Raw genomic sequence first — 57671 nt, forward strand, 5'->3', positions numbered from 1 at the left:
GTACTACTATACCATGTTTTTTCCTATCCTAAAAGCCATTTCCTTTTATTACCTCATTAGGTATGGAAACAAAGAAAGCTCTTTTTTTAAAACTGAATTTCTCTTTGCATAATCGCTTCTATAAGATGTATTCCTCTAAAAAACAGCCAACGCCACTTTCTGTATTCGCCTTTGCCACAGCATCTGCCATGGCTTTGGTATCTTCACTGCCATTGCATAACCATACGCCCAAACCAGCATCACGCAGCATTTCATTATCATTGCTGGTATCTCCAAAAGTAAGAACCTCTTGCATCGTTATTCCAATATCCTCACACAGCTTTTGAATACCACTGCTTTTATTTACTTGTGGATTTACAAATTCAAATAGATCTGCCGCTGTTCTAAAACAAACACATTGTGCATTGTGATACTGCTTACCATGAGCCTCTACCTTTGGCATATCTTGTGGATAGCATTGCACAATTAGCTTATTACGTGGGACATCACATAAAGTAAACATGTCTGTCTGTACTTCCTGTTCACAATATGATGCGGCAAGCCTTTTGGTTTCTTCATCACTATAGCTGACATAACGCTTAGCACCATCAAAGATGATAAAGCGTACTTTCCAGCCAGCATAATGCTCCATGATTGCTTTAATGATCGCGCCATCTAAACGATGATATTCTTTTTTGATTGCTGTTTTACAATGATAAACAACACCGCCATTCATGCCAATGACATAATCGACCATCTCTTCCATCTGCCATTGTTTGATGAGCTGTAAGATCCCCTCCACCGGACGTCCGCTGACGATGGCAAATTGCATGCCTTGTTTACGACAGCGTTGAATCATTTCCTTATTCTTCTCACTAACTTCATCCTTCTCATTTAATAAGGTTCCATCTAAATCGCAACAAATCAATTGATACGCTTGGTTCATATTCTTCTCCTTTTTCTTGTTTGCTTTCCTAATAAACGATTGAGCTATTCCATATGCTTTTCCCAGTTCTAAATATCTTGTTAATGCCGGTAGCACCTATGATTGTTTCCTGTTGATGCAGTTGGCACCTTTGCAATTCACCTGTTGAGGCAGTTGGCTTTTACCTGTACATGCCCATTAAAAGAAATAGCCTGTTTATTTCTCAAAAGCTTTCCCAGCAAAACATCTTATGATGTTTTCTATATCTATTATAGCGAAAAATCATGCAAATACCTACCTGATTTTTTTATGTATCTAAACCACATTACTTTCTTTTTATAAGCATGTTTTTCAAGAACAAAAGTGGCTAGTTTTTTACTAACCACCTATTGCATTATCAAATTGTTGTAAATCTTCTCTGGTGTCAATATCCTGTACTTCTGCTTCATTGACTTCCATTAAGATACAAGCTTCTTGATGTCGCATGGCAATCGTTTTTCCACCTTCCTCATGTACTAAGCTATCAAATTCTGAAAACCAGCAGCTTGGAAACAGCATGGGATTGCGAATAGCTCCATGAACCGCAGCACAGATAATATGTTGTGCATCTGCCATATGACATAATTTTTGTAAAGTTTCTGCCTTAATTTTAGGCATGTCACCGGTAAGAAAGACAATGGCATCCGCATCTTTGGCGGCTTTTTGACCTAATTGAAGAGAAGATGACATTCCTTTTTGTGGATGATCATTCTTAACAGCGTGCATACCTCTTGTATGAGCCAAAGCCAACACTTCTTCATATTGACTTACCACATGAATCGCATGAAAGTCCACTTGTTGACAAGTATCCATCACATGTGCCAGGATGGGTTTTCCTTGCCATACATGTAACAATTTGTTTCCTTGAAAGCGTCTGGCATAACCGGCAGCTAAGATAACCAGATCAATCTTCATCTTTTTTCAACAGGATCTTTTCTGCGGTAATCGGTAACGTTCTGATTTGTACACCACTGGCATGAGCAATCGCGGAGGCAATGGCTGGTGCCGGCGTATTGATGACAACCTCACCGATGGACTTTGCCCCAAAAGGACCATGGTCTTCATAACTGCTTTCAAAGTCCACACGAATCGTGCCGACATCCAATCGTGTTGGTATCTTATATTGCAGGAAGCTGCGATTGCGCATCTTTCCTTGTTTGCTATAGCTGATATCCTCATACAAGGCCATACCGATACCTTGCGCGATACCGCCTTCCGCCTGAATTTTAGCCAGATTCGTATTGATGACCGTACCACAATCGACAACCGAAACATAGTCCACTAATGAAATTTCACCGGTCAGCTTATCAACATCCACTTCGGCAATTCCAACCATGAACGGTGGTGGTGAGGTAGGTGAGCAATGGGATGCATTGGCAATCAACACTTCCCCTTTGCCTCCTTCAAAGCAAGTATTGGCAAAATCTTTTAGGCTCATCTGTTTCTTATCTTCAATGGCCGTAATCAGTTCACCATCAAAGCAGATATGTTCTTTTGGTACTTCCATCAATATAGACGCTTCGTTGATGATTTTTTGTTTCAATTCTTCACATGCTTTGACCACCGCCATGCCGGTGACATAGGTCGTTGCGGAAGCATAGGAGCCGGTATCATAAGGAGATGCATCGGTATCAACCGCCTGTGTAACAACTTGCTCAACTTCACAGTCTAAACATTCTGCCGCCATCTGTGCTAAGATCGTATCACAGCCGGTACCCATATCGGTAGCACCGATGGATAAAGTGTAGAAACCATCATCCTGCAACTTGATGATAACAGAGGCAATATCGACATTGGCAATGCCGCTTCCCTGCATGGATAAGGCAACACCCAGACCACGCCGCTTATCCCCCATATCACGACATAACTGTTTTTCTTTCCAGCCAATCATTTCCATAGCTTTTTTCAGACAGCGATCTAAAGCACAGCTGTTGAGATGTTCATTATAGTATTGGGACATGATTTCATTTTCACCAACGATATTCATGAAACGCAGTTCACAAGGATCCATATGAAGGGCATCGGCCAATTCATTAACAGCGGATTCCACCGCAAATTGTCCTTGCGTTGCCCCATATCCACGATAAGCACCGGCTTGCATCGTATTGGTGTATACGACATCATAGGTAAAACGACTAGCTTTGACATGATTGTACAGCGGCAAGGACTTATGACCGCTTAAGCCAACCGTTGTTGAACCATGCTCACCATAAGCGCCGGTATTGGATAAGGTATGTAAATCAATCGCCAAGATCTCACCGTTTTTCTTCGCTCCGATCTTTACATGCATCTTCATCTCATGACGAGAATTGCTAGCCGTAAAAGTTTCTTCACGACTATAAACGATATAACTAGGACGCTTTAATTTCCACGTCACAAAGCCGGTGAAGATTTCACAACAACCGGTTTGCTTTGCGCCAAAGCCACCGCCAATGCGTGGTTTTAAGATACGTATCTTAGCTTTTGGAATCTCTAAAGCATTGGCAACCATACGGCGAACATGGAAAGGTACCTGAGTAGAGCTGACGACATTCAAACGATCAAAGGCATCGACATAGGCATAAGAGCGAAAGGTTTCCATCATCGCTTGAGCATTGGCTTTTGTATGATAATCTCTTTCCAAGATAACATCACAATCCGCAAACGCCGCATCAATATCACCGACACAGCTTTCCCCTTGTGAACAGATATTACGCATACGCGCATTGCCTATCTCACACAGCGTACGATAATTATCTTCTTGATGTACGATGATCTCATTATCGATGGCCTTGGTAAAGTCTAATAATGGTTCATATACCTCATAATCAACCTTGATCAGCTTCATCGCTTTTTCAGCTGCATCTTGCGTTTCTGCGGCAATGATGGCTACTTCATCGCCTACATACCGTACGATTTCATCTAAGATCTTACGATCATAAGGAGAGGGTTCAGGATAAGTTTGTCCGGCTAAGGTAAAGCGTACATCCGGAACATCTTTCCATGTATAAACAGCCACAACACCGGGCATTTTCAAGGCTGCACTTGTATCAATGGCCTTGATGCGCGCATAGGCATGCGGAGAGCGTAACAGCTTTAGGATCAAGGCATCTTTGGGCACCATATCGCCGGTATAGACAGGTTTACCGCTTAATAAGGCATAGGCATCCTTTTTTACAACGGGCTGTGAGATATGTTTCATGCCTGTTCGCCTCCTTTTTCTTGTAAATAAGCTTCAATCGCTCTAAGTTGTCCCATATAACCGGTACAGCGACACAAATTGCCGGCCAGATAGTGATTAATTGCTTCACGTGTGGGCTGCTGCAATTCCTTTTTCATTGCTAAAACATTCATGATCAAGCCAGGAGAACAAAATCCACATTGCTCAGCACCTTGTTTTGCCATATAGTCCGCAAATTCATGTGCTTCTTGTTCAACGCCTTCTAAAGTCGTAACGGCATGTCCATCACAGCGAACAGCCAACATACTGCAGGATAAGATGGGTTTACCATCTAGCCAAACCGTACATAACCCGCAATTGCTTGTTTCACAACCGCGTTTGACACTGTAACAGCCATGTGCACGTAAAAAATCTAATAAAAGCATATCCGGTTTGATATCATCTGTGATACGCTGTCCATTGATCATCATCGTTATCTGCATGTTGCTTCCTCCTGAAGTGCTGTATAGCTTTTTTGTACAAAGGCATGTACTAATGCTTTGCGATATTCCTTAGAGCCACGCATATTATCCGCTAACTCAATTGCGAAAAGGGCTTCTTCAATCTGCTTATCATCATAGCTTACCGGTAATACCACCAATTCTGCACGCTTTGGTCTGGCACCAATAGCAATGCGATAGTTAGTCGCCGTTTTGGCGATGGCAAAATTTAATACGGATAAATCTGTAGCACTTTTGCGCATACATAAAAATTTTGTCAAAAGGGGTTCTTTACGGATGCGGATATGGGTTAATATATCACGCTCATAAGGCTGTTTGCTGTAATCACTCAGCTTTATTTCTCCTTGATGATAGAGTACTACGCTTGTATCTAATACCATGAAGGCTGTAAGTATATCAGAAAAGCCAAAACGTGAATACAAACTGCCGCCAATCGTTGCTGTATTGCGAAATTGTACCCCTACAATATCTTTGATGCTATCCTGTATCAGCGTACCAAAGGCTTTTAAAAGAATCGGGCTTGTTTCCAACTGGCGCAATGTACACATTGCACCAATTTCAATATAGTCTTCCTGTTCCTTGATTTCATCCAGATGCAATGCCTGCAGATCAATTGCCATTGGTACCACACGATCTTGCATTTTCAGCCACTGCATGCCTCCTAAAATTTGATGATTACGATTTTTCATTAACAGCGTATACGCCTCATCCAGCGATGACGCTTTTACATATTGTTGCATATGCAGCATGATCTTCTACTCCTTCCATACCAGATAGCCAGAGCTATCATCCCCTGCTAAAGCAAAGTGTTTTCCATATATTGTATTATAACATTCACAGCACCTTCTGCGTAAGAAGGGTTCTTCTTTTTTCAAATGCGTATATATCCTTCCTTCATGCAGAATGTAAATATCATCTGCATATTGCAAAGCCAAATTAGGATCATGGATGCTGATGAATAAGGATGTTCCTTGCTGTGCCAGCTGTTTTGCCTGTTGCAAGAAAAGATGCTGGTGCTGGAAATCTAGATAAGTACATGGTTCATCCATGATAATGACCTCACTATCCTGTAAAAAAGCTCTGGCTACATAGGTCATTTGCAGCTCTCCTCCACTGATTTCATGTAAATATTTATCCTTGATATGGGCAAGCTGAAACTTTTTTAGGACAGCGTTTGCTTTGGCATATTCCTTTGCGTCAGGAACTTCAAACAGTGACAATCGTCGTGTACAACCGGCAACAATACAATCCATCACCTTGATATCCGCCACCATTTCCTTGATCTGGGGAACATAGCTAAAACAGGCAGCGCGTTGCTTTTCGTTGAGCTTGCGCAAGGATTCTTGCTTCCTTAGGATATCCCCTTGCACGAAAGGAAGCTTATCCAACATGGCTTTCATCAGCGTTGTTTTGCCACTGCCATTTTCTCCTAACATCATCACGATGCGACCTTTGGGAATGGTTAAGCTGATATCATGCAACACTTCTTTTAGCTCATATGCCACACTAACATGAACCACTTCGATCATAATGAAAACCTGCCTTTCACAAAGACGATAATCAGAAAAAGCGCACCAAACAAGGAAGTCAATATACTGATAGGCAGTTCTATCGCTAATACAGCTCGTGCTAAGGTATCACAAACCAAAAGGAAACAGGCTCCCCCAAAAAACGTCTTGCCAAGTGCCTTGCTTAAAGGCTGATGATAGAGCAAGCGTACGGCATGCGGTATCAAAAGACCTACCCAGCTCACGATACCGGCTACACTGACAACCGTGGCAATCATACAGGTAGATAACAATAACGCTATCCAGCGAATCTGCTTTTCTCTAACGCCTAATGTTGTCGTTTCTTCACCAAATGACAGCATTTGAATCTGCCAGCGTAAAAGATAAAGCGAAATCATACAAATCGCACTAACACCGATGCATAGTAAAGCCTGTGTCCAAGTAGCATCGCCAAAGCCCCCCATCAGCCAGTATTCAATGCTAGCTAATTCCTGATAAGGATCTGCGGCTAATTTCAATAACATCAGGAATGAAGTTGCTACAGCTTGTAAGATGATGCCGGCAATGACTAAATTCAAGATGCGATTTCCATGTACTTTTGTTGCCAATAGCATGGTGAAAATAACAAGCAGCAATCCACAGCCAAACGCCATGAGCATCGTAATCCATGGTTCATCATGAAACAGCACGATGGCAAGGGCAGCCCCTAAGGAACAACCACTGCTTGCCCCAATCACATCACCGGAAGCTAATGGATTCTTGAAGATGGTTTGATAAATCAATCCACTGACAGCCAACGCCCCACCACCGGCAAGTACCAATAAGATACGCGGTATGCGAATATTCCAAACAATAGCCTGTATACCAGCATCTCCATGGAAACAAAGGGCAGCCAACATGTCCTGCAGATTTGTACCATAGCGCCCTGCCAGTAAAGCAATCACAAGCAGAATCAGCAGCAGGAGTCCATAGCTGAAATATCTTTTCATATGCATCACCTACTCCTTTCTGCCCTTGGCATTAAGCATATACACATTCCCCGTTCTTTTCGCTTAACATCCCAGCTCTTCTACATCTACATCTATTTGGTAAAATTGTTGATAAAAGCATCTTGCTTCCTGTTTTACGATATCCATAGAAACACGCTCAGGATACAAAATTGCATAGGTCCATAAAACGCCTAAACAGCTTGATAAATTAGGGGTATCCCAAGTTTCTAAATGTGCCGGGAAAACATAGACTTGCTTATGTTTTACAGCATTGACACTCGCGAAAGCTGCATCTTTTGTAAAGTCACTTACTTTAGCACCTTTTTGTTCAATGAAAATAATATCCGGATTCGCTTTGATAAGTGTTTCCTTATTGATACGCAGCCAATTGCCCTTACCATTTTCTTTCATGACATTCTCAGCACCAGCCACCTTCAACAATTCACTTTGAAACATATCTATACCTGCGCTCTGCAATGCCTTTGTTCCTGCAAAATATACTCTTTTATTTGCGTTTTCATCTTTGATATATGTTTCATATAAGTTTTTACGATATGCAAAATAAGCCTTTGCCTGCTTTTGTGCCCCACAAGCCTTGGCGATGATATCTACTGCCTCATCATAGCTATCCATGGTTTCCGGCTGTAACAAGATTACCTTGATATTCAGACTTTCCAATTTCTCCACATAGCTTTTCAGACTTACCGGCAAAAACACAACATCCGGTTTCACTTTGGCACATTCTTCTACATTAAACATTTTCTTATTGCCCATGGCTGGCAACTTAACGATTTCGGGCGCTGCCATTTTATAGATCGGACGTTTATCCGCTTTCATCTCTACCCCAACCAGCTTGTCCTTTTGACCTAATCCAAGCAAAGTAGAAGTCGCAATATAATAGCCACTAACTACCTTTTCCGCTGGTTTTTCCAATGTCACTTTACGACCTGCTTGATCAATGATCGTAATACCTTCTGTTTTTGTTGTTTCCTTATTAGGTTGCTGCGTACAGGCACTCATGCCAACAAGCAAACTCATGGTCGTCACTAAGATTCCTAATTTTTTAAATATCTTCATTATATCACCCTTCTTCATCGGTTTTGTTGATATGGCACAAGCTTGTGAACGTGCGTTCTATGAGCTAATCTGTGTACACAATATTCACCATCCAACACTTATGGTAGAAACACTATAACATCTTTATAAAAGATTATCGTTTCTTATAAAGAATCACGATAGTTTCATCGGCTTTTTAATAATGCCAACACCTTGTCATAAACCTCATCATAACTCATCACATCCAGATCAAAAACTTGCACATCTTTTCTGGCAGCAATGGCTTGTATATATTGTACCTCACATTTCTTCAAAACACCAAGGACGTTTTGTGCCTTTGCAATACTATCTTGTAAGAGTTTTAAATACGCTTTTTCCGCTTGTTCCAAACGCCCGATTTCATCTACTATCAAGACTGGTTTTTGTTGTTTCTTTTCTATTAAAAATTGTCTTGCATGCTGTAACACCGCTACTCCAAATTGATCAAACACCTGGGGAATGACCTCGTTATATGTAGGATGCTGTATTGAAAAACGTACATCGTTATAAGAATTATCCCATAAAGCATGCATATAAAAACCAGTGCGTATCCCTTGTTCATAAAAAGGAAGTGTCTGAAAGCCACAAACGGCTAACGAACACTCCTTGATAAGTTGTTTGATACAGGTTGATTTTCCACACTGGATACGACCTGTCAAAAACACCTTCATATTATGCCTCTTCGATTTGCTTAGGATCTTCTTTATCTTTAGGTAAGACAAGATTTAATACAGTTGCTATCACAAAGGTCATGATAATGCCATTCTGGGCAAAGATATTGCCTACCCAGCTAGGCAGCTGTGCTAAGACTGCCGGTACATTTCCAATACCGACACCCAAGCCGATTGCTAATGCCACGATCAGACCATCACGTTCCGTTAATGGCTTTCTGGTCAAAGATTGAATACCACTCACTAAGATCATCGCAAACATGATGACCGCAGCACCACCTAATACAGACTGTGGCATAACAGAGAACAAAGCACTCAGCTTTGGACAAAAGCCACATAAGATCAAGAAAACTGCGCCAGTCATGATGACAAAACGATTCACGACCTTGGTTACCGCTACCAAACCAACATTCTGAGAAAAGCTAGTATTTGGCAATACACCAAAAATGGAGCCTAACACAGAGCCAAGACCATCTGCCATGACACTACCCTGCAATTCTTTATCTGTTGCTTCTCGATTCAATCCACCATTCGCTACTCCACTGGTATCACCAATTGTTTCAACAGTTGTCGCAATAAACATGATGCCCATTGCAATGATTGCCTGCATATTGAAATCAAAACCTACTGGCATAAAGGATGGTAACGCAATCCAATTAGCTTCTACCACCTGTGTAAAATCGACCATACCTAAGATGATAGCCAAAAGATAGCCTGCAACGATACCAATCAAGATAGATGCGTTATTGATAGCTCCCTTGAACTGTTTTGCTATCAAGATAACCAAAATGACAAAGGTACCAACAGCCAAATGATTTACGGCACCAAAATCGGCAGCTCCACTGCCGCCGCCAAAGTAATTAATACCAACTGGCAGTAAAGATAAACCAATAGAAATAATAACTAAGCTTGTAACAACCGGTGGAAACAACTTACGCAATGGTTTAATGAAATACCCAAGTACCATTTCAAATAAACCACCAACAAAGCTAGCTCCCATCAACGCCCCATAACCAAAGGCTGCCCCAATGGCTTTTGCTGTACCGATAAAACCAGAGCTTGTTCCCATGACGATTGGTAAACCACTACCAATTTTCCAGAAGGGATACAGCTGTATCAAGGTTGCAACACCGGCAACAAACATAGCATTCTGAATCAAGGTCATTTTCAATGCTCCATTCATCTGCAGCATACCGCAAATGATGATCAATGGTGAAATGTTACCAAGAAACATTGCTAAGATGTGCTGAATACCTAAAGGCAGGGCCTTTTTCAAAGGTACCGTGCCATCAAGTTCATAAATTGTATCTTTCTTTCTCTCTTCCATAGTTTCCTCCATAAAAAAATTCTCGTATACGACATACGAGAATCAGCCATTCCATAGTAAAAACGTCTGATTTCGTAGTCCCAAAGTATGGATTGGGGTAGAAACATCTGCCCCATACCGGCAGACGTATACGAAACTATGACATTTTATCACAAATTTCGACAATTTACTATAGTAAGTATAGAATGCATCTTCTTATCTGAAATGTAAAGTTAAATTCAACTTCAAAAGGCCAAACAGTGCGTGTTTTCTATGCAGCATAACATGTTTTTCTCATGCGGCAGCATATCGCTTAAAAATTTATTCGCAAGCAATTAAAATGTTACATTCATGGCATGTAGAATTGGTAAGAAAATGGCTGTTTCCGCGTATTTCTTTATGATATACAAATAAGTTTCTTTTGTCTTGACTTTCACAAAAACATACCGTAAACTTATCATATCAAATAATTTTGATATGAGGTGATAAGATGCAAGATCGTTATACAGAAGATGCAATCATTTTTAAGGCTTTATGTGATGAGAAACGCTTACGTATCATAGCGTTATTAAAGAATCAAGAAAAATGTGCCTGTTCGCTGATTGAAGACATGCAAATCGGTCAATCTTCTTTATCTTATCATATGAAGATCTTATGCGAATCCGGCATCATAACTAGTCGCCAGGATGGGAAATGGACACATTATCGAATAAATCCTGAAGGTTGTGCCTATGCTTTGAAACGTTTACAAAAGATTCTTGCAGGAGATGATTAAAAAAACAAAGTCATGCTAGCTATGACTTTTCTTAACATCACTCACATCAATTTTTTTTAATATGAAAGCAAGGAGGTATTTCATGCGCATTGTACAAAGCGTAATATTATTTCTACAAGATCAAGTGCTTGGCATGCAATGGTTAAAAGATATGTTTGCGGCATTTCTTCAAGCCATTGGCGTCGATATACAAAGTCGTCTTGGCGCAAGTCTGCATTTTTTCTTTTATGATGTGGTAAAGATAACCTTGTTATTGTGCTTGCTTATCTTTCTCATTTCCTATATTCAAAGTTATTTTCCTCCGGAAAAAAGTCGTTCTATCGCTGCACGTTATCATGGCATCAAAGCAAATCTGATATCGGCATTGTTAGGAACCGTAACCCCTTTTTGCTCTTGCTCTTCCATCCCCTTATTTATTGGCTTTACCAGTGCCGGGTTGCCTTTGGGTGTTACCTTTTCGTTTTTATATCTTCCCCGATGGTTGATTTAGGCAGCTTGGTATTATTAATGAGCATTTTTGGCAGTGAAATTGCAATCCTATATGTTTTGTTAGGATTGCTCGTTGCGATTCTTGGTGGTGCCTTCATCGAAAAGATGCATCTTGAACAGCAAGTGGAAGACATCATTTCGCAAGCCAACTGCATGGCAATACATGAGGTGCAGCTCTCACGCAAGGATCGTCTGCAATATGCCAAGGAGCAGGTAAAAGAAACCTTTCAAAAGGTATTCCCCTATATTGTAGTCGGCGTTGCTCTCGGCGCATTCATTCATAACTGGATACCAAAAGAATGGATAACTTCTTTGTTAGGAAGCCATAATCCCTTTGGTGTTATTCTTGCTACCATCGTTGGCATTCCAATGTATGCCGATATTTTCGGGACTATCCCCATTGCCGAAGCTTTATTGGCAAAAGGAGCAGATCTTGGCAGTGTCCTAGCTTTCATGATGGCGGTAACTACCTTAAGTTTGCCATCTTTGATTATGTTAAGAAAGGCTTTGAAACCTAAATTGTTAGGCGTCTTTATTGCCATCTGCACCTTTGGTATTATCGCTGTTGGTTATTTCTTTAACATCTTACAAAACTTTTTATAGAAATGAGGTACGATTATCATGAACATATTTAAGAAAAAAGAAAACAACTCTTGCTGTAACACAGATTTTACAAAAATGAACCAAACTGAATTCAATAAGGATGCTTCTGAATTACTGATACTAGGTTCAGGATGTGCGAAATGTCAGAAATTAACATCTTCCGTCATGACAGCCTTAGAGGAACTGCAATTACAGATTCCTGTCCGTCATGTAACTGATTTTGCCCAAATTGCTGCTTTTGGTGTAATGAGCACACCTGCTATTGTCTATAAAGGAAAACTATTATCTTATGGGAAAGTATTAAGCGTAGAGGAATGTAAACAGCTACTCACACAAACATTCCGCAAGAATACCCATGAATAAACCTAAAGTCGCCTTTATCTGCGTGCATAATGCATGTCGCAGTCAAATAGCTGAAGCATTGGGAAGACATTTAGCAGGTGAGATATTTGAAAGCTATTCAGCCGGGACGCATATCAAATCTAATATAAATGCGGATGCAATTCGTTTGCTGAAACAGCACTATCAAATCGATATGGAGAAAGAACAATATCCAAAACTTATCAAGGACATTCCTTCGGTCGATATCGTCATTACCATGGGCTGTCATGTACAATGTCCTACCATAAGTTGTCAATATCGTGAAGATTGGGGATTACTTGATCCGACAAATCAAGATGATGATGTGTTTATGGATATCATTTTGCAAATCGAAGCCAAAGTGATCACTTTAGCAAAACGAATTTCTGATAAACAACTAAATATAAATTGAATAAAAAAAGAAAATGTCATATGCTGCTTTCAGACGTAAGCATATGGCATTTTTATATGAATTTATCACTTTAATCATTGTTTACATATAGACATTCTGTTAGATGGTTGATAGCTTCGATTGTTTGAGAAAATGAAATGTCTGCTGCATAATTAAATTTTTTCTGATATTTATTCCACATTGCATGCAAATCCGTATTATTTTTAAGTATCTTTACAATACTTTTGGTATCTGCTATTCTTTCATAACTACCTCTATGCTTAGCAGTCGCAATAAACGCTTCTCTTCCTAAATCCGAATCATATTCTTGTGTCTTTTCTAGGATGAATATATCATAATAATCCCTTGGGCGAGTACTAAAAACTCCTCTACTGAAAATTGCCTCTAATTTTTCAGCCATAACAGTTTCGATATTATACACCCATAGCTTTATACGAATGGAATTATCAAACATGCCAATAAATTCATAAGGAACTGCTGCTAGTGTGATGATATCACCTGTCGATATATCTAAAGATAAAGGAGTTACAATGGTTTCATAAAATGCTTGCATTTTTACACAATAACCACCATACACATCATCTTTTCTAATACATTCAATAGATTTTATTTCAAATCTAACATCATCATCTAAATGTTGAGCGCAAATTTCTCTAACGGCTTTTTCTATTTCTTCCTTTTTTAATGGTAAATTCCGCAACGTTGCATCCAGATCCATTGTAGCCCTTGTATCTATTCCCACTAAAGATGCAATCAGCATTCCTCCTTTAATCACAAACATTTGACTGTACTTAGATCGTGAAAGCCTTGCCAAAAAACGTTCAAACATAAAATTTTGTAATACTACTTGAGCAGCTATGTTATTTTTTATAGCATAGTTTTTTATTTTAGCTTTCAAGCTCATTGCTTTTGCGTTCATAACAACACCTCAAGATATTTTTTTAGTGTTTTATCAACTCGCAATATAGAAGCATATGTAAAAAGTCGATTCAAGTCCTTATCAGCATACCTTGCATAATTTTTCACTCCACTGATAACAGTTTCCTCATCACACCGATTTCGACTTCTAAGCAAGTCACATACAGTACGTTCCGCATTATAACAATTTACAGTATTACCAAAAGTTGTTTTTTCCTGAATCATACCGAGCTTATGAAGTTCGGGTTTAATGTAATAACATACACAATTTTCTTTTATACTTTTAGATAAAGACGTATTACTAGGAATCGTTATGATATGCATAAATGGTGTTCGATCAGATAAGCCATTTAAAAACAATGCTGTATCATGAGAAAAAATTATGTTATCTGACCTGCACTGCAATAGAAACATGTCATCGATAATTGTATGTGGTGTTGTGTAAACTCCATGTCCAATTCGTTCTAAAAGGCCTTTTTCCACATATTGCGATAGCAACATTCGTGAAAAACCGAGTTTCACCGTTTGTTCTGTAGTTAAAATTTAAATGATAACTCAATACAAATATCAGCGACTTTTTGGTTTATCAAACAAGAAAGACATTATGAATTAAAAAACATCTTTAAAAATCCGAATACATTCTTTAATAAGCATGAAAGTCAAGTCACTTTATGCCTGCTTTCCTAGCTTATATGCCTGCAACAAAAATTCCTCTTTTTCCTTCATCTCATTGACATCGGTAACTCCAACACCTCGTACAACGCCTTTTAAAACCGTTTTATCAAAACACTCGATCCAACCACCAAGACTTTGTACTGTACGCTCCATGATATCTTCCTCTTCTTCAGCAGCACTCATTAGTAAATAAATATCGCGGAATTGATACTCCGCTGAAAATAGTGGATTACTGCGATCCAATAAGGTTTTCATCTGCCCACTCATCTCATAATAATAAATTGGTGTAGCAAATACGATACTATCTGCAGCTTTCATGGCCGCTAAAATAGATGTCATATCATCTTGCAACACACAGACACCACTTTTCTGACAAGCTAGACAACCGATACAGAAATGGATATTTTTATCCAACAGGCGAATATAGGTAACTTCATGTCCCGCTTCGATAGCCCCTCTGGCGAATTCCTTTGCTAATCTATCTGAATTACTGTTTTGACGAAGACTTGTTGATAAGATAACGATTTTTTTCATTAAAACACCTCCATAGTATCTTTATCCATATTATATAGTCAACTCCTATTCCAGACAAATGCTTAAATGGTAAAGTAATCTATGCCTATAAAGCATATAAGCCAAAAAAAGAGGACAATACCCAATGCACGATCCTCTAATATACTACGTTTTCTTAAATCCTGATTTATCACTACTTACTTCAAATAGGCTACAACATCACGCATATCATCAATAATGCTGTCTGCTTTGCTTTGATCAACACCGTAGCGTTCATCACGATACGCAAAGACTTTCATTCCGGCACGTCTTGCCGCTTCGATACCATAAGAAGAATCCTCGATGGCTAAACATTCCGCTGGTTTTACTCCCAAAGCCTGTGCCGTATGCAAATAAATTTCCGGATTTGGTTTGCTTTCTTCAAACATCTCACCACTGATTTTCACATCAAAACAACCATCCAAGCCACAATCTTGTTCCATCTCTTCAATCTGTGATAAGAAACTGCTGCTTGCGACTGCGGTTTTATATCCATGTTCTTTTAACCAATCCAAGGTTTCTTTTACATAAGGATTGCCGACTTCGCCATAACGAAATGGATGCTCAGCCGCATAGGCTTCATAAATTTCACTGAATTCTTTTACGCTCCAATCCTTTTCCATGATACGAATGCATTCCTCACATGTAAAGGTATAAGAACTGCCAACTAAAAAAGCTAAAAATGCATCATCTGCATGCACATTATAGCCTTCCATAAACTCCTTTAACAATCTTAAATTTTCTGGTTCGCTATCCACCAGCACACCATCCATATCAAAAATAACTGCTTTTATCATTTCTTCTTTTCCTCCCTAATACGTTGTATTGCTAAAATATAAGGTGCTTGTTTGTGATTCACCATACGCATCTGCAATACATTGAAACAATGTCCATCCAATTCTTCACACCAGCTGTTAAAATACGCACTTTCTTTTTGTCCCTGTTCATGTCCTGGATACACGACCAAAACTAGCAAGCCATGTTTATGTAAAAGCTTTAAAGCCTTTGCTACCGCTAGCTTGCTGGTATCTAGCATCGTGGTAATGGTTTCATCTCCATGGGGTAAATAACCAAAATTAAAAATACCGATATCATAACCATCAAGAAACGCATCACAATGCTCATGCCCAACAAGATGTAGCTTTGCCTTTTCTAAAAGTCCGGCTGTTTTCAGTTTTTCTTCACTCATCTTCACAGCTTCCTCTTGAATATCAAAACCATGAACAATCTTTACGTCAGAAAGTTGTGCAAGAAACAGCAAATCATTGCCCTGTCCCATCGTAAAATCAACTGCTATACTATGTTCACCTACATGTTCTTCTATCAGTTGATGTGCCATTTCAACTATTTTTTTCATTGTTTCTCCTTTTTTCCTGAACGATATCATTATATAATAACCCTGAGGTAAAAGCTATGAAAAATAACATTCCACCATCTATGATCAAGATTGTAACCATATTAAAGGAAGCTGGCTATGAAGCTTATTTTGTTGGCGGCTGTGTTCGTGATATGCTAATGCAACGTAAAACGCATGATTATGATATCACCACCAACGCCCTACCCCAAGAAACCATGCAGATTTTTGCCGCAAAAGGTTATCAAGTGATTCCTACAGGCATCAAGCATGGCACCATAACAGTTTTAGTAAACAAAGAACCTGTGGAAATCACAACCTATCGGATAGAACAAACTTATCATGATCATCGCCATCCTAGCGCAATCATCTTCACAAAGGATCTAAAAGAAGATTTAAAACGTCGCGATTTCACCATGAATGCCATTGCTTATGATCCTACTTATGGCCTTTACGATCCCTTTCATGGAGCACAAGATATTGCACAAAAACGCATTCGTTGCGTAGGTGATGCTACCACGCGGTTTCAAGAAGATGCCTTGCGTATGCTTCGTGCTTTACGCTTTTCCTGTGTCCTTGATTTCACACTTGATAAAGCGTGCGGAAAAGCCATACAGCAAAATCATAACTTATTACATTATGTTTCCAAGGAGCGTATTCGAGAAGAATTCAATCGTTTGTTAATGGGAGAAAAAGCAAATACCTTACAGCTGTTATACGACTTCCATGTACTGGATGAAATCTTACCAGGCTATAGTGCTTTGTATGGGCATGAACAAAAAACACCTTGGCATATTTACGATGTGTTTCAGCACACCGATATCGCTTTAAATCATACCAAAGGATATCCCTTAGAAAGTAAGCTTGCTATTATTTTTCATGATTGGGGCAAACCTGCTTGTGAAAGCTTTGATGATAACGGCATTGCGCATTACAAAAAGCATGCTTATGTCAGTGAACAAATCGCATATGAGCAAATGAAAGCTTTAAAGTACGATAACAAAACGATTGAAACCGTATGTCTGTTTATTCGCTATCATGATTACTATGTGCATGAAAAGCGCTCTACTTTACGACGCTTTGTTGCTCATTTCCACAATGACTTCACCTTGGCAAAACAGGCTCTAGATATCCAGCTTGCAGATGATATGGCAAAAAATCGAACAAAGTCTGATGAAAAAATCGTCATTATAAAAAGCTGTCAAAGACTTTTGTCAATCATGGAAAAAGAGAAAGATATGCTAAGCATGAAAGATTTGGCAATCAATGGCCATGATCTCATACAGCTTGGCTTTCAAGGTAAAACCATTGGCGATGTATTAAAAGCAGTTTATGAGTGGGTGTTGGAGGAGCCATCACGCAATGAAAAAGATATCTTAGAAAGATATATTAAAACAGAATTCCTTAACGTTTGTGAATACATAGGAGATGCTTATGAAAACTAAGAGATTACATATCCGAAGATTTCAACCAGATGATCTTGCGGATTTATTTAAATTACTTTCCGATAAAGAGGTTATGCGGTATTTAGAAAAACCATATACTTTAAAAAGAACAGAACAGTTTTTACAAGAAGCAGGTTTACACAAACATCCGCTTATCTTCGCAGTAGAAGATATGTGTGGAAATTTAATTGGATACATCATCTATCACCCGTATGATGAAAGCAGTTATGAAATAGGGTGGGTATTGTATAAAACAGAATGGCGAAAAGGTTATGCACAAGAATTGACCGAAGCTATGCTATGCGATGCTAAGCAAAAAAGGAAAAACTTAGTTATTGAATGTGTTCCAGAACAGGAATCAACAAAGCGCATAGCCCTTAAAAACCATTTCCGTTTTATTGATCATATAGATCATTGTGATATTTATAAATTAAATCTATTTTCGTAATGAAGCTGTTTATCAGCTTTTTCTTTTTCCTTTTTTATTATCTGCTTTTTTATGGTCTTCCGCCCCTTGGAGGCATACCACCACTGGGCTTTCCCATCATACCACTGTTTCCATAAGTGGTAATGGTTTCTTCTATCGTTAAACTGGTAAGCTTGTCACCATTTGTTGCATTCGTTGCCATGATATCACGCTTTTTATTTGCCGTACCATTTGTCATGATTTGATAAACAGCGTTTTTCTTTATATCAGAAGAGCTAATAACAATGGATTGTATCGTACGCGTAGGAACTGCACCTATCACAAACTTTCCATCAGCATCCTCTAAATATATGGCTTTTCCTGCCGCTAATGAAGCATCGACATTAAGCATTACACTGTTTTGTTTACTATTGCTAGATGGAGCCATTGCCATGCCACTACTGCCTAAGGCAATAAGTGTTCCACCATTCATTTGAAAACGGCCATCATAATCCAAAGCACTATTCCCGCCAGTATCAGGTCCCATGATAAGCAACGTACCATCTTCCATTACGATATCCTGATTGCTATCCACACCATCGCCATAAGCATCGACATACGTATATCCACCGAAAATCTCCAATACTGGATTGCCTTCTCCTGCTGCATTTATTCCATCATCGCTGGCACATACCGAAATTTTACCACCTTTAATAACGATATGTAAGGCTTCCAAGCCTTCATAGCTTTGTTTCACCTGGAGCGTACCATCCTCGATTGTAAGCTTTTGATCCGCATGGATACCATCATCATCACTCTTTAAAGTAAATGTTCCTTTTTTTATTTGTATTGTCGTATTGCTATGAATTGCATCATCATGGGCATTGATAGAGAAACTACCATTTTCAATAAGCATCGCTTTTCCACTCTTCATACCTTTACTGCTTTTTTCATCTGTCTCCTCATGATCCTTAAAATCACCCCAAGGCTGCTGATTCTGTGCCACTTCATTAACACTTCCTTCACCACTTACAATCGTGTACGTTCCATTTAAGATACGTAAGGTCGTAGCTGCCTGAATGCCATCTTGCTTTGCTGTGATATGAAAAGTTCCTTTTTCAAGGATCATGGCACCTTTTTCCTGATTCGTCGTTACGAATCCATCTTTATTGGCTTTGATCGTATATGTGCCATCGCAAATATACAATGCATCTTTCCCTTTTACTGCATCATTAGCTGCGCTTATCTGTAAGTTTGCATCTAGCAATTTCAGTTTATCTTTGCTTTGAATACCATTTTTATATGAGGCATTCACCTGTAATTCGCCACTGCCATTGATGGTCAAATCAGCCTTGCTAAAGATGGCTGCCGTCGGTTCTTTATCTGTATTGACTTCATAGCTATCCGTGTCAGTTATACTATTTTTAGTTCCTTGTGGTAAGGATAGTATGACCTTCTTTGCCTTTTTTACATAAATAGGTGCTGTAGAAGCACTTTGTATGCTAGCATTCTGTAATACAATACGCACTACATCATTCTCCTTGGCATCTACGATGATACTGTGCTTCTGTAAACTCCCTTCTAAAACATAACAACCAGCACTTGTAATCTTGACATCTGTGGTTTGGGAAGATAATGCAATGGTCGTTGTTTCTTCCGTTTGATAATCGCTGTAATAATCATTTTCCTTAAAGACATCTAAGCTGCTTTTCTTTGATGTCGTTTCTTTAGTGGCGGATGTTGTTTTTTTCGTTGTTGCTTCTTGTGATTGTGTACAACCACTCAAGCATAATATCATCATGATACATAAAAAGGTTTTCTTTGTTCTATAGTTCATCTACATTCACCTGTCTTCTTGCACAGATTACGCTTAAATTCCCATTTCTAACCCGAATCGCGTCAATCATTTCTTTTTCCATCATGCTATCCTTTAATTCTATCTCATATAGCAATTCAATCATGGAGCCTAACTGCATGGTCTTTACCCGTATTAACTCTTGCTTCTTCGTATACGTTGCTAAAATATCCGTAAAAACTTCTGTGTAATCTAAATCTTCAGGAATGACGATCTTTAATTCTTTAAACTGCGTGGATGGTTTTAATAAAGGGATTTTTTGTAAAGCGATGGAAAATATAGATATCAATAAACTCATAAAAAAAGCAAAACTAACAAAGCCCATACCGATGGCTAAGCCGATGGACATCGCAAAGAAGATAAAGGTAATCTCACGGCTGCTGCCAGGCACTGATCGAAAACGAACCAAAGAAAAGGCTCCTACAACTGCAACACCAGTACCTAGATTTCCATTCACCATCATGATAACAAACTGGACCAAGGAAGGTAAAATAGCCAGCGTTAACATAAAATTACGCGAAGCCACATGCTGTATACGATAAACTAAAGCAATCAAAATGCCTAAACCTAGTGCACTAAAGGTACAGATAACTCCCTGTCCTATCGTTAATCCTTCACTTAAATCTGTTAAAATGCTTGTAAACATGTTTGTCTTCCACCTTTCTGTTTTGCTTCCTTCATTACGATATTGGCAACTTTAGAAAAAGAAGTTGGATAAATCTGCAGCTTAGATAAAGCCTCTACCAACCAAAAGGGATAACTTCCACATGCTTTGATTTCCATCAGCACTTGATCTTTTTCAAATAAAGGAAATGTCCCTTCTTCATCCTGTAAATTTAACTTATGCATGCGTCCTCTGATGTGTTTGTCAAATGTAATGCGTAATCCTGGTTCTTGCTTACCTACATAAGAGCATCGATCGTAGGCGATATATACTTTAGGTAAAGCTGCATGAAAGGCTAGTGCATAACACAATTCACGTGCAATCTGTGAATCCTTTCGATCATGTCGTTCTAGCATATACATGGCTTCCTGCAAAGGCAGTTCTAACCGTCGCTTACATACGGTTTGTCTATATTTTTTCTTTATTTCCAGAAAAACCATACTATTATCTTTTAAGCTCATTGGTGCATAACTACGCAACCGTAATTTTTCTTTATATAACGGCTTCTGCATAGAAGTTGTAATCATATGATAATCATCTCCATCTAGATATAAATTATAAATATGACTGGTTGGATATATATCCTTCACAAGATAGGGTGCTATCTGCGTAAAGATCGTTTCATAAACAGCTGTTGATAATACATATTTCTTTTCTACCCGTTGAATCGTCTGTTGTTTCATTCTCATCACCTCCACTTAAGCATATCGAAGTTTAGCGATGTAAAGATGGCTGTTGTCTGAAGATTATGTGAAAATACTGTTTGCATTTGTTCTTTTTGCTTCTTTCAACACAACTATGAAAAAAAGCATGATGTCATGCTTTCGTCGTATTCGTCTTACTAAGTTTTGCTAGATCCTCACAAAGAGCATCTAAGGTTTCTTCATCCAGCTGTGATAAAATATAGCTATGGTAACGACAATACTTCCTTTTGATATCTTGTATCGTTGCCAACTCATTTGGATCGTCTATCCGATTTTCTAAAACCGTTAAAACATCACCGCATAATTGAATCGGACGATCATAGATCATCGTAATATCTGTTAGCTCCTTTATTTGTATATCTGTGCGTATGCGCATCGCCTGTTGTAAATGCTCTTCCATTCGTACTGCTTTTGTATGTATCTGAAAACCTTTCATAACTATCGCCATCCTTTCTGATAGTTTCATTTTAGAATACTTTGTGACAATATCTATGTAACAATAAAAAAATACCTAAAGTTTTTATTTACTTTAGGTCATAAACTTATCGTTCCTATAAATAGTCTTCTAAATAGCTTTATGCTTAACTTATGCCAAAAAATGAAAGTAGTACAGCACCTACACCACATAAAAACATAACGACGATCGGACTTTTTTTATACTTGCGCAAGATAAAGAAAGCAACAGCAAACAAGCCAACACTTTCCCAGCTGATGGTTGCTAACTGCATTTTTCCATCCGGCCAGAAAGCTGACATTGCTAATGATAAACCTGCACTGGCGATCAAGGCAACAACTGCTGGTCTTAAGCCTTTTAAGACCGCTTGTATGGTATCCAACTGACGATATTTATAATAGATAAATGCCAGGGTTAAAACAATGATGAAACTAGGAATTACCACACCGACACTTGCCACGATAGCACCGGGCAAGCCCGCTATTTTCGTACCGACAAACGTAGCACCATTGATAGCGATAGGACCAGGCGTCATTTGTGAGATCGTTAAAATATCCGCAAACTCACGCATCGTGATCCAATGATGTAAATCAACAACCTGACTTTGGATGATTGGCAAAGCTGCATATCCACCGCCAATACTAAGCAAGCCGATCTGTAAAAAGCTTAACAATAACTGTAAATAAATCATTGAATTGGCCTCCTTTTCGCATAACGTTCAATTAGAAAACCAAGAATTCCACAGCCAATGATGATAATTAACAAATGCAGATGCAATACCACATTCGCAAAAAAAGCTATTAACATGACGGCAATATAAATTTTCTGAGGTTGTGACGCCACTTCTTTTGCCATCGTCCAAACAACATCGCAAATTACAGCCGCAACACCTGCCTGCATACCAAATAACATGATCTGAATCCATTTAATGGATACAAAGGCCTCATAAAAATAAGAAATTACAGAAAGAATGATCAAAGGCGGCAAGATTGTTCCAAAAACAGTAACAAGTGCCCCCAAGACACCACCACAGCGATATCCGATAATGACAGATGCATTTACTGCTAACGCTCCAGGACTGGACTGGGCGATTGCTACCATGTCCATCATTTCTTTCTCATCAATCCATTTCAGCTTTTCCACAAATTCCTTACGCATCAAAGGAACTATGACATAACCGCCACCAAATGTGAATGCACTCAAATAAAATGTTGAGGTAAACAATTTTCTATATAAAGTAAAATTTCTTTCCATTCCATCACCTTCTGCTTTTATTATATGCTTTCTTAGTTTATAATGAAAATAGTATTATCATATATAGTTTATAAGATTTTATTATGAAAGGGGCTTTTTTATGACATTACGACACTTACGCATCTTTGCGGCTGTTTGTAGATGTGGCAGCGTTACAAAAGCTGCTGCTATGCTCCACATTGCACAGCCTAGCGTATCCTTAGCCATTCGCGAATTGGAAGAATACTATCAAATCACCTTGTTTGATCGTATATCACGCAAGCTTTATATCACAGAACAAGGTGAACGCCTTTTAAAGTATGCAACACATATCACCTCTTTATTCAATGAAATGGAGGAATCCATTCAAAGTGTCAGTGAATATGAACCATTGCATATTGGCTCTAGTATCACCATAGCGAACTCTTTTCTATGTGATTTTCTTGCCCAATATCAACAAAATTATCCAAAACGAAACTGTCAGGTTTTAATTGAAACAAGCGCTATGCTGGAAAGTAAGATCTTAAACAATGAATTAGATCTAGCAATGGTAGAAGGTATCCCAACACATCCATCCATAGAAAAATTACCTTTCTTTCAAGATGAGCTGGTCATCTTATGTGCCAATGAGCATCCGTTTACCAAACATGAACATTTAAGTTTTGCGGATCTCTTGCAAGAACCTTTTTTGTTAAGAGAACGCAGCAGTGGTACCAGAGCTGTCATTGATTCTATCCTACAGCTTTACAATATGAATGTCACTCCTATTTGGGAAAGTGCCAGTACCAGAGCTTTGGTAAAAGGAGTGCAACGAGGCTTTGGCATTTCCATATTGCCCTATCAGATGGTGAAAGAAGACTTACAAAACCAATCCATCCAGCGTCTGTATGTAGAAGACATTAATCTGCAGCGTAAATATTTCATTATCTATCATCACAATAAATATGTTACTCCTGCCATGCAGGATTTCATCAACATTGCTTTACAGGTAACAACCTTACAATAATGATATTCATACTGCCTGTATCCTATGGTATACTTAAAAATGTGATAAAACAAAATGAAAATAGGAGGTCTTATACTTTATGAAAACAACTACATGTCCCATTTGTGCATACACCCTTGATGATACCAATGATGAAATCATCTATTGTCCTGTATGCGGTACTGATTTAATAAAGGTAAACAGTGAAAAGATTATAAGAAATTCGCCAGGCACTTATACTATGGAGGATAAGCAATTTTTTGGAAAAATGAGTGCAAATGCGACGATCATACTTACGAATCAGCGCTTTCTTGTCATACCGGAAAAATTAGAGGGTTTTAATCGTTCCACGGTTCTCACTGCTTCCATCATGAATAAAATTACAAGTAATTATGGTGTAGTTTCGGTTCCTATTACAATGATAAAGGAAGTACGTGATGGAAAATTCGGTCTGTTGGGAAAAGCTTTGATTGTTGAAACGAAAGAAGCAAATGTGATTAAAATCACCGCACCGAAATTAAAAGAATGGAAAGAAGTATTAAGTAACACCCTACAAGCTTCTTCATAACAAGAAAGATAATAAGAGACAAAGCAAAAGAAGATTAGCAAAGCTATTTAATTGATGATGTAATAGCTTGTAATCTTCTTTTTTCCTATATCATCTACACTTTTTGCTTGTTATTTACCCTTCATGAGCCCATTCACAAATAGTTCTTTTAACATCATCAATACAATAAAACATCTTCCAAAATTGATATGTATTTTTCAAATACTGTGATTCTCTCAAATACGTAAAGTAATAACAGTTCTACTTGCTGTTCTTTCTTATGCCTTGGAATAAACGATTTCCCCATCAATAATGGTATGGTATACCGTTGTTTGCGGATCCAATATAGAACCATCACATATTACCATATCTGCATCCTTACCAACCTTTAAGCTGCCAATGCGCTCATCCAAGCCTAATATTTTTGCTGCATTAATGGTAATCGCCTTGACTGCTTCTATTTCCGGTAATCCTTCTTTCATCGCCAATCCTGCACACAATGGCAAATATTCCTGAGGTACTACCGGAGAATCCGTAGTTATCGCAATCAGAATACCTTCTTTATATAATTCATAAGGTGTTTTAAAAGATTTATTAGCTAACTCATATTTTGATTTGTGGGTTAAGGAAGGTCCAACAATTGCCGCAAAACCGCTGTCTTTTATTTGTTTCTTAATTATTTCCCCATCCGTACAATGATCCAAAGTCACCTTAATATCAAATTCTTTCGCAATTCTTAAAACAGTTAAGATATCATCACAGCGATGGGCATGGCATTTTAAAGGCAGTTCCCTCTGAATCACCGGAATCATCGCTTCTAGTTTCATGTCAAAAGCAGGCATCTTCGTGATATCCCCTTGTGCTGCTTCTTTTCTTGCAAGATATTCCTTGGTCTTAAATAAGGTTTCTCTTAATAAAGCAGCTACGTTCATTCGTGTTTTGATACGAGAATCCTGATACACACGTTTTGGATTTTCACCAAAAGCACATTTCATAGCGACCGGATTTTTAATTGCCATTTCATCCATGCTGACACCATACGTCTTATATGCAACAAAGGTTCCGCCAATGACATTGGCACTTCCAGGACCAGCCGCTACTGTTGTAATACCGGCATTACGAGCATTTACAATCGTTTCATCCAACGGATAGCAGCCATCAATGCCTCTTACCTGCGGTGTGATAGGATCACTGCTCTCATTTACATCATTACCTTCACTGCGAATGGCACTTTCTTCCATACCTAAATGACAATGAGCTTCTACCATTCCCGGGTAAACGCGTTTTCCATTCAAATCAATGCATACTTCATCTTCCGTTTCCACATGCCCGATTGCCGCAATTCGCCCATTTTGAATTAAGATATCGCCTTTTATGACCTGTTCTTCTTCCATTGTATAAATCTGTGCATTTTTTAATAACATTATCCATTCTCCTTTTATTTATAACTTATTTATTACCCTAATACTTCTTATGACAAAAGACATAGTTGCCTATGCCTTATTCAAATATTCGACGATTTTATCTCCCATCTCGCTGCAAGACAGATGTTTTTTCCCGTCTTCCATGATATCGGATGTGCGATAGCCATCTGCTAATACATCTTCTACTGCTTTTTCTATTTGCGCATATTCCGTATCTAAATCGAATGCATATTTCAACATCATACCTGCCGCTAAGATCGTTCCGATCGGATTCGCAATATTTTGCCCTGCAATATCTGGTGCAGAACCATGGATTGGCTCATACATACCACGCTTGCTATCCCCTAAAGATGCACTTGGAATCAAACCGATACTACCAGTAATCATGCTTGCTTCATCACTTAAGATATCACCGAACATATTTTCTGTGACGACAACATCAAACTGCGCAGGATTTTTTACGATTTGCATCGCCGTATTATCTACCAGCATATCCGCAACCTCAACATCGGGATATTCCTTGGCAACTTCATGTACGACCTTACGCCATAAACGTGAGGTATCTAATACATTTGCTTTATCCACAGATATGACCTTATGATGACGTTTACAGGCAGTTTGGAAAGCCGTATGGGCAATGCGGCGGATCTCATGTTCCGCATAATTCATATGATCACTTGCGACAAGTTCGCCATTGATTTCTTCTGTCTTCTTTTCCCCAAAGTATACACCACCGATTAACTCCCGTACGACCATAAAATCAATACCTTTTGCTACAATATCCTGACGTAATGGCGATGCATCTGCAAGTTGCGGAAAGATTTTAGCTGGACGTAAGTTTGCATACAAGCCCAATTCCTTACGAATACCCAACAAGGCCTTTTCAGGACGAATACTAGGATCTACATCATCCCATTTAGGACCGCCAACAGCGCCTAATAAAACCGAATCAGAATTCAAACATTGCTGCAGACTTTCTTCTGGTAGGCTTTTACCAAATTGATCAATGGCACAGCCACCTGCAATGACATGCGTATACGTAAATTCATGATCATACTTTTCAGCAATACAATCTAACACTTTAATAGCTTCTTTTACAATTTCCGGACCTATTCCATCTCCGGGAACTACTGCGATATGTTTTTTCATTCCTTCCCCTCCTTGATAGCATTCATCAAACCATTATGTTTCATAATGTTTTGGATAAAAGCAGGAAATGGTTCTGCTTGATAACTTTCCCCTTTTGTATGATTGATAATTTCACCTGTATCGAAATTAATTTCAATTTCATCCGCAGTATCGATTCGCTCACTGGCTTTCGGACATTCTAATATCGGCAAGCCGATATTGATAGCGTTGCGATAAAAGATACGGGCAAAACTTTTTGCAATCACGCAGGAAATTCCACTAGCCTTAATGGCAATTGGTGCATGCTCTCTTGAAGATCCACAACCGAAATTAAACCCTGCCACCATAATATCGTTGGCTTTTACTTTATTTACAAAATCCGCATCAATATCACACATACATTTTTCGGCCAGTTCTTTTGGATCACTAGTATTCAAATAACGTGCCGGAATGATAACATCCGTATCTACATTATCACCATATTTATGTGCATAACCTTTTGTTTCCATCCTTTATTCTCCTTCCCAAACAGCAATATGACCGGCGATTGCACTTGCCGCAGCCGTTGCCGGACTTGCCAGATATACTTCAGATTCCACATGTCCCATACGTCCGACAAAGTTACGATTTGTCGTTGCTACACAGCGTTCCCCTTCAGCTAAGATTCCCATATAGCCGCCTAAACAAGGGCCACAGGTTGGTGTTGATACTACACAGCCAGCATCGATAAAGATTTCCATATACCCACGTTTCATACATTCTTTATAAATAGCTTGCGTTGCCGGTATGATAATCGTACGTACTCCTTTTGCCACATGCTTTCCTTTTAGAATTTTTGCCGCTGTTTCCATATCAGATAGGCGACCGTTCGTACAAGAACCGATGACGACCTGATCAATGACGATGTTTTCTTTTATATCCTCCATCGTTTTCGTATTTTCTGGCAGATGTGGAAACGCAATTGTCGGTTTAATGGCACTAAGATCAATATGATATACGTTTGCATAGTCTGCATCACTATCTGCTTCATATGTTTTATATGGACGATGAACACGCTCTTTCACATAAGCTTCGGTAATTTCATCATAGGCAAAGATACCATTTTTTGCCCCTGCTTCAATTGCCATATTGGCCATCGCTAAGCGATCATCGATTGTCAAATTTCGCAAACCAACACCGCTAAATTCCATAGACTTATATAAAGCACCATCTACACCAATCATTCCGATGATATGAAGTATGACATCCTTCCCACTGACATTCGGCGCTAATTTCCCACGCAAATCAAACTTGATCGCTTCAGGAATTTTAAACCAACATTTGCCCGTTGCCATACCGGCTGCCATATCGGTACTGCCTACACCTGTTGAAAATGCATTTAAAGCTCCATACGTACATGTGTGTGAATCTGCTCCAATGATACATTCTCCAGGACCGACGATGCCTTTTTCTGGCAATAACGCATGTTCAATGCCCATTTCGCCTACATCATAAAAGTGTTTGATGTTCTTTGCGTATGCGAAGGTACGGCAAGCTTTACATTGCTGCGCAGCTTTAATATCCTTGTTCGGCGCGAAGTGATCCATCACCATCGTCACCCTACCAGGATCAAATACCTGTTCAAATCCATACTTCTCAAATTCTTTAATAGCAACCGGTGATGTGATATCATTCCCTAATACCATATCAAGATCAACTTCAATCAGTTGTCCGGCTTTGACCTCAGCAACATGTGCATGCTCTGCTAAGATCTTTTGTGTCATTGTCATACCCATTTTGTTTTACCTCCTACACGATGTACATGAAGTACATTGAAATATCGTCTTTTTGTTCACTATGATATAAAACTTTTGTATTATTCTTGCTTGTATGTTTTCATACGCGAAGCCAATCCTTATGCAGATGGCTCTATTGTCTCTATCTTTTCTTATTAGAATCTTTACTATCCCCTTATCAGAGACAACCCTTTACTGTAGTTAATCAATTTCCCCTAGTTCTGTTGTTGTGTTGCTCGTTTTTGTATAACAGCTCGATTAATAGCCGCAAATAAGGCCTTCACACTGGAAGCGATAATATCCTCATGTAAACCGACACCCCATTGGTTCTTTTGGCGACAGTCAATGATTTTGACATAAGATACTGCCTTAGAAGTAGATCCCTTGCTTAAGGCATGTTCTTTATAATCTAAGATATCAAATGTTAGATTCATGTTATCACGCAAAGCGTTGCTAGCAGCATCTAAACGTCCATTTCCAACACCGGTAATGTATCGATTCATCCCTTCATAGGTGATGTTCATCGTACAAGTAACTTTATCATTTTCCCTTATAAAATGATAATCGTTTAACGCATAAGGTGCATTCACATTCATATATTCTTTTTGGAATAAATCATTGATTTCATTTGGCAGCAATTCCTTATGTTCATGATCGCTCACATTCTTCATGAAATAGCCAACTTCTTCTCGCATATCATTTGGAAGTTCATAGCCATAATATTCTTCCAGCATATAACCAACGCCGCCTTTGCCACTTTGTGAATTGATGCGAATGACATCTGTCTCATACACTCTGCCGACATCTCTTGGATCAATTGGCAAATATGGAACGGTCCAGTGTTGTGGGTCTTTGGCATCGCGATAATGCATCCCTTTCGCAATAGCATCCTGATGTGAACCGGAGAATGCCGCAAATACCAATTGCCCGGCATAAGGCTGACGCATACCGACTTTCATGCGTGTACAGGCTTCATATACCTCAACGATATGAGGCATATTTGAAAAATCCAATTCAGGATCGACTCCCATCGCATACATATTCATTGCTAAAGTGACAATATCGACATTTCCAGTACGTTCGCCATTACCGAATAAGGTACCTTCAATACGATCAGCACCTGCTAAAATACCCATCTCTGTATCCGCAACACCACAGCCACGATCATTATGCGGATGAAGGGAAACCACAACATTTTCCCGATAGTTCATATGCTTACACATGTATTCGATTTGACTGGCATACACATGTGGCATGCTCATTTCCACGGTTACCGGAAGATTAATGATAACCTTGTTATCCGCTGTAGGCTGCCAAACGTCCAAGACCGCATTGCATACTTTTAAAGCATAATCGACTTCGGTTCCTGTAAAGCTTTCCGGAGAATATTCAAAGCGATAATTTCCACCATCTTCTTCGGTCAGCTGTTTTAACAGTTTTGCCCCTTCTACCGCAATCTTTAATACTTCTTCTTTGCTTTTCTTAAACACCTGTTCCCTTTGTGCATAAGATGTGGAATTGTATAAATGAATCACAGCATTTTTTGCACCTTTCACTGCTTCAAAGGTACGGCGGATGATATGCTCACGTGCTTGTGTCAGCACCTGGATCGTAACATCCTCTGGAATGCGGTTCTCATCGATAAGTTTCCGTAAGAATTCAAATTCGGTTTGTGAGGCTGCAGGAAAGCCAATTTCAATTTCTTTAAAACCAATTTCTACTAGTAATTCAAAGAAATCCAGTTTTTCATCTAAGCTCATTGGCACGATCAATGCTTGATTGCCATCTCGTAAATCAACACTGCACCATGTTGGTGCTTTCTCAATATATTCTTTTTTGGTCCAATCCATACAATCCGTTGGAGGCATATAATATTGCCGTTTGTACTTTTGATATCCTTCCATGTGATGTCCTCCTCTTTCTACCTTGTAATAAAAAAGCCTTCCATCTTCTTATTTTGAAGACGGAAAGCTGTCTGCTTTATCCGCGGTACCACTTCACTTGATGAACACTCATCCACTTAGTTCTTATCCTGTTGAATAAGAGCTCAATGATAACGGTAGAGCAGTCCCGGTGATGCTTACTTATGCAATGCATGTTCAGATCACAGCTCACGGGTGAGTTGATTCCAGTGTCCACATGCCTTTCACCAGCCGGCAATTCTCTACGGTGTGACGTATCTTTCATCTGGTCCCGATCAATGCTATTTCATCATTACCAAAAGGATATATCATTCTATGTAAAATGTCAACAGAAAAAGTAAATTTCATTTAATTTTTTTCTGAAAATATTTTCAATGTTGAATTTTCTGATTTGCTGCTTCCCTTTTCAATACGTTTTGAGCCGAACGTGCCGTTTGTGCAAAAAATGACATAGCTTCTTTCGGATAAGCTCCAGCTGCTGTTTCTCCTGTCAGCATAATTCCAGATGCACCATGATATACCGCATAAAAAATATCACTCACCTCAGAGCGTGTAGGCGTTGGTTGTGTCATCATAGAATGCAACATCTGTGTTACGACCATATAAGGCTTATGATAAGCATGACAAATATCCTGGATATGTTTTTGTACCATCGGCAATTCATACAATGGCATGGCATTGCCTAAATCTCCACGTGCTATCACAATATGATCGCAATAGGGCAGCAATTCTGTTAAATGTCTGACTCCATCCATGTTTTCAATCTTTGCATAAATTTCTAAAGATTCCGCATCCAATTCTCTCACTATTTGTTTCAATGCTTTTAAATCTTCTGCATTTCTGACAAAAGGCTGCATAATACCCGTAATTCCATATTTTTTAGCCAGGCGCAGATTTTCCATATCACTTGGTGTCAAAACCGGCATCTGGATATGCTGATGCGGCAGTGCCAAAGATTTTCTAGAAGTGAGTTCACCACCATGAAGAACCTTACAAATAATATTTTTTCCTTTTACTTCCTGCACTTCCAATAAGAATTTACCATCGTCTAATAAAATCCTTTGCCCAACCGGTACATGTCCATAAACTTGTTCAGGAACTGCTATTTCTGTTCCCAAACAAACGATACCTCCTTCGATTAAATGTATAGGCTTATCTAATTTTCCTATACGCAATTCCGGCCCTTTCATATCGATCAACAGTTTTGGTTCCACATTTGCTTCTCCTGCGGCCTCATGTAAGATTGTCAGCCATTCTTGACTATCTGTTAAATTCACATGTGATAAATTCAATCGAATACCATTCATACCACTGAAAAACATCTGTTTCAGTATTTCTTTGTTTGCACATGCTGGACCTAATGTACCATAAATTTCTAATTTTTCCATATACCCTCACACTATTTCTTTTTTTACATTATAACAAAGCCGCTCAAAAATAACTATTAGATTTTTTATGAATCTATATCATAAACGTGAACGATACCACCTAGTATCACTTACCGTGTTTTTTAACCTTAACATGTGATGCGGCATAACCGTTTTATCCGATTTGCTGTTTTCCTTTATCTTTCGATAATATTAGAAGTCACAATCATGATGTTTTGCATCATCTAAAGCAATTTTAAAGGAAGTATCACTTTCTCATAAATTTTCTTTCACTAAAAAGAAAAAGGAAGCGTTAAAATCATTAATGACGATTTATGACTTTAATCTTCCTTATTTGATATTAGGAAATTACTATTCCATAAGTTTATCCGTTCGTAATAGCGGCCTGTGCTGCAGCTAAACGTGCAATTGGTACACGGAATGGGCTACAGGATACATAGGTCAATCCCATACGATGACAGAAGTCGATAGAACTTGGATCTCCACCATGTTCACCACAAATACCAAGCTTGATGTTTGGACGTGTTTTACGTCCGCCGGCTACTGCCAGTTCGATAAGTTTGCCGACACCCTTTTGGTCAACTCTGGCAAATGGATCTTGTTCAAAGATTTTCTTTTCATAGTAATCATTCAAGAATCCACCGGCATCATCACGAGAGAAACCAAATGTCATCTGTGTTAAGTCGTTTGTACCAAAGCTAAAGAATTCAGCTTCTTCGGCAATTTCATCTGCCAATAATGCTGCACGAGGAATTTCGATCATGGTACCAACATGGTATTTCATATCAATATTTTCTCTTGCTAAAATTTCATCTGCTGTACGTACGACAACATCTTTTACATATTTCAATTCTGCTTTATCACCAACTAATGGAATCATGATTTCCGGTTCAATGTTCCAATCCGGATGTTTTTTGTTTACATTAATTGCTGCTTCAATAACCGCTGTTGTCTGCATTTCGGCAATTTCCGGATAAGAGATAGCCAAACGACAACCACGATGTCCCATCATAGGGTTAAATTCATGAAGTCCACTGATAACATTTTTCAATTCATCCAGATCGATCTTCATATCTTTTGCTAACTGTGCAATATCATAAGAGCTTGTTGGTAAGAATTCATGCAGAGGTGGATCCAAATAACGAATGGTTACCGGCATACCTTGCATTGCTTCATAAATACCTTCAAAGTCGCCTCTTTGCATAGGCAATAATTTCGACAGCGCTTTTCTTCTTTGACCTTCTGTCTTAGAAACGATCATTTCACGAACCGCTTTGATACGATCACCTTCAAAGAACATATGTTCCGTACGAACCAAACCAATACCTTCCGCACCGAACTTCACTGCCTGTTGTGCATCACGAGGCGTATCGGCATTTGTACGAACCTTTAACGTCCGGCGTTCATCTGCCCAATTCATGAAACGTTCAAAGTCACCGGAGATTTCTGCTGGCACAGTCTTGATCTTTTCACCATACACATTACCAGTAGAACCATCTAGAGAAATATAGTCGCCTTTATTATAGCGGTTTCCTTTTACTTCAAAATATTTTTCTTCTTCATTAATCGCGATATCACCACAACCGGATACGCAGCAAGCACCCATACCACGAGCTACGACAGCTGCATGAGATGTCATACCACCGCGCACGGTTAAGATACCTTCAGATACATGCATACCTTCAATATCTTCCGGAGAAGTTTCCAAACGAACTAAGATAACCTTATGTCCTAATGCTGTTTCCGCGATTGCTTCTTCAGCAGAGAAAACGATCTGTCCGCAAGCTGCACCAGGAGAAGCAGGCAATGCCGATGCAATTGGTTTTGCCTTCTTTAAAGCTTCTGCATCAAATTGTGGATGTAATAAGGCATCCAACTGTTTAGGTTCTACCATCATCAATGCTTCATCTTTGGTGATCATACCTTCATCTACCATGTCACAAGCAATCTTTAATGCGGCAGCTGCTGTACGTTTACCATTACGCGTCTGCAACATGAATAGATTACCTTTTTCAATCGTAAATTCCATATCCTGCATATTCTTGTAATGTTTTTCTAAGGTAGAACAGATTTCTACAAACTTATCATAAGCAGCAGGTGCAATTACCTTTAATTGATCAATGGTCTGTGGTGTACGGATACCGGCTACAACATCTTCGCCCTGCGCATTCATCAAGAATTCACCATACAGCTTGTTTTCACCGGTACTTGGATTACGTGTAAAGGCAACACCGGTACCGCAATCATCACCCATATTACCAAATACCATCATCTGCACATTTACCGCAGTTCCCCAATCACCCGGAATATCGTTCATCTTACGATAGAAAATCGCACGTTGGTTGTTCCAAGAACGGAAAACAGCTTCGATTGCACGATACAATTGTTCTTTAGGATCCGATGGGAATTCCTCATCTAGAGATTCCTGATAGAACTTCTTAAAGCGTTTTACCATGACCTTCATATCTTCAGCATCTAATTCCGTATCCTGTTCAACGCCCTTTGTTTCTTTCATTTCATCAATGATCTCTTCAAATTTAGCCTTGTTTAAACCCATGACAACATCAGCAAACATCTGAATAAAACGGCGGTAAGAGTCATAAGCGAAACGAGGATTGTCCATCAGCTTGGCAACACCTTCTACCACTTCATCATTCATACCTAAATTTAAAATGGTATCCATCATGCCTGGCATAGATGCACGCGCACCAGATCTTACGGATACTAACAATGGATTCTTTGGATCACCAAACTGTTTTCCAGCCAGTTCTTCCAATTTCATTAAATATTCAAAAATTTCTTTGCGAATTCCTTCATTAATAGTTTCATTGTCTGCATAGTACTGATTGCAGGCTTCGGTTGTGACTGTGAAACCATAAGGCACAGGCATTCCAAGATTCATCATCTCTGCCAGATTGGCACCTTTACCACCAAGCAGCTCACGCATGTTTTCATTTCCTTCACTGAAAAGGTAAACATACTTTTTACTCATCAAGCATTCCTCCTCTTATGTAATCGTTTACATTTACTTGCTTACATTATACCAAAGTTTCGTGTGTTTTCCTAGTGCTAATTTCACTATCCCTTCCTTTCTCACTCGCTAAAAACTAATAACAGCTTATGAACAAAGGTTTTTTCGCATGCTAAAATAATTTCGACAAAATTCGCAAAATTTAAAGGACAAGTTCCAGTCATAATAAAAAATAGCTACTCCATTCGCATGTAAGTACCTTTTCGTTTTTGATAAGGTACTTACATGCATTACACGAACAAAAGAAACGCTTCTATATGCTCACTATGTTTGCCGTATATAGCTCCTTTTTACCCTATGGTTTGTTGACATACACGATTTCCACTTCCACAACATGAACACCGAGTTTTTCATACGCTTGTTTGCATTGTTTCTGTATCTTTTTCGTTTGATACTTTTTTTGCGCTGCTTCTGATTTCACATAAATACGTAAAGTGATTGGCTGTGTTTTCACAATGGTCTCCGTCGGTGTATCATTCGCTATCTTCGCATATGGGAATACCTTTTCTTTATCTTCATCTTTGATCTGTAATAGGATATAATCTAGATCTTGCTTTTCCACAAGCGCAAAAACCGGCTGCTCAAATCTTTCTTCATTTAAAAATGCTGCTACCCGATTTTGCATATTGCCTTTTTCTAAGACCATCCAATCATAATCATCTTGAATACCTATATCACCTCGATAAGATAATCGAAAGTCTTTATCTATACTGTTTGCCACATCTATTTTCATAACATATGAACCGGATTTAAAATTATAGGATACCTCATAATCTGCAATATCTAATTCTGTATGATGTGTTTTTAAATATTCTTTCATATGTCTGGTTGCTATTTCTTTTGCGATAAAATTACCATTAAAGCTATTATAAAGCAGTAACAAAAAGATGACTCCGGCTGTTGCGATGATGAATGCAATCACTTTTAACACTTTCTTTTTCATGAGTTTTCCCTCCTTAAGGCATACGCATAACCAGCATAAATAAGAATGCCAATACTCATAAAAAACCAATATATTAGCGTATAAGGCAGCAAGGCTTCTTGATAGGATGCATCTATCATTTCTAATAATAGATGCATGATGGGAATCATTAGATATAATAGGAAGACATAGCGTTTCAATAGCCAATACCCCAAGGCGCCGATTATTGGCAATAGCAGAAAATTATGAAACTGGTATTGTGTTGCTGAGAAAGAACAAGCGAAAAGGATCATCAAACAAATTACACCCACCATCATGATACGCAAACGTTTTACTAATTTCTTTTTAATTGCTTGGGAATTGACGGTAATGTTTTCCTGCGCCAACAGCTTTTTACATTCTTCACAATGGCGGCAATGCTCTTGTACAAAGACTATGCTTGCCTCACTGGCTACATCATCTTTGACTAACGGTAGCAGATCTTGTACGATTTGACATTCATCTTTCATGATATCCCTCCTCACTTAATTTTTGACGCAAATATAGACGATTACGATAATCAATCACTCGCACAGAGTTTTCATTTAACTGTAAAAATGCTGCGATTTCCACATAGGAATACCCCTCTTGTTTCATTTTAAATATTTCTCTTGCTCGTAGAGGCTGTGTCTGCATCCATTCCATCAATTGCTCCATCAGCGCTTCATAGTCATGTTGCCTATCTTTATCGGCAACAACAAAACCATCTTGCAAGACATCATAGTGCACTTCTTTTTTACGTTTTCGCAATTCTTTGAATGTCACATGCCTGGCAATCGAAAATAACCATGTTTTCAGACTTGCCTTTCCTTTGAAAGTCGGCAAGGATAGGATCATCTGGTAAAACGTTTCCGATGTCAGATCTTCACTTAAACTGGCATCATGACACAAGGAGTAAATATAGATATAGACATCCTTGTGATATGCTTCATACAGTTCTTCTATCATCTATGTTTTCCTCCTTCCACCTATATGTACCGCAACCTAATAAAAACGTTACAAACTTTATAATTTAGTATAGCATAGTATCAGCATGGAATATGATTTCTGTGCTTTAACTTTACGTATTACTTTCATTTAAATCCTAAAAAAAGTGCCTGCTACAGCACTTTTTTAGGATTTATTATTTGCTTTTTTAGTTCTTACCTAATAAACGGAACATATTCTTCTTATAAACTTCTACACCTGGCTGATTGAATGGATTGATATCCAACATATAACAAGTCATAGCGCAAGCACGGAAGAAGAAATAGCACATATAACCAAAGCTTTCCGCACTCATATCAGGCATCGTAATAATCAGATTTGGTACATTTCCAGTTACTTCATGCGCTTCTAAAGTACCTTTTGCTGCCATCTTATTTACCCAATCAACCGATTTACCTGCTAAGTAATTCATGCCATCCGCATTGTCAGGATCACTTGGGAAAGTGATATCCAACGTTGGTTTTTCTACTAACAACAAGGTTTCGTACAGTACTTTTTTACCTTCTTGGATAAATTGACCTAAAGAATGCAAATCGGTAGAGAAGTTTGCACTTGTTGGTAAGTTTCCTTTTTCTTCCTTACCTTCACTTTCACCAAACAGCTGCTTCCACCATTCCGCAACCATGGTCATTTGTGATTCATAGCTTACCAGCATTTCCACATTTTTGCCCTGATTCTCTAAAATGCGACGGCAGACTGCATATGCATAAGCATCATTCTTAGCCAGATCAGGATCCGCCATATCTTCATATGCCTTCTGTAAACCAGTCATGATGGCATCAATATCGATACCGGCTACAGCGATTGGGAATAAACCTACCGGTGTGATAACAGAAAAGCGTCCACCGATATCATCTGGAATTACAAAAGTTTCATAGCCTTCTTTATCAGCGATTGCCTTCAATGTTCCCCGTGCTTTATCGGTTGTCGCAACAATTCTTTCACGTGCACCGTCTTTTCCATATTTATCTTCCATGAACTGTTTCAGTAAACGGAAAGCCAATGCTGTTTCCGTCGTTGTTCCGGATTTAGAAATAACGTTTACACAAACTTCCTTATCTTTTATATAATTCAGGACCTGTGCGATATACGTACTGGAGAATGTATTTCCCATAAAGATAATTTCTGGTTTTTTATCAGCATACAAGCCATTGATCATTTCAATAGCAGCACGTGCTCCCAGATAAGAACCACCAATACCACAAACAATACAAACATCACATTTCTCACGGATTTTTTGGGCAACCTTCTTCATACGGTCAAACTCTTCTTTATCATAGGTATGCGGCCATTCTACCCAACCTACAAAGTCATTCCCTTTACCGGTACGCTTCATCAGCTGTTCGTGATATTTATTAACGACTTCCTGATAGCTTTTTACGTCTTCTTTTAAAAATGCATGCGTAGTGTCTAATTTCATCATATGCTTTTTCTCCTTTATCTGTTTGCATCCTCAATCCATGAATCCAGCTTTTCTGCCAAGGATGTGAATCCTATTTCCATCTTTGGCAATTCATGAATGATCTTGCGTTTGCGCATAGAACGAGCTTTCTTTGCCTCTACAGCTTTTAAAGACAGTTTGAAGTGGGTGCCATCTTCATCAATATCAAGAATTTTCACTTTTACCCGCTGATTAATTTTCACATACGTATGCACATCACGGACAAAGCGTTCACTGATTTCGGAAATATGAATCAGTCCATTATGACAATTATCTAAATAGACGAATGCCCCATAAGGCTTGATGCCGGTAATCACCCCTTCAACGACTTCACCAACCATATAATGCATCTACTCACCTCATTTCGCTCGTGTTAATTATAGCACGTTCTTTTCTAAAATTAACAGTCCTTTCCATATGTTTTATATGACATTACATCATAGGAAGAGAAATTGCTGGCAAAAAGCAGACAACTATCAATAATTTTGGTTTTTGTGCTATAATAATGAAGACGAGAACTTTTTCTCTTTAATGAGGTGATACTTGCATGAGTTCCATATATCCCCTGCTGGCAGCTTTATTTGCCAATGTATTGGCGCAGGTCTTAAAACCTGTTGTCCTTTATTTGCGTACACAGAAAGTAGATATTCATCAATGTATTGCATGCGGAGGATTTCCCAGCTCTCATAGTTCCACGGTCACTGCATTGACGATGGCAATTGGATTGAGTGAAGGCTTTGATTCCACCTATTTTGCGATTACATGTGTATTCAGTTTCATTGTTATTTATGATGCTGCAAATGTACGTTATTATGCAGGGCGAAACATACAGCTGACCAAACAGCTTATATCAGATTTGGAAGGTATGAAGGGTCTGAAATTAAATGATCCGATTTATCATGAAAAAATCAAAAGTGTTTTAGGACATAAATTTGTTGAAATTATCGGCGGCATGATCTTAGGCTTTTTCGTATCTTTACTTATGTATCAGCTGCTGCATTTATAGAAAGTAGGTGAATGTATGATTAATAAAGAAGATGAAATACGCAATGTTATTGAAAAAATTCGTCCTTACATTCAGCGCGATGGTGGCGATGTAGAATATGTTTCTTTCACGGATGGCATCGTTCGTGTACGTTTGTTAGGAGCCTGTGTTGGCTGCATGTCCATCGGTGATACCTTAAAGGATGGCATTGAGGCAATTATCATGGATGAGATTGCCGGTGTCAGTGAAGTACGTTTAGCAGATGAAGAATAAAAGGGCTTAGGCCCTTTTTCTTTATTATCAGATGGATGAGCAAGCACCTGAATCATCGAAAAGAAAAGCATCCGTATTCAGTAAATCTTTAAACTTTTCGATAAACATCTTCATTCCTATAGAAAAAGCATGATGAAGTTGGGAATACTTCACCATGCCAAGTGTTTTCACTAGTTCTTTTTCGCAGTCGTTTTTCCTTTTTTGGCGTTTGCCATTTCTACCGGTTTAGGATCTGGGTCATCAAAATAACGTCCTGGCTTCGATAAGTCAAAATACAAACGACTATCTTCACTCATACCGAAGTTACGGTTACTGCCATCATCCGTAATCTTATTCAACGCCTCACAGAACAATGCATTATGCGCTTCTTCACGCTCAAGTAAAAACATGATTGTTTCCTTTACATACTTATCGTCAATCTGGCGATATAAGTATTCATAAACGACTTTGGCACGCTGCTCACTGGCAATATCCGCTAATAAATCAGCTGCTAAATCGCCAGTCACGGTAACATAATCAGCTGTCCATGGATTTCCACTTGAGTTAACTAAAGCCGGATTTAAACCAAAGGTTACCATTGTTTCTAATTCACCATTTTCAACCTTTTTGTAATCAACATCACCGCCGTTTAATAAATTAATCGTTTCTGCCACCATTTCCATATGGCTTAATTCTTCCGTACCGATATCTAAGAATAAATCTTTAAAAACAGGATCTTTTGCACGAAAGCTCTGAGATAAATACTGTAAAGCTGCTTTTAATTCACCATTGTTTCCACCTAACTGCTCCTGCATTAGTACTGCATATTGCGGATTTGGACGTTCTACTTTTACTGGATGCAATAACTTTTTCTTATGTTCAAACATATCATCACTCCTTTTTCATCTTTAGTATGGGTATGTTGAAACGCCTTATTCGTATTTTTTATAAAAAACAAAAGTATGCAAAGCCACTTGTGGTAAAATAAAAACAGGGAGGGATCCTTATGCGTATTTTTCATAAACCGAAAAAGAAAATTGTCCATGCACATGGTAAGGAAAAGATTGTAGCAGGAATGCGATTTGAGGATTATCGAAAAGCATTAGCTGATGAAGATTTTGCGCCGGGTTGGGAAGTGATTGAGGATAGTTTTGCCAAATGTTATCCTAATCAAAAGCCAAAACATTACGCAACTACATTAACATCTCGTGCATTATTTGGAGGAAATGAATATTTGGATGGCTATAGTATTTATACTTCACCAAAAGGATATCAACATATTGTTACCTATGGCATGACCAATCTATATGGCGATGAACAGGCATTTGGACAAACATATAGTCGCTGGGGCTATGAAATGACCATGAAGCTGCAAGAACATAGCAGTGAAGATTGTGTATGGGCTTGTAATATGTTGGGAAATCTTGCCCGTTATACCTATACGACAAAGCGCTTTTTTGAAGAAAATCAATATGTGCTTGGTAATCAAGAACCAATCAAGCGAGGCTCTGATAGTAAGATCACATCGCTACTTATCATAAAAGACAATGAGATTCCTGAAGTAGAAAGCGTTCATGGACTTGTCACTTATTTACAATTAGTCGGCATTTTATGGGAAGAGGCTTGTGCAATTAGAGAAGATCCATCAAAAATTCCTATTCTTTTAGAAAACATGCGGAAAGATAATCCGAATGGTGTTACGGATCTTGAAAGAGTAAACGCTTACTTATAACAAGAGAAGCTTAGCTCACACTCTTTGCAATAGTATTGCTAAACACCTTATCTATTGCATAAAATAGCATAAGAAAAGAGATGATAGAAAGCTTATGAGATAATACTTTACGCTTTTTTCCTCATCTCTTTTTTCGTGATCGTTTTTAATACCCATATGCTTCCGCAATCAAAATTACGCGGATACGATCTTCCTTATCATAGTTGATCTTAACATAACTGCTGCATATGCGATCTTTACTGTAACAATCCTGACAGCTTCCTGTCTTGCTGCAAGGTGTCTGCTTATGCAAGCGTACACTATTGGCTGGAGCAGCAATTTCACGGATACGTTTCTTTGCCGCCTCTTCATCTTCGACAATCTTATTATACCCGGCTACGATAATGACTTGCTTCGGTCCAAAAATCATAGCACTGACCCGGTTTCCATGACCATCGATATTCACCAATTCTCCTTGCAAAGTTACCGCATTGGTACTGGCGATAAAGGTATCTGCTGAAAATGCTTTACGTGCCTCTGCATCACTTTGTTCCCGTGTCATCGTAGGATCACTGTGTGAATGAAACACAAGATCACGATGATTTAGCATATCCAAAATACCGGTTTCTTGTAATGTCATCGTCCCACCATCACATACTGTTTCATGATCTTTGATCATCGCATTCACTAATTCTCTGGCAGCCTGTGCATCTTCCACAAGATACGCTTTCATACCATTCTTCTCTAATGCCTTTTTACAGGCTTCCATTTTAATTTTGATAATTTCCTTTACATTTGCATCCATCTTTACATCTCCTTATACTCTTTGCCTAGTTGTGCATAATGCATAGCATTGTCTTGAATTTCCTGTATTTGTTGTGCTGATATTGTCTTTATAACCTTGGCAGGGCAGCCAACAACGATACTGTTTTTAGGTATCTGCATATGTTCTGTCACTAAAGCCCCGGCTCCGATAATACTATGGGAACCAATATGAGCACCATTTAAGATAATGGCACCCATACCAATTAACACCTCATCCTCAATATGACAGCCATGCAAAATGGCATTATGACCCACCGTTACATGTTTTCCTATAGTCAATACATGCTGTGGATCGGTATGTAACGTACAATTGTCTTGAATGTTACTGCCTTCACCGATTTCAATATGATCTTTATCCCCACGAATCACACTGCCAAACCAAACACTGGCATCTGCTTTCATAGTTACATCACCAATGATAGTCGCATTATCCGCAACAAAGCAGGTGGCATCAATTCGTGGAGTATGGTTTCGATATGTCTGTATCATATGTTTCACCTCTTTGCCTTTATTGTAGTTGTATTTGAAAGAAATGTAAATGCTTCTTTAGCTTTTTACAAACGCTTTAAAATGGTATCTTCCCCATCTTTGATTTTTATGAAGCACCATTCAACGCTAAAACCCAATCTAGATGTGTGATAATTACATGCTTATCTATCAGAATTGTAGCGTATAGTAAAAATCATAGATCTTTATACAACTACTTTCCATTGCACTGTTATACCATGCTTTAACAGGTATTCTATGAAATCTTCCTGCTCTATATCAAAATCTATTATCTATTCTAACGAATATTTGCTCATCTTTTCATTTTTTCTTATGTTTATCAAAAATGAGCCTTTCTTTTTTTTGGTATATTTATACTTTGTCACATATTGGTCGATAAACCCAGATAAAAAAGCTAATAGGAAAACCTGATAATCCGTAAATACTTTACCGGTTACAAGCCTCTGTAAGAATAAAACTCAGATGAGAACTACATTGGTGTTTTAATGACTAAAAAAGCATTTTAATTAACTTCCCTTTTAATCGTTTTATATATTTCATCGTCTTTTCAACTCATCGCAAGAATTTCCTCTTTAATCATAAAATCCACCTCTTTCATTGACAAGATCTGTTGCCAATAACTTTATGTAAAGTTACTTGTTAATTCGCATTTTTAATAGGCTTCACATAAAAACACGCTTCTAGCGTGTTTTTACTTACCGGATAATACTTCATTTAAATTGTTGTTTGTTTTTAAGCGTTTTTCTGCTTCCTCATAGGACAGCTTCAGCTTATGCATGACAATGGCGGCTTTTACACTATGATGACTTGCTTCAAATAGCTGCTCTGCACAACTTTCATCACAATCACAGGTCAATTTGATGAGATGCTTTGCTCGCTGCAATAATTTTTCATTTGTTGGCATCACATCTACCATATAGTTTTTATATACTTTACCTAAGGCTATCATTAACGAAGTGCTGATCATATTTAAAACCATCTTTTGTGCCGTACCGGCCTTCATGCGAGTAGAACCGCTGACTACTTCAGCGCCGGTAATGACTTCTATTGCTGTTTCGGCATAAGCCGATATTTTTGCCTTATGACAACAGCTCAATGCACCGGTATATGCACCGATTTCTTTGGCATAGCGTAAAGCTGCCACCACATATGGCGTTCTGCCACTGGCTGCAATGCCAAGCAGGCAATCATTCTTGGTAAAACCGACCTGCTTTAAATCTTCAACTGCCTGTTGTTCATCATCTTCACAACCTTCTACCGCATCCGTTAAAGCAATCGTTCCACCGGCGATAATGCCCTGCACAAGCTCTTTCTTTACACCATAGGTAGGAGGACACTCACTGGCATCCAATACTCCCAATCTGCCCGAAGTTCCTGCACCGATATAAAACAGGCGGCCCTGCTGTTTCAAACACATGGCTGCATGATCCACAAATTCTGCTATCTTTGGCAAACATAACGATACGGCCTGTGCAACCCGTTTATCTTCATTATTAATAATGGTAAGTCTTTCTAATGTGGAAACTTCACTGATCTGTGAAGAAGCCGGATTGATCTGTTCTGTATCTAAGGTTTCGATGGTATCCATGACGTATCTCCTTGTAATTGTTGTTCAATGGCTTTTAATGTTTCCTTTACACGCATTTGCACATTGGCCTCTCGAAATTTTACTCTTGTCTTATAAAACCAGTTATTGATACTTCCTTTTGCACTGTTATCCTCACAATACGTCACTTCAATATGATGTTCATCAACTTCTGTAATATCATAGAAATAACGATTGGATGCCGTCGGTGTCTGATACTTCACTTCATAATAGCGGTTTTCAATTAACGGTCCAACCTGAATTCGAATTTCCAATGCATCTTTTTTTTGTCTTTTTAAAAATCTTGAATACGTATAGCCATCTAGTTCCTCTAACGTAGCCGGTACGGTATTTTTAGAAGCCTGAATATCGGTTTTGATCTGTTTCAACAGATATGTATAAAAACTTTGGGCACTTACTGCCAATGGTACACTGACCTTCATACTGTTTTATCTCCTTTCTCTTGTAATTCTTCCAGCAGCTGACATACCGCAAGAGATTGTTCCCATTGCTGTTGTTGGAAGGCATGATTATTTTTTTGTATCATTTTCAGAAAGGCATCTACTTCATACCAGTGATGATTTTCCTTTGTTTCTGTACCAAGCGCATGCGTGCCTTGTTCATCATGAAAAACAATCGTTCGTAATCGGCTGCAAGCTCCTTCCATATCATAATACCCTTCTTCACATTGGATTCTAGTATGGGCACTTCCCTTACTGTCTTTTCCATAGCTGATGATGGCATTGCATTGCTCATACTGCATCACGATAACACCGGAGGTATCAATACCATTGGTATATCTTACATCATATTTCGTCATAGCTTTCGGATATCCAAGAATGCCATATACAAAATGTAAACAATATACACCTAAATCATACAAAGCACCGCCTTTCATCTGCTTAGCAAACACATTGCTTATTTCTCCCTGTTTTAAAGCATCATATTGTATTGAATATTGGGACAGATCACAGGTTAGTAAATGCGGATGTTTATCCTGTATGGCCTGTTTTAGGATGGAAAAGTTTGGCATGTAAGTTACCGTCATAGCCTCTTGAAAGAAACAGTGATTCTGCTTAGCCAATGCAATCAAAGAATCCAGTTCATCTCTGGAAAAAGCAATCGGCTTTTCACAAAACACATGCTTGCCATGTTGTAAACAGATCTTGCTTTGAGCTACATGTAACGCGTTAGGGGAAGCGATATATACCAAGTCTATTTCTTTATCGTTTACCATATCCTCAAGATCTGTATAAACTTTGGTACAGGAAAATACCGATGCGAATTCCTTTCCTTTTTCCTTTGTTCTTGAATACACAGCATTTACTTGCATATCCGGAAACGTAAGAAAGGTGCTTGTCAATTTTTGGGCAATCTTACTTGTCCCGATAACAGCCAGATTCATGTTCTCACCTTCTCACAGTGTACTAATTTTCTTACGACCTGCATGCCCTGTCGTTCATAAAAACGTCGCCCGTTCTCATCGGTAGAGTGAAACCAAACATTTTTTAAGCCATTTGCTTTCATATCCTGCCACATCAGATGCGCTAAGATGGAACCGATACCGGCATCGCGATATGTTTCTTTCACACCAAAAGGGCCATATCGGTTGGCTTCCTGTAAAATGCCTCTTTGCACATAGCCGATGATTTCCTTTCCTTTTTTACATAACAGAATCGTATTTTCTGCCGTAGCTGATTGCATTGCCGATATAACGTGTTTGCGCCAACCGGCACTGAAATTCATTTGTAGAAAAGATAAAAACGCTTCGCCATCTGCCCATGTAAAGTAAACAAAAGAATAGCCTTCTGCTTCCTTGCGTTGCTTTAATTCCTGGATGCTTTTTGGCATTTGATACGTCGTAAGATCCATCTTCATCGGATATGCGCAAGCTTTGAGCTGATAACCGTGCTTTGTGAAAAAAGACACAGTTTCTTGTTTATTTGCATCAATACCACACATTAGATAATGTGGACTATAAGCACCGACAATCACATGTGGACATTGCAGATAGTTTTCTGCATAAGCCAGTAACCGACTGCCTATCCCCTGTCTTTGATAAGCTTTTTTTACGGCAATGGCATAAATCCATCCCTTATCTTCTTCCAGACCTTTTTCTAAATACGGATACTTTCTTTTGATTGCTATACAAAAACCTACGATTTCTTTTTCGTTCTCTGCTAAGAAAGTAGCCTGATTATCATAATTTTCATCACAAAATAAAGTCTGTACCAGTTTTTTCATCGTTAGCGGATATTCTAAAACCACCTCATTCCACAGTTCCAAAAGCTGGGAAACATCTTTACTTGTAAGTTGATGATAGTTCATTTCCTGCCTCCTAAAAAGACATCCCAAAGGATGTCAAACAGCAATCAGACGATATGCGAAACCTTCCCGATAATATTGCAGTTTCCATGCATCCTCTTTCGCTATACAGCCTGCTACATTAACCCGTTCATCACTGGGCAGATCCTGTAAAACAAACTGTACTTCCCCGCTATAACGCAGGTAGTTTTCATTATCAATGGTAATTGTCAAAGCTTTTCTTTCAACTGTATTATGCGCTTTGATTTTTTTCGCAAACTCCGCCATCTCTCGTGATGATTGGGAACGGAGTATGCGGGAATTGCTGTCATAGCGAATGGCATGCACGCGCCCTAACAGCAACTGCTTTTCTTCCTTTGTTGCATTTTCTAAAAATGAGACATGCAGCACCAATTCCTTTTTATGCAAGATGCAATACAATGCATCCAACTCGGTTTCCTTTAAATAGGCATCCCCTGCCAACAGCCAATCAGCCACTAATGAAGCAGAAAGTTCTAAAGCGGCTTTTTCCACCGACATGTAACGCTGTTTTTCCATGGTAGGCAATCCTTTGAATATCGGCCCTCTTGGATGAGTGTGAGAAGCGATACAGGCAGTGACCGGAATACCATATTTATGAAACAACTGATATTGACTGATCATGAAATCCATATCTAACCCAGTATCTTCTCTAGGATAAAAATTATGACAGGCCTTTATTTGTATCTGATGCTCTTTTGCTTTTTCCAAATATGGAAGCAATTCTTTTTCCTGTAAGATGGAAGCATTTAAAATAAAGGTAGAAATCCCGGTTTGCTTGTGCAAAGCTTCCATGATATCCGCATTACATCCGTAATCCAATCGCATGGCATCTAGTTGTAATGAAGCAATGGCTTCGCATGTAAAGGGATCCTGTAATATTTCCATGATACTGCCACCACCGAAATCCACACTGATTTCCATACGGAAACGATGTACCTGTTTAACCAATATGGCGAGGAATCGGAGTTGTTCTTTTAGCGTGTATTCTGGTAAATGGGCAGAAGTAAATATTTCCTTACAGTCTTTGCTTTTTGCCAATGCCAGATAAGACTGCATTTTTGTTTCATCTGCATGTTCTTCTAAATAAAGAGATACACCATATCCCTGTATCATATTAGGCATCCTGAACAGTGATACGGATGATACCGGTATCTCCTGCTTCTACCATTTCGTTTTCTTTTAATAATTCAATCTTTTCCTGATTCAAAAAAACGATTGGCGTAATTGGTGATTTGGCCTTTTTACGTAATTTTTTATAATCCGCAACAACCAGTAAATCGCCTGCCTTCACATGTTGTCCCTGTTCAACTTTTGTTTTATACAAATGTTTGATAGTGTGCGTTTCCAAGCCGATATGTATCAATACCTGTACACCGCAATCCGCTTGCAGACAAACTGCATGTCCTCCCGGAAATACTGCCGTAACGACACCATCCATCGGAGCAATGACTTCACCGCCTAAAATATCCAGCGCAAAGCCATCTCCCATAACACGATCCGCAAAAACCTCATCAGGAACACAACTGATATCCAACAGTTTTCCTTTTATCGGAGCAAGAAAAGTCTTTATCTTTTCCATAACATTTGAATCTCCTATCTGTTTTCTTTTAATTCCTTTAAGATTTCTCGATAACCATCCAATAACTGGCTCGGAGAATTACTTATCCGTTTTGCCAGACCGACAAAGAGCATATCGACAACAAATAACTGTCCATAGCGTGAAAAAATAGCGGCCAATCTTGATTCATTCATTTCCACACTTGGTATCACAATATTAATATCACTTAAGGCACGCAATTTGTTTTTTGTATTATTGGTAATAGAAATTACCTTTGCGCCCATTTCCTTTGCTTTTCTGGCAGCTATATTGACTTCCTTGGTACGACCGCTGAAACTGATTGCCACAACCACATCTTTATCCGTACACAAAGCGGCATTTAACGTACCAAAGTTAGAATCGGTAATATATAGAGCCCGCTTTCGCAGCTTAATCATTTTCTGATGCATATCCTGAGCAACGATGCCACTGCTGCCGACACCAAACAGGAAGATGTTTTCCGCATCTGCCAGTAAGGTGATAACTTCCTCAAATACCTTGATTCCATTGAAGTCCAGCACATCCTTACAAACCTGATCGATATGCGAAATGATTTTATTCGGCATATCATCAAAGTCTGATGCCCATTCAAATATTTCATGGGTATTTTCCACACTCAAACTTTCAATATTCTTTGCCAGTTCAATCTTGGTTTCCGCAAAACTCTTTCCTAATACTTTTCTTACGAAACGAGAAACAGAAGCAGAAGAAGTACCGATTTCAGCCGCAAGTTCATGAATGTTCATAGAAATTATGTCTTTGCCATGGCTTAAAAAATAATCCGCAATGGCTTTGTCAGATTTAGACAATGTCGCATAGACACTTTCAATTTTTGTGTTCATATTCACACCCCATTAACATTCATATTATATCATTACCCCGGTTATTATGCTAACTGATTTCTCGTTTATCGCTCATTCTTATGCTTTTTAAATAGCATTTTCATGCATATTTCATCGTTTTATGGTTTCCAACCTTGTAAAATACGCAAATTTCCTTTGATGCGATATTGCTTCGCACTTGCCGGTATGAGTAGCGTCTGCGTATAGTTTAAAGCAAATGCTTCCCCTTTACACTCTACAACCCCACTTCCATCTACGCATACGATTACATGATATTGGTTGTTTGTTTCAAACAGTCCTTCCTTGGCAATATCAATCACATCAACATGAAACAGCGGGTGATCCACACCAGTATTTCTCTGATTGCATGGTTTATCTGGCAATGGATGATGTGTCATGCTGCAGGCTTCATCACAATCCAATACCGCAAAGCCTTTTTCCAGATCCAAGGGTCTTGGTCTGCCATAGTCATACAAACGATATGTGATACCGCCAAAGCTGCCAATCTCTATCGCCAGCATATCCTTACCACAAGCATGCAGCAATCCTGCCGGAATCAAAGCAAAGTCGCCTTTTTTTACCGGTATGCGTTGAATGTATTTTTCTAACGTACCTTCTTCAATCGCTTTTTTCAATACTGCTTTATCCGTAGTAGTCGTACCTGCTACGATGCTTGCACCTTCTTTCGCATCCACAATGTACCAAGATTCTGATTTTTCATAATCCCCTAAAATAGCGGCATCTGTTTCCTTGGGATGTACCTGAATGGATAGATCTTCGATTGCATCAATGTAAGCAGCCCGAATCAACTGATTACTATCATCCCTACCCATCAGTTCCTCATGATGTTCTTGAATCAATTCCTTAATACTTTTTCCCTGATATTCACCTTCCGCAATTAGATTTTCTGAATTTTTATAGGCACATACTTCACGGGCGATTCCAATACCTTCTTCCGGTAAGGAACGGATATCATGTAGGGTATGCCCTGCCCATATCGTTTTGATATAGACAGGCTGAAGTCTTAAGGGTTTCATTCCTGCTTCTCCCAGACAATCTTACCATCTCGTTTATAACAGCGGTAAGGGAATCCTCTTTCTTGAATGGATTTGTGATCCTGTTTACTAGAAGGTAGCGAACATGCCGCCACTGCCAACACTTCATCGCCACTATTGATGATACGATGTGCATAATGCCCATTGATATAATGCAAGGAGCCTTTGAATATTTTTTCTACATAGAAATCCTGTGCGCCATCCCAAAACAATAGGAAACCTTCGCCTTTTAAACCATAATAGTATTCATCACAATCACTATCCCCATGATAATGGCCGCTGGTCATGGCACATTCCCCATCTACCGTAAACGGATTGATATAAGTAATACCCCATTGCAGATTTCCTTTCACATAACTTTCACGATTAAAGTTTTGATTGCTTACCCAATACGCTAAGTTATCGCCATGTTCCTTTAATGCTTCTTCATTATTATAAACACCGATGCATTCCTTAACTTTCTTTTGTCGATCTACTACATTTTGTCCCTGTAATTTACAGGTATCCCAAAATTCCTGTATTGCTTTTGGTTCTCTGATAAAATCCATGGTATCCTTCCTTTCTAACGATTTTTATAGTCCAAATTCTTATAACGTGAATAATTTTCTCTTAAGAAGGTCTTATGTATCACAACCGGCTGATAGCCTTTAGCTTCAATGACATAATCCTCAATCGTTGCCGGAATCGTTACAATATCCAAGTATTTCTGAGTATAGCTAAATTCCGGATGCGATTTGGAATATACCTTGATTTCTTCTCCATCCACTAAGGTGAGTACGGTAAACTGACCGTTATTTTTACCTTCGTAAATTGCATGGGTTTCCATTTCGATTCGATTGGTCTGATAATACATCAAGTCTGTAGAACCAACGGTATATTCACGATATTGTGGTGTTTCTTCGACCATTATCGGTTCAATGGCAATGTTGTTATCTACCCATTCACTATCCCTTTCAAAATGTAAAACCTTTTCTGCATTCGCAGTATGGATTGGTCGTACCTTACCTTCTTTATCCTTACGGTTATAATCATATACCTTATACGTATATGAGCCAATCGTTAAGCTTCCCAGTTCCAAAATCAACTGATTTCGTCCGGATGAATGAATCGTTCCTGCCGGCAGCATGATCTGTTTGCCCGGTATGGATGGTACGGCATTAACATATTTCTGATAATCAATATCACAGTGATCCTTTTCTGATTTTTTCGCCAGCTCCAAAAATTCCCTGCCATCATTTTTCCAGCCGACATACGTCTTGGCTCCATGTCCGGTCGCAATCACATAATAAGCTTCATCCTGACGGCCGAATTCATCATAGTTTTCAATGATAAAATCTTCATCCGGATGCACCTGAATCGACATGTTGCCATCACTGTGCCATGTATCATCATAGTTGAAACGAATTGGGAAATAACCTTCAAATTCTTCCATACAATGCTGTCCCATCATTTCTAAGCCTTTCTTTTGAACAAAGGTATAGAATGGGATATCCGCAACATCATCTCCCACTGCGACTTCAATACTTACTTCCATCGGGATAAATTCAAAGATCCATGCGATATTGCCGGCAATATCCATAGGAATATTACGAATCTTACGGATGTATTCTCCTCCCCAGATGCCTTCCAGATATACCGGTTTGGCACGGAATGGATATTGAATCAGCGTATCTAGGATTTCATTTAAGGCATGGTTGTATAACATGCGGCGATCATTATCATCATTATCCAAGATGTAGAAAGTAATGGCATCTTCATCTAGTAAAGTCTTACGTAAACGCAGTGTTACTTCAAAGTCGACAAAGTAATTACGACGCATCAACAAATTGAATGGTCTTGCACTTTCATCGCCGATATTCACGAATTTTTCTTCTCGAGCACGAATCGCCGCAACTTTCGGTGTTACATCTAAATAGGCAATGCCATTGGCTGCCTTACGGATGGCTTCACTGGCACTTCCCATGCCATATATCAAATGAATGCCTTTTTTTCTTTCCTTCAGCGTTTGTACTACTTCCGCCTGTTTCGCAGGATCAATAAAATTCTCGATATTCCCTTTGTATAATCTACCGAATAATAGTACCGGATCATCTTCATAGTTTAATGGTAGACTTTCTTTTGTCAGCTCATCTATTTGCGCCTGTGTTTTATAAATATCCCACATATCGTAAACATACAGGTCTGTTTGATTTTCTTTTGCAGCTTTTTGCAGTGCTTCCACCATAGATCCAAATTGCGCACTGACATAGCCATCCATGCATAAGACATAGCAATCATCACGCATGGCAGTCTGCATAGTGGTAATCATCGTTTTAGCGATAATTTCATTCCCACGAATGAAATTTTGTCGTACATCATCTTTCAATTGAATTTTGTTTACAGCATTTGGCTCATCATAAGCTAATGGTTTAAACATGAAACTCATAACAATTTCCTCCTTTATACGATACATTCATTCTGCTTCGCATATATACTATATGAAAGTTCATTTGCATAAAGTTTTGATACATATATTTTACATAGTCGATACAGAATGAATGGTTTTGTTTTTAATTATGAACTTATGCACCATCCTGCCTTTCATAGGCAGGATGTACATAAGTCTTTTTTTATTCTTCTACGATGAAGGTATCCAGATTTTCCTGTTTAACACCAACAAACCAAGTGAATAAGAAGCCGCAAGCAATAGAAGTCGCATATGCTAATAAGTATACCAGTGGTTTGGTATTAACCAAAGTTCCTAAGATACCGGAAACGTTGATTGTTACGGCGCCCATTTCTGGGAAGAAGCCACAAACCAAGCCGCCAACACCGGCACCTAGGCAGGCAGTCACAAAGGCTCGGCCTAATGGTAAGGTAACACCGAAGATCAATGGTTCACCGATACCTAAGATACCAGCAGGTAAGCCACCGACGATGGCACTCTGTAAAGCTTTTTGTTTACGATATTTGAAATACAACGCGGTCGCTGCACCAACCTGTCCGCCACCAGCCATAGAGTTAAATGCATACAACGGTGTGTAACCTAACTGCTGAATCAATGCCGTATGTACCGGTGTCAGACCTTGATGCATACCGGTCATTACCAATGGCAGGAACAATGCAGATATAACAGCACCGCCTAAAGGACCGGCATTATTGAATAACCACATCAATGCTTCTGTAATACCATCTGTGATAAGTCCGCCAACCGGCTGCAGGATGTAAATCGTAATGATACCGACAATGACAACCGATAAGAGCGACGGCATGTGAATGCGCAAGGCATTTGATGTATGCTTTTTGATTTTTCTTTCGACAACAGCAATCAATGCACCAGCTGCCATTGCGGCCAATGTACCACCACGGCCATTTGCGAAAGATAAGCCTAAGAAGCCCATCGCAACGCCATTTAATCCGGCAACGTTGGTAACAATACCACCGGCAACCAAGCCAAGGTATGGATTTCCACCCATGACTTTTGCGGTCTGCATGGCAACAGCAATATTCAGATACGTAAAGAATGTACTAGCTAATACATTTAATACAGCCATGAATTGTGAACCGCCATCCACAACAGCAGCCGGATCAAATAAACTAATACCGGTCATGTTAAAAATCAACACAAACAGCTTCATGATACCAAAGATCAAACCGGTTCCGGCAAATACCGGAATCAATGGTGCGAATACTTTCGCAAAGAAACTGAAGATACCTTTAGCATCTTTCTTCTTCATCAAAGCACCATCGGCTTTCACTTCGGAGTAGTTCAAGCCGGGCATCGTTTTTAATTCCGTACAGACATCATCTGCCACACCCGGACCTAATACGATCTGCGGTTCTTCCGGAGAACCAACTACCCGTAAAACCCCTTTAATGTTTCCCAATGCCGCTCTGTCAACCTTAGATGGATCCACTACAACGACACGTAGCCTGGTCATACAATTCTCAAAGACCTTAATGTTTCCAGCTCCTCCTAAGCCTTCTAAGATCTGCTGACCTAGTGATAATTTTTCAGCGCTCATAAATTACCCTCTCTTTCTTACACCGAAATTACATTATCTGAAACTAACTGTAATTTAATTTCATGTATATTATAATATATGTGTAATTAAATTACAACTATTTTTTATACTTTCTCGTAATTTAATTTCATTTATGTGTAAAATGTATTAAAAAATGGCATTTTTTGCCACTTTTCGACGTATTTTATCTTTTATTATGTAATTTATTTTCTTTTTTCTATAGTATAAAAGTGTACACTTGTTGGATTCATCTCTCTTGTGAACGTAATTTTATCTACATTTTGAAATTTAGTTTCTCTTGAAATACTCAATTTCATACAACTTTTATCTTGCAGACAGTTGTTATGAAAAGCATCCACATAATATTCTTTCATGATATAATCCGCCTTTTTTATATGTTTTAGCAGAAAATGATATTCCCGTTTATCTTCTAATGGATTCGCTGCCATGATGGCATAGCTGTCTTTATCTTTGGTCGCGATGATTTGATTTTCCGTATCTTCTTCCACAATGAGCTGCCAAGGCTTGAGCCAGTGAAACATCGTCATGACATGCCCGCTTGGTGTTGGGATATAAGTATCTTCCATTTGTAAGAACATCGTTCTTCCTAACTGCTGATTCGGATTATGAAAACTGCACCAAGGAAACATCTTTAAGTTTTTACAATAGGAACCTAACAACATGCCGGCTACTTCACCACTGGCGTTATGTAAATTGTCCGGTCTGCCGGCATCTCCCAAACCATAACGCATACCGTATTCGCTCATCATCAAAGGCAATTCCGGTAAGTTAAATTCTTTTCGCAGTTCTTCATGACGAATATAAAATTCTAAGATGCGGCATGGATTTCCATGATATTCATGCATTGAATAATAATCAATTTTGCGCTTTTCATCCTTTGCCAGAAGCCGCATAAAAGCATCCCAGTATTTCCAATTGGACATACCTGCCGACATCCCAAAACCACCAATCTGCAATGGCTGTTCATAAGAATGTTTGGCATTTAAACGAGCTATGGCACGACTAGCACACTGATATAACGGATAGTATTCTTCCATGCGCAAGCCACCGAAACGCGGAATTTCCACTTCATTACAACATTCAATATAGACAATATTGGCAATATGCTCTTTATAGTATTCCACTACCTTTTCAAAAACTTTTTCATAGGTTTCCAGAGTAATGATTCCTTCAATAACTTCACGCTCATAACGGCGAATATTCAACATAACCGTTTTGGCATGCGCCGCATGAGAACGCAGATAATCTTCTTCATGCACCTGAAAAGGACTTACTTCCGTCAACGGCCAATCGTATTCATAATGCTTATTATCACCAACATAGCGATTTTCACCAATCAGATAATTCCAATGATATTCATTCGTTCGATAATCCCAAACTTCGTCCAAGGTCACAAACAGCCGAATGATATCCGGCTTACCGATAATCTCCTCCATGACCTCAGGAAAATCCGTATTCGGGGTATAACGTAAAGTCGTGTTCTGGTATTTCTCTACGTTTGGCCATGCCCTTAAAACAGTTGCTGCATCAATTACAATGTTCATGATATCCTCCTCTTATGTAATTATATTTCATTTATAAGATATCACCATTGTAATTAATTTTCAATATGTTATTGATTCTTTCTTTTCCAATACCTTTTATCTGAAAAATTTATTTCTTTATCTAAAAAATTCATTACAGCATGAAACATAGAAAAAAGAGACTGTAACCTCATAGACTTATCAATCTTGTCTATTTCATTACAGCCTCAAGTAAGACAATTATTTATGCAATTTATTCTTTCAGCTTTTTATCAGCCTCATCTTTTTTATAATCTTCATAGAAATTGGAAAATGCATGACAGGAACTGCAATCACTTGTACAAGAGCCACAACCGCTATTTCCTTTTTTAGCTCTGGTTACATAAAAGACAATGATCAATAAGCCGATAATAATGGCGCTCACGATAACATCTGCTAAGTTCATATCATCACATCCTTCTTATACTATTAGTATATGTTTTTTTCTTGATTCTGTCATCAGAAAAGCAAGGAACCTATCTGATAAACAAGTAGTGCTACCACATAAGCTACACCGGTTTGATAAGCCACTGTAGCCAATGCCTGTTTCATAGAACCTAATTCACGTTTTGTTGCCGCAAAAGCAGCTACACATGGCATATATAACACCGTGAAACATAGGAAAGCAAATGCGGATACCGGAGAGAAGATCGTTTGCAGAGCTACGGATAATCCGGCATCACTAGTCGTATTGGTTAATACAGAGAGGGTAGAAACAACACTTTCTTTCGCCGTAATTCCGGTAACCAATGCCGTTGATGCACGCCAGTCCTCAAAGCCTAATGGGGCAAAAATATGGGAGATCCAAGTTCCGATGTTAGCCAACATACTGGTAGATGAATCTTCTACAAAGTTAAAGGCAAAGTCAAAGCTTTGTAAGAACCAGATGATGATACTAGCTACAAAGATGATCGTAAAAGCTTTACGTAAGAAATCTTTTGCTTTTTCCCACATGTGTAAGAGCACACTTTTCGCACTTGGAATACGATAAGCCGGTAATTCTAAGACAAAGGGTACAGATTCCCCTTGAAATACAGTACGCTTTAATAATAAAGCAGACAGTATCGCAACAAAGATGCCTATCAGATACACACTAATCAAAATAAGTGCCGTATGTTCAGGGAAAAAGGCAGCTGTGATCATGCCGTAAATAGGCAGTTTTGCACTACAGGACATAAAAGGTGTTACCACGATTGTCATCTTGCGATCACGATCACTACTTAAGGTCCGAGTTGACATGATTGCCGGTACGCTGCAGCCAAAGCCAATCAGCATTGGCACAAAGCTTCTGCCACTTAAGCCAAGCTTGCGCAATGCCTTATCCATGACGAAGGCTACCCTTGCCATATAACCACTATCTTCTAATAAAGAAAGAAAGAAAAATAAGGTAACGATGACTGGAAGAAACGATAAGACACTTCCTACCCCATTACAGATACCATCAATCACCAAGGCATGCAGCCAAGAGCTTACTTGTAAATGCATTAGTAAATCACTTAACGCATTGACCGCAATGTCAATTCCTTCTTCTAATAAGCCTTGCAAAGTACCACCAATCGGTCCAAAGGTTAAATAGAAAATCATCAACATAATAAGGATAAAAACCGGAATACCTAAGTATTTATGCGTTAACAGCTGATCAATGCGCTGACTGCGCTTTAATCCTTGTGAGCGATGATTTTTCACAACACAATCTTTTACCAGCTCTTCAATATAAGA

At 38.8% G+C, this 57671-nt stretch carries 60 protein-coding genes, 1 pseudogene and 1 riboswitch (1 of these 62 running past the window's edge); of the genes and pseudogenes, 11 read left to right on the forward strand and 50 right to left on the reverse strand.

The window, feature by feature from the left end; translation table 11 throughout:
* Window positions 1-118: 118 nt before the first annotated feature.
* The 10 genes from AC1VS3_RS03710 to AC1VS3_RS03755 all read right to left on the reverse strand — a co-directional run bounded on the left by AC1VS3_RS03710 (window position 119) and on the right by AC1VS3_RS03755 (window position 10193).
* Window positions 119-925 carry a Cof-type HAD-IIB family hydrolase gene (locus AC1VS3_RS03710; protein WP_481275518.1) on the reverse strand — a complete coding sequence of 269 codons (807 nt, stop codon included), beginning with the start codon at window positions 923-925 and terminating at the stop codon, window positions 119-121.
* A 357-nt stretch (window positions 926-1282) separates the two neighbouring features.
* Window positions 1283-1858 (reverse strand): nucleotidyltransferase family protein, encoded by a 576-nt coding sequence (locus AC1VS3_RS03715; RefSeq protein ID WP_119983526.1) that lies wholly within the window; start codon window positions 1856-1858, stop codon window positions 1283-1285.
* The gene (locus AC1VS3_RS03720; RefSeq protein ID WP_481275519.1) at window positions 1848-4124 is read right to left on the reverse strand and encodes a xanthine dehydrogenase family protein molybdopterin-binding subunit; all 2277 of its coding nucleotides are present in this window, start codon (window positions 4122-4124) and stop codon (window positions 1848-1850) included. Before AC1VS3_RS03720 ends, AC1VS3_RS03715 begins: the two co-directional genes overlap by 11 nt.
* Entirely contained in the window at window positions 4121-4585 is a 465-nt protein-coding gene (locus tag AC1VS3_RS03725) for a (2Fe-2S)-binding protein (protein WP_008689070.1), read from the reverse strand. Before AC1VS3_RS03725 ends, AC1VS3_RS03720 begins: the two co-directional genes overlap by 4 nt.
* Window positions 4576-5352, reverse strand: coding sequence for an FAD binding domain-containing protein (locus AC1VS3_RS03730; RefSeq protein ID WP_119983528.1), 777 nt, complete (start codon window positions 5350-5352; stop codon window positions 4576-4578). The genes AC1VS3_RS03725 and AC1VS3_RS03730 overlap by 10 nt, the downstream gene beginning before the upstream one ends.
* A 6-nt stretch (window positions 5353-5358) precedes the next feature.
* Window positions 5359-6132 (reverse strand): ABC transporter ATP-binding protein, encoded by a 774-nt coding sequence (locus AC1VS3_RS03735; RefSeq protein ID WP_119983529.1) that lies wholly within the window; start codon window positions 6130-6132, stop codon window positions 5359-5361.
* Complete coding sequence (locus AC1VS3_RS03740; protein WP_321193009.1) at window positions 6129-7106, reverse strand: FecCD family ABC transporter permease; 978 nt, start codon at window positions 7104-7106, stop codon at window positions 6129-6131. Before AC1VS3_RS03740 ends, AC1VS3_RS03735 begins: the two co-directional genes overlap by 4 nt.
* A 57-nt stretch (window positions 7107-7163) precedes the next feature.
* Window positions 7164-8177: an ABC transporter substrate-binding protein gene (locus tag AC1VS3_RS03745; protein WP_119957482.1), complete on the reverse strand. Its 1014-nt coding sequence runs from the start codon at window positions 8175-8177 to the stop codon at window positions 7164-7166.
* A 164-nt stretch (window positions 8178-8341) separates the two neighbouring features.
* Complete coding sequence (locus AC1VS3_RS03750; RefSeq protein ID WP_119957481.1) at window positions 8342-8866, reverse strand: nucleoside-triphosphatase; 525 nt, start codon at window positions 8864-8866, stop codon at window positions 8342-8344.
* A gap of 1 nt (window position 8867) precedes the next feature.
* Entirely contained in the window at window positions 8868-10193 is a 1326-nt protein-coding gene (locus AC1VS3_RS03755; RefSeq protein WP_119957480.1) for a uracil-xanthine permease family protein, read from the reverse strand.
* A gap of 55 nt (window positions 10194-10248) precedes the next feature.
* Window positions 10249-10347, reverse strand: a riboswitch (purine riboswitch).
* A gap of 315 nt (window positions 10348-10662) precedes the next feature.
* Here AC1VS3_RS03755 and AC1VS3_RS03760 point away from each other — a divergent pair.
* The 4 genes and pseudogenes from AC1VS3_RS03760 to AC1VS3_RS03775 all read left to right on the forward strand — a co-directional run bounded on the left by AC1VS3_RS03760 (window position 10663) and on the right by AC1VS3_RS03775 (window position 12811).
* Window positions 10663-10947, forward strand: a complete 285-nt coding sequence (locus AC1VS3_RS03760) for an ArsR/SmtB family transcription factor (protein WP_008689078.1) — start codon at window positions 10663-10665, stop codon at window positions 10945-10947.
* Window positions 10948-11098: 151 nt separating this feature from the next.
* A pseudogene (locus AC1VS3_RS03765) lies at window positions 11099-12039 on the forward strand (permease).
* 18 nt (window positions 12040-12057) lie between these two features.
* Window positions 12058-12402 (forward strand): thioredoxin family protein, encoded by a 345-nt coding sequence (locus AC1VS3_RS03770; protein ID WP_008689081.1) that lies wholly within the window; start codon window positions 12058-12060, stop codon window positions 12400-12402.
* Window positions 12395-12811 carry an arsenate reductase/protein-tyrosine-phosphatase family protein gene (locus tag AC1VS3_RS03775; RefSeq protein WP_008689082.1) on the forward strand — a complete coding sequence of 139 codons (417 nt, stop codon included), beginning with the start codon at window positions 12395-12397 and terminating at the stop codon, window positions 12809-12811. The genes AC1VS3_RS03770 and AC1VS3_RS03775 overlap by 8 nt, the downstream gene beginning before the upstream one ends.
* Window positions 12812-12881: 70 nt before the next feature.
* Here the strand turns inward: AC1VS3_RS03775 and AC1VS3_RS03780 are convergent, their stop codons facing one another.
* The 5 genes from AC1VS3_RS03780 to mnmM form a co-directional block, all read right to left on the reverse strand.
* Window positions 12882-13730: a nucleotidyl transferase AbiEii/AbiGii toxin family protein gene (locus AC1VS3_RS03780; protein ID WP_008689084.1), complete on the reverse strand. Its 849-nt coding sequence runs from the start codon at window positions 13728-13730 to the stop codon at window positions 12882-12884.
* Window positions 13727-14272, reverse strand: coding sequence for a type IV toxin-antitoxin system AbiEi family antitoxin domain-containing protein (locus AC1VS3_RS03785; protein ID WP_213540241.1), 546 nt, complete (start codon window positions 14270-14272; stop codon window positions 13727-13729). The genes AC1VS3_RS03780 and AC1VS3_RS03785 overlap by 4 nt, the downstream gene beginning before the upstream one ends.
* 126 nt (window positions 14273-14398) lie before the next feature.
* The gene (locus AC1VS3_RS03790; protein ID WP_008689088.1) at window positions 14399-14938 is read right to left on the reverse strand and encodes a flavodoxin family protein; all 540 of its coding nucleotides are present in this window, start codon (window positions 14936-14938) and stop codon (window positions 14399-14401) included.
* Window positions 14939-15114: 176 nt separating this feature from the next.
* On the reverse strand, window positions 15115-15753 hold the full coding sequence (locus AC1VS3_RS03795) for an HAD family hydrolase (RefSeq protein WP_008689090.1): 639 nt from the start codon (window positions 15751-15753) through the stop codon (window positions 15115-15117).
* On the reverse strand, window positions 15750-16313 hold the full coding sequence (gene mnmM / locus AC1VS3_RS03800) for a tRNA 5-(aminomethyl)-2-thiouridylate-methyltransferase MnmM (protein WP_008689092.1): 564 nt from the start codon (window positions 16311-16313) through the stop codon (window positions 15750-15752). Before mnmM ends, AC1VS3_RS03795 begins: the two co-directional genes overlap by 4 nt.
* A 56-nt stretch (window positions 16314-16369) precedes the next feature.
* Between mnmM and AC1VS3_RS03805 the strand changes: the two genes are divergently transcribed.
* Window positions 16370-17755: a CCA tRNA nucleotidyltransferase gene (locus tag AC1VS3_RS03805; protein ID WP_008689094.1), complete on the forward strand. Its 1386-nt coding sequence runs from the start codon at window positions 16370-16372 to the stop codon at window positions 17753-17755.
* A complete protein-coding gene (locus AC1VS3_RS03810) occupies window positions 17745-18203 on the forward strand; it encodes a GNAT family N-acetyltransferase (protein WP_008689096.1) in 459 nt (152 codons plus the stop codon). Before AC1VS3_RS03805 ends, AC1VS3_RS03810 begins: the two co-directional genes overlap by 11 nt.
* Before the next feature lie 49 nt (window positions 18204-18252).
* Here AC1VS3_RS03810 and AC1VS3_RS03815 read toward each other — a convergent pair whose 3' ends face one another.
* From AC1VS3_RS03815 to AC1VS3_RS03840, 6 genes are all read right to left on the reverse strand, one after another.
* A complete protein-coding gene (locus AC1VS3_RS03815; protein WP_008689098.1) occupies window positions 18253-19998 on the reverse strand; it encodes a carbohydrate-binding domain-containing protein in 1746 nt (581 codons plus the stop codon).
* Window positions 19988-20662: a DUF4956 domain-containing protein gene (locus tag AC1VS3_RS03820; protein WP_008689099.1), complete on the reverse strand. Its 675-nt coding sequence runs from the start codon at window positions 20660-20662 to the stop codon at window positions 19988-19990. Before AC1VS3_RS03820 ends, AC1VS3_RS03815 begins: the two co-directional genes overlap by 11 nt.
* Window positions 20644-21363 (reverse strand): VTC domain-containing protein, encoded by a 720-nt coding sequence (locus tag AC1VS3_RS03825; protein WP_481275520.1) that lies wholly within the window; start codon window positions 21361-21363, stop codon window positions 20644-20646. The genes AC1VS3_RS03820 and AC1VS3_RS03825 overlap by 19 nt, the downstream gene beginning before the upstream one ends.
* A gap of 133 nt (window positions 21364-21496) precedes the next feature.
* Entirely contained in the window at window positions 21497-21820 is a 324-nt protein-coding gene (locus AC1VS3_RS03830; protein WP_008689103.1) for a hypothetical protein, read from the reverse strand.
* Window positions 21821-21965: 145 nt separating this feature from the next.
* Window positions 21966-22529 carry a chromate transporter gene (locus AC1VS3_RS03835; RefSeq protein ID WP_008689105.1) on the reverse strand — a complete coding sequence of 188 codons (564 nt, stop codon included), beginning with the start codon at window positions 22527-22529 and terminating at the stop codon, window positions 21966-21968.
* Window positions 22526-23092, reverse strand: coding sequence for a chromate transporter (locus AC1VS3_RS03840; protein WP_008689107.1), 567 nt, complete (start codon window positions 23090-23092; stop codon window positions 22526-22528). Before AC1VS3_RS03840 ends, AC1VS3_RS03835 begins: the two co-directional genes overlap by 4 nt.
* A gap of 100 nt (window positions 23093-23192) precedes the next feature.
* Here AC1VS3_RS03840 and AC1VS3_RS03845 point away from each other — a divergent pair, with 100 nt between their 5' ends.
* Window positions 23193-24077 (forward strand): LysR family transcriptional regulator, encoded by an 885-nt coding sequence (locus AC1VS3_RS03845; protein WP_008689109.1) that lies wholly within the window; start codon window positions 23193-23195, stop codon window positions 24075-24077.
* Window positions 24078-24156: 79 nt separating this feature from the next.
* Window positions 24157-24624, forward strand: a complete 468-nt coding sequence (locus tag AC1VS3_RS03850) for a transcription factor (RefSeq protein WP_008689111.1) — start codon at window positions 24157-24159, stop codon at window positions 24622-24624.
* 257 nt (window positions 24625-24881) lie between these two features.
* On the opposite strand, the gene AC1VS3_RS03855 is transcribed toward AC1VS3_RS03850, so the two are convergent.
* The 12 genes from AC1VS3_RS03855 to AC1VS3_RS03910 all read right to left on the reverse strand — a co-directional run bounded on the left by AC1VS3_RS03855 (window position 24882) and on the right by AC1VS3_RS03910 (window position 39010).
* On the reverse strand, window positions 24882-26027 hold the full coding sequence (locus tag AC1VS3_RS03855) for an amidohydrolase (protein ID WP_008689113.1): 1146 nt from the start codon (window positions 26025-26027) through the stop codon (window positions 24882-24884).
* 69 nt (window positions 26028-26096) lie between these two features.
* Window positions 26097-27176 (reverse strand): 3-isopropylmalate dehydrogenase, encoded by a 1080-nt coding sequence (gene leuB / locus AC1VS3_RS03860; protein ID WP_008689115.1) that lies wholly within the window; start codon window positions 27174-27176, stop codon window positions 26097-26099.
* A complete protein-coding gene (leuD, locus tag AC1VS3_RS03865) occupies window positions 27173-27664 on the reverse strand; it encodes a 3-isopropylmalate dehydratase small subunit (RefSeq protein WP_008689117.1) in 492 nt (163 codons plus the stop codon). The genes leuB and leuD overlap by 4 nt, the downstream gene beginning before the upstream one ends.
* Window positions 27665-27667: 3 nt before the next feature.
* Window positions 27668-28930, reverse strand: coding sequence for a 3-isopropylmalate dehydratase large subunit (leuC, locus tag AC1VS3_RS03870; RefSeq protein WP_008689119.1), 1263 nt, complete (start codon window positions 28928-28930; stop codon window positions 27668-27670).
* A 215-nt stretch (window positions 28931-29145) separates the two neighbouring features.
* On the reverse strand, window positions 29146-30834 hold the full coding sequence (leuA, locus tag AC1VS3_RS03875) for a 2-isopropylmalate synthase (RefSeq protein ID WP_008689120.1): 1689 nt from the start codon (window positions 30832-30834) through the stop codon (window positions 29146-29148).
* Window positions 30835-31223: 389 nt separating this feature from the next.
* Window positions 31224-32240, reverse strand: a complete 1017-nt coding sequence (pyk, locus tag AC1VS3_RS03880) for a pyruvate kinase (protein ID WP_008689121.1) — start codon at window positions 32238-32240, stop codon at window positions 31224-31226.
* A 364-nt stretch (window positions 32241-32604) separates the two neighbouring features.
* Window positions 32605-35232: a pyruvate, phosphate dikinase gene (gene ppdK, locus AC1VS3_RS03885; protein WP_008689122.1), complete on the reverse strand. Its 2628-nt coding sequence runs from the start codon at window positions 35230-35232 to the stop codon at window positions 32605-32607.
* Window positions 35233-35566: 334 nt separating this feature from the next.
* A complete protein-coding gene (locus tag AC1VS3_RS03890) occupies window positions 35567-36214 on the reverse strand; it encodes a YfjL-like protein (protein WP_008689123.1) in 648 nt (215 codons plus the stop codon).
* Complete coding sequence (locus tag AC1VS3_RS03895) at window positions 36211-36702, reverse strand: zf-HC2 domain-containing protein (protein WP_008689124.1); 492 nt, start codon at window positions 36700-36702, stop codon at window positions 36211-36213. Before AC1VS3_RS03895 ends, AC1VS3_RS03890 begins: the two co-directional genes overlap by 4 nt.
* A complete protein-coding gene (locus tag AC1VS3_RS03900; RefSeq protein ID WP_008689125.1) occupies window positions 36692-37180 on the reverse strand; it encodes an RNA polymerase sigma factor in 489 nt (162 codons plus the stop codon). Before AC1VS3_RS03900 ends, AC1VS3_RS03895 begins: the two co-directional genes overlap by 11 nt.
* Window positions 37181-37367: 187 nt before the next feature.
* Window positions 37368-38642, reverse strand: coding sequence for a glucose-6-phosphate isomerase (locus tag AC1VS3_RS03905; RefSeq protein WP_008689126.1), 1275 nt, complete (start codon window positions 38640-38642; stop codon window positions 37368-37370).
* A gap of 14 nt (window positions 38643-38656) precedes the next feature.
* Complete coding sequence (locus AC1VS3_RS03910; RefSeq protein ID WP_008689127.1) at window positions 38657-39010, reverse strand: CvfD/Ygs/GSP13 family RNA-binding post-transcriptional regulator; 354 nt, start codon at window positions 39008-39010, stop codon at window positions 38657-38659.
* A gap of 197 nt (window positions 39011-39207) precedes the next feature.
* Here AC1VS3_RS03910 and AC1VS3_RS03915 point away from each other — a divergent pair, with 197 nt between their 5' ends.
* Complete coding sequence (locus AC1VS3_RS03915) at window positions 39208-39666, forward strand: divergent PAP2 family protein (protein WP_008689128.1); 459 nt, start codon at window positions 39208-39210, stop codon at window positions 39664-39666.
* Between the two features lie 15 nt (window positions 39667-39681).
* Window positions 39682-39918: a NifU family protein gene (locus AC1VS3_RS03920; RefSeq protein ID WP_008689129.1), complete on the forward strand. Its 237-nt coding sequence runs from the start codon at window positions 39682-39684 to the stop codon at window positions 39916-39918.
* A 170-nt stretch (window positions 39919-40088) separates the two neighbouring features.
* Here AC1VS3_RS03920 and AC1VS3_RS03925 read toward each other — a convergent pair whose 3' ends face one another.
* The gene (locus tag AC1VS3_RS03925; protein WP_008689131.1) at window positions 40089-40784 is read right to left on the reverse strand and encodes a manganese catalase family protein; all 696 of its coding nucleotides are present in this window, start codon (window positions 40782-40784) and stop codon (window positions 40089-40091) included.
* A gap of 119 nt (window positions 40785-40903) precedes the next feature.
* On the opposite strand from AC1VS3_RS03925, the gene AC1VS3_RS03930 reads away from it, so the two are divergent.
* Complete coding sequence (locus AC1VS3_RS03930; protein WP_008689133.1) at window positions 40904-41629, forward strand: suppressor of fused domain protein; 726 nt, start codon at window positions 40904-40906, stop codon at window positions 41627-41629.
* A 145-nt stretch (window positions 41630-41774) separates the two neighbouring features.
* On the opposite strand, the gene AC1VS3_RS03935 is transcribed toward AC1VS3_RS03930, so the two are convergent.
* The 16 genes from AC1VS3_RS03935 to feoB all read right to left on the reverse strand — a co-directional run.
* On the reverse strand, window positions 41775-42413 hold the full coding sequence (locus AC1VS3_RS03935) for a lactate utilization protein (protein WP_008689134.1): 639 nt from the start codon (window positions 42411-42413) through the stop codon (window positions 41775-41777).
* Window positions 42414-42415: 2 nt separating this feature from the next.
* A complete protein-coding gene (locus tag AC1VS3_RS03940; RefSeq protein ID WP_008689136.1) occupies window positions 42416-42922 on the reverse strand; it encodes a gamma carbonic anhydrase family protein in 507 nt (168 codons plus the stop codon).
* A gap of 709 nt (window positions 42923-43631) precedes the next feature.
* On the reverse strand, window positions 43632-44528 hold the full coding sequence (murQ, locus tag AC1VS3_RS03945; protein WP_008689138.1) for an N-acetylmuramic acid 6-phosphate etherase: 897 nt from the start codon (window positions 44526-44528) through the stop codon (window positions 43632-43634).
* Window positions 44507-44968 (reverse strand): DUF3284 domain-containing protein, encoded by a 462-nt coding sequence (locus AC1VS3_RS03950; protein ID WP_008689140.1) that lies wholly within the window; start codon window positions 44966-44968, stop codon window positions 44507-44509. The genes murQ and AC1VS3_RS03950 overlap by 22 nt, the downstream gene beginning before the upstream one ends.
* A complete protein-coding gene (locus tag AC1VS3_RS03955) occupies window positions 44965-45930 on the reverse strand; it encodes a Gfo/Idh/MocA family protein (RefSeq protein ID WP_008689141.1) in 966 nt (321 codons plus the stop codon). The genes AC1VS3_RS03950 and AC1VS3_RS03955 overlap by 4 nt, the downstream gene beginning before the upstream one ends.
* Entirely contained in the window at window positions 45927-46853 is a 927-nt protein-coding gene (locus AC1VS3_RS03960) for a GNAT family N-acetyltransferase (RefSeq protein WP_008689142.1), read from the reverse strand. The genes AC1VS3_RS03955 and AC1VS3_RS03960 overlap by 4 nt, the downstream gene beginning before the upstream one ends.
* 33 nt (window positions 46854-46886) lie before the next feature.
* Window positions 46887-47984, reverse strand: a complete 1098-nt coding sequence (locus AC1VS3_RS03965) for a MupG family TIM beta-alpha barrel fold protein (protein WP_008689143.1) — start codon at window positions 47982-47984, stop codon at window positions 46887-46889.
* A 1-nt stretch (window position 47985) separates the two neighbouring features.
* A complete protein-coding gene (locus AC1VS3_RS03970; RefSeq protein ID WP_008689144.1) occupies window positions 47986-48450 on the reverse strand; it encodes a PTS sugar transporter subunit IIA in 465 nt (154 codons plus the stop codon).
* A 14-nt stretch (window positions 48451-48464) separates the two neighbouring features.
* The gene (locus tag AC1VS3_RS03975) at window positions 48465-49310 is read right to left on the reverse strand and encodes a MurR/RpiR family transcriptional regulator (RefSeq protein ID WP_008689145.1); all 846 of its coding nucleotides are present in this window, start codon (window positions 49308-49310) and stop codon (window positions 48465-48467) included.
* 119 nt (window positions 49311-49429) lie between these two features.
* Window positions 49430-50347, reverse strand: coding sequence for a class I mannose-6-phosphate isomerase (locus AC1VS3_RS03980; protein WP_008689146.1), 918 nt, complete (start codon window positions 50345-50347; stop codon window positions 49430-49432).
* Window positions 50344-50913, reverse strand: coding sequence for a glucose-6-phosphate isomerase family protein (locus tag AC1VS3_RS03985; RefSeq protein ID WP_008689147.1), 570 nt, complete (start codon window positions 50911-50913; stop codon window positions 50344-50346). Before AC1VS3_RS03985 ends, AC1VS3_RS03980 begins: the two co-directional genes overlap by 4 nt.
* A gap of 14 nt (window positions 50914-50927) precedes the next feature.
* The gene (locus AC1VS3_RS03990) at window positions 50928-52790 is read right to left on the reverse strand and encodes a class I mannose-6-phosphate isomerase (RefSeq protein ID WP_008689148.1); all 1863 of its coding nucleotides are present in this window, start codon (window positions 52788-52790) and stop codon (window positions 50928-50930) included.
* 184 nt (window positions 52791-52974) lie between these two features.
* Entirely contained in the window at window positions 52975-54369 is a 1395-nt protein-coding gene (locus AC1VS3_RS03995; protein ID WP_481275521.1) for a PTS transporter subunit EIIC, read from the reverse strand.
* 203 nt (window positions 54370-54572) lie between these two features.
* Window positions 54573-55934 (reverse strand): hypothetical protein, encoded by a 1362-nt coding sequence (locus AC1VS3_RS04000; RefSeq protein WP_008689150.1) that lies wholly within the window; start codon window positions 55932-55934, stop codon window positions 54573-54575.
* Between the two features lie 232 nt (window positions 55935-56166).
* Entirely contained in the window at window positions 56167-56358 is a 192-nt protein-coding gene (locus AC1VS3_RS04005) for a FeoB-associated Cys-rich membrane protein (protein WP_008689151.1), read from the reverse strand.
* Between the two features lie 53 nt (window positions 56359-56411).
* Window positions 56412-57671 carry the 3' portion of a ferrous iron transport protein B gene (gene feoB / locus AC1VS3_RS04010; RefSeq protein WP_008689153.1) on the reverse strand. 756 nt of this gene lie beyond the right edge of the window, so 1260 of the gene's 2016 nt are visible here — the last part of the coding sequence; its start codon lies off the right edge, out of view; the stop codon is at window positions 56412-56414.

It is taken from the genome of Longicatena sp. (genome assembly GCF_982403165.1).

Coding starts and splice junctions, on each gene's coding strand:
- AC1VS3_RS03710 (WP_481275518.1), bottom strand. CDS start 925: ATGAACCAAGCGTATCAATTGATTTGTTGCGATTTAGATGGAACCTTA.
- AC1VS3_RS03715 (WP_119983526.1), bottom strand. CDS start 1,858: ATGAAGATTGATCTGGTTATCTTAGCTGCCGGTTATGCCAGACGCTTT.
- AC1VS3_RS03720 (WP_481275519.1), bottom strand. CDS start 4,124: ATGAAACATATCTCACAGCCCGTTGTAAAAAAGGATGCCTATGCCTTA.
- AC1VS3_RS03725 (WP_008689070.1), bottom strand. CDS start 4,585: ATGCAGATAACGATGATGATCAATGGACAGCGTATCACAGATGATATC.
- AC1VS3_RS03730 (WP_119983528.1), bottom strand. CDS start 5,352: ATGCTGCATATGCAACAATATGTAAAAGCGTCATCGCTGGATGAGGCG.
- AC1VS3_RS03735 (WP_119983529.1), bottom strand. CDS start 6,132: ATGATCGAAGTGGTTCATGTTAGTGTGGCATATGAGCTAAAAGAAGTG.
- AC1VS3_RS03740 (WP_321193009.1), bottom strand. CDS start 7,106: ATGCATATGAAAAGATATTTCAGCTATGGACTCCTGCTGCTGATTCTG.
- AC1VS3_RS03745 (WP_119957482.1), bottom strand. CDS start 8,177: ATGAAGATATTTAAAAAATTAGGAATCTTAGTGACGACCATGAGTTTG.
- AC1VS3_RS03750 (WP_119957481.1), bottom strand. CDS start 8,866: ATGAAGGTGTTTTTGACAGGTCGTATCCAGTGTGGAAAATCAACCTGT.
- AC1VS3_RS03755 (WP_119957480.1), bottom strand. CDS start 10,193: ATGGAAGAGAGAAAGAAAGATACAATTTATGAACTTGATGGCACGGTA.
- AC1VS3_RS03760 (WP_008689078.1), top strand. CDS start 10,663: ATGCAAGATCGTTATACAGAAGATGCAATCATTTTTAAGGCTTTATGT.
- AC1VS3_RS03770 (WP_008689081.1), top strand. CDS start 12,058: ATGAACATATTTAAGAAAAAAGAAAACAACTCTTGCTGTAACACAGAT.
- AC1VS3_RS03775 (WP_008689082.1), top strand. CDS start 12,395: ATGAATAAACCTAAAGTCGCCTTTATCTGCGTGCATAATGCATGTCGC.
- AC1VS3_RS03780 (WP_008689084.1), bottom strand. CDS start 13,730: ATGAACGCAAAAGCAATGAGCTTGAAAGCTAAAATAAAAAACTATGCT.
- AC1VS3_RS03790 (WP_008689088.1), bottom strand. CDS start 14,938: ATGAAAAAAATCGTTATCTTATCAACAAGTCTTCGTCAAAACAGTAAT.
- AC1VS3_RS03795 (WP_008689090.1), bottom strand. CDS start 15,753: ATGATAAAAGCAGTTATTTTTGATATGGATGGTGTGCTGGTGGATAGC.
- mnmM (WP_008689092.1), bottom strand. CDS start 16,313: ATGAAAAAAATAGTTGAAATGGCACATCAACTGATAGAAGAACATGTA.
- AC1VS3_RS03805 (WP_008689094.1), top strand. CDS start 16,370: ATGAAAAATAACATTCCACCATCTATGATCAAGATTGTAACCATATTA.
- AC1VS3_RS03810 (WP_008689096.1), top strand. CDS start 17,745: ATGAAAACTAAGAGATTACATATCCGAAGATTTCAACCAGATGATCTT.
- AC1VS3_RS03815 (WP_008689098.1), bottom strand. CDS start 19,998: ATGAACTATAGAACAAAGAAAACCTTTTTATGTATCATGATGATATTA.
- AC1VS3_RS03820 (WP_008689099.1), bottom strand. CDS start 20,662: ATGTTTACAAGCATTTTAACAGATTTAAGTGAAGGATTAACGATAGGA.
- AC1VS3_RS03825 (WP_481275520.1), bottom strand. CDS start 21,363: ATGAAACAACAGACGATTCAACGGGTAGAAAAGAAATATGTATTATCA.
- AC1VS3_RS03830 (WP_008689103.1), bottom strand. CDS start 21,820: ATGAAAGGTTTTCAGATACATACAAAAGCAGTACGAATGGAAGAGCAT.
- AC1VS3_RS03835 (WP_008689105.1), bottom strand. CDS start 22,529: ATGATTTATTTACAGTTATTGTTAAGCTTTTTACAGATCGGCTTGCTT.
- AC1VS3_RS03840 (WP_008689107.1), bottom strand. CDS start 23,092: ATGGAAAGAAATTTTACTTTATATAGAAAATTGTTTACCTCAACATTT.
- AC1VS3_RS03845 (WP_008689109.1), top strand. CDS start 23,193: ATGACATTACGACACTTACGCATCTTTGCGGCTGTTTGTAGATGTGGC.
- AC1VS3_RS03850 (WP_008689111.1), top strand. CDS start 24,157: ATGAAAACAACTACATGTCCCATTTGTGCATACACCCTTGATGATACC.
- AC1VS3_RS03855 (WP_008689113.1), bottom strand. CDS start 26,027: ATGTTATTAAAAAATGCACAGATTTATACAATGGAAGAAGAACAGGTC.
- leuB (WP_008689115.1), bottom strand. CDS start 27,176: ATGAAAAAACATATCGCAGTAGTTCCCGGAGATGGAATAGGTCCGGAA.
- leuD (WP_008689117.1), bottom strand. CDS start 27,664: ATGGAAACAAAAGGTTATGCACATAAATATGGTGATAATGTAGATACG.
- leuC (WP_008689119.1), bottom strand. CDS start 28,930: ATGGGTATGACAATGACACAAAAGATCTTAGCAGAGCATGCACATGTT.
- leuA (WP_008689120.1), bottom strand. CDS start 30,834: ATGGAAGGATATCAAAAGTACAAACGGCAATATTATATGCCTCCAACG.
- pyk (WP_008689121.1), bottom strand. CDS start 32,240: ATGGAAAAATTAGAAATTTATGGTACATTAGGTCCAGCATGTGCAAAC.
- ppdK (WP_008689122.1), bottom strand. CDS start 35,232: ATGAGTAAAAAGTATGTTTACCTTTTCAGTGAAGGAAATGAAAACATG.
- AC1VS3_RS03890 (WP_008689123.1), bottom strand. CDS start 36,214: ATGAAAAAGAAAGTGTTAAAAGTGATTGCATTCATCATCGCAACAGCC.
- AC1VS3_RS03895 (WP_008689124.1), bottom strand. CDS start 36,702: ATGAAAGATGAATGTCAAATCGTACAAGATCTGCTACCGTTAGTCAAA.
- AC1VS3_RS03900 (WP_008689125.1), bottom strand. CDS start 37,180: ATGATAGAAGAACTGTATGAAGCATATCACAAGGATGTCTATATCTAT.
- AC1VS3_RS03905 (WP_008689126.1), bottom strand. CDS start 38,642: ATGATGAAATTAGACACTACGCATGCATTTTTAAAAGAAGACGTAAAA.
- AC1VS3_RS03910 (WP_008689127.1), bottom strand. CDS start 39,010: ATGCATTATATGGTTGGTGAAGTCGTTGAAGGGGTGATTACCGGCATC.
- AC1VS3_RS03915 (WP_008689128.1), top strand. CDS start 39,208: ATGAGTTCCATATATCCCCTGCTGGCAGCTTTATTTGCCAATGTATTG.
- AC1VS3_RS03920 (WP_008689129.1), top strand. CDS start 39,682: ATGATTAATAAAGAAGATGAAATACGCAATGTTATTGAAAAAATTCGT.
- AC1VS3_RS03925 (WP_008689131.1), bottom strand. CDS start 40,784: ATGTTTGAACATAAGAAAAAGTTATTGCATCCAGTAAAAGTAGAACGT.
- AC1VS3_RS03930 (WP_008689133.1), top strand. CDS start 40,904: ATGCGTATTTTTCATAAACCGAAAAAGAAAATTGTCCATGCACATGGT.
- AC1VS3_RS03935 (WP_008689134.1), bottom strand. CDS start 42,413: ATGGATGCAAATGTAAAGGAAATTATCAAAATTAAAATGGAAGCCTGT.
- AC1VS3_RS03940 (WP_008689136.1), bottom strand. CDS start 42,922: ATGATACAGACATATCGAAACCATACTCCACGAATTGATGCCACCTGC.
- murQ (WP_008689138.1), bottom strand. CDS start 44,528: ATGGATACCATCGAAACCTTAGATACAGAACAGATCAATCCGGCTTCT.
- AC1VS3_RS03950 (WP_008689140.1), bottom strand. CDS start 44,968: ATGAAGGTCAGTGTACCATTGGCAGTAAGTGCCCAAAGTTTTTATACA.
- AC1VS3_RS03955 (WP_008689141.1), bottom strand. CDS start 45,930: ATGAATCTGGCTGTTATCGGGACAAGTAAGATTGCCCAAAAATTGACA.
- AC1VS3_RS03960 (WP_008689142.1), bottom strand. CDS start 46,853: ATGAACTATCATCAACTTACAAGTAAAGATGTTTCCCAGCTTTTGGAA.
- AC1VS3_RS03965 (WP_008689143.1), bottom strand. CDS start 47,984: ATGATACAGGGATATGGTGTATCTCTTTATTTAGAAGAACATGCAGAT.
- AC1VS3_RS03970 (WP_008689144.1), bottom strand. CDS start 48,450: ATGGAAAAGATAAAGACTTTTCTTGCTCCGATAAAAGGAAAACTGTTG.
- AC1VS3_RS03975 (WP_008689145.1), bottom strand. CDS start 49,310: ATGAACACAAAAATTGAAAGTGTCTATGCGACATTGTCTAAATCTGAC.
- AC1VS3_RS03980 (WP_008689146.1), bottom strand. CDS start 50,347: ATGAAACCCTTAAGACTTCAGCCTGTCTATATCAAAACGATATGGGCA.
- AC1VS3_RS03985 (WP_008689147.1), bottom strand. CDS start 50,913: ATGGATTTTATCAGAGAACCAAAAGCAATACAGGAATTTTGGGATACC.
- AC1VS3_RS03990 (WP_008689148.1), bottom strand. CDS start 52,790: ATGAGTTTCATGTTTAAACCATTAGCTTATGATGAGCCAAATGCTGTA.
- AC1VS3_RS03995 (WP_481275521.1), bottom strand. CDS start 54,369: ATGAGCGCTGAAAAATTATCACTAGGTCAGCAGATCTTAGAAGGCTTA.
- AC1VS3_RS04000 (WP_008689150.1), bottom strand. CDS start 55,934: ATGAACATTGTAATTGATGCAGCAACTGTTTTAAGGGCATGGCCAAAC.
- AC1VS3_RS04005 (WP_008689151.1), bottom strand. CDS start 56,358: ATGAACTTAGCAGATGTTATCGTGAGCGCCATTATTATCGGCTTATTG.